Raw genomic sequence first — 56,958 nt, forward strand, 5'->3', positions numbered from 1 at the left:
TCGGCCCAGTCGGTCTCGCGCTGGCGATGCTCGTCGAGCACCTTGGCGGGGACTTTGCCGGCGAAGTTCGGGTCGGCAAGCTTGGCGCGCACTTTGGCGAGTTCCTGCTCCACCTTGGCGAGTTCCTTGGCCAGGCGTTCGCGCTCGGCGGTCACGTCGATGAGGCCTTCCAGCGGGAGCAGCAGTTCACCCAGGGGGGTGAGCGCCACCGGCGTGCCTTTCGGCGCGGCATAATCCGCGAGCACGTCGAGCGGCTCGGCGTTGAGCAGAATGCGCAGCACTTCGATGTCGTGCGGGGCCAGTTCGCCGTTCGGGCGCAGCACGAAACGCACGCGCTTGCTCGAGGCAATATTGAAATCGCGACGCAGCCCGCGGCCGAGGTTCACCACTTCGTATTTGGCGTTGGCAAATCTATCCGCCACCTCGTCGAGGCCGAAGTAGGCGAGCTCCTCGGCGCCGAAGGCCTTGGGCCACGGCGCGGTCATGATCGTGTCGCCGCCCTGGTTGGCCGGCAGGTCGCTATTGAAGCCGAGGCTGTTCCAGATTTCCTCCGTGATGAACGGCAGGAACGGATGGAAGATGCGCAGGGTGTGGGCGAGCACGAAGTCGATCACCGCCAGGGTGTTGGCCTTGCGCGCTTCGTCGCCACTATGGAAAAAGACCGCCTTGCACGCCTCGAGATACCAGTCGCAGAACTCGTTCCAGAAGAAGCGGTAGAGCGTGGAGGTGGCGTCGCTGAAACGGTACTCGTCGAGCGAGGTCGAGACATCGCCGATGGCGTCGCTGAGCCGCGCGAGGATCCAGCGATCGTCGCTGGTCAGCAAGTCGGGACGAATCTCGCCTTCGCTGGCGCCGCCTTGCATCTGGCGGAAGCGCGTCGCGTTCCAGAGCTTCGTGCAGAAGTTCCGGCCGAGCTCAACGTTCTTTTCGTCGAAGAGAATATCCGCGCCGAGTGGGGCGCTGCGCATCACGCCGAAGCGCAGGGCATCGGCGCCATACTTGGCGATGAGATCGAGCGGGTCGGGCGAATTGCCGAGCGACTTCGACATCTTGCGGCCCTGTTTGTCGCGGATGATTCCGGTGAAATAGACGTTCTTGAACGGCAGATCGCCCATCCACTCGTAGCCGGCCATGATCATGCGGGCCACCCAGAAGAAGATGATATCCGGGCCGGTCACCAGATCGGTGGTCGGGTAGAATTTCGCCAGCGTGTCGGTCTTCTCCGGCCAGCCCATCGTGGCAAACGGCCAGAGCCAGGAACTGAACCAAGTGTCGAGCACGTCGGAGTCTTGCTTCCAGCCATCGCCCTCGGGAGCGGTAATATCGCAATGAATTTCGTCTCCCCGATACCACACCGGAATGCGATGCCCCCACCAAAGCTGGCGCGAAATGCACCAGTCCTGAATGCCCTCCAGCCAGTGGTCATACACTTTGGCCCAGCGCTCGGGGAAAAACTTCATCTTCCCGTCGGCCACGCAGGCTTTCGCCTCGGCCACGCTCGGGTATTTCAGGAACCACTGTTCGCTGAGGCGCGGTTCGATCGGCACGCCGGCGCGCTCGGAGAAGCCCACGTTGTTTTGATACGGCTCTTCCTTCTCGAGCACCTCGAGTTCGCGCAGTTTTTCGGCAGCCACCTTGCGCGCTTCGAAACGATCGAGACCCACCAGCGATTCCCCGGCCAGCGCGTTCATCGTGCCGTCGGGATTCATCACATCCACCACCGGCAGCTTGTGCCGTAGACCAATTTCGAAGTCCGCCTTGTCGTGCGCGGGCGTCACCTTCAGCACGCCGGTGCCGAATTCGAAATCCACGTGATCATCGCCCACGATGGGGATGAGCTTCTGCTCGTCGGGAATCTGCACCGGCAGCGGCCGCTTCACGTGCTTGCCAATGAGATGCGTATAGCGCGGATCCTTCGGATTCACCGCCACCGCGGTGTCGCCGGGGATGGTCTCGGGGCGCGTCGTGGCAATGGTCAGCCAGGTGCCGGGCGCTTCCGCCACCTCCACCTTGAAATGATACATGAAACCATTCTGTGGCTTCATCTCCACCTCTTCATCGGAGAGCGCGGTGAGCGATGCCGGGCACCAGTTCACCATGCGCTTGCCGCGATAGATGAGCCCCTTCTTGTAAAGGTCCACGAACACCCGCGACACGCACTTCGAATACTCCGGGTCCATGGTGAAACGCTCGCGCGACCAGTCGCACGAAGCGCCCAATTTCTTGAGCTGCTGGATAATGATCCCGCCGTATTTCTCCTTCCACTCCCAGATCTTCGCCACCAGCGCCTCGCGGCCAAGGTCGTCGCGATGCTTCATCGCGCCTTCCTTGCGCAGGGTCTTCTCCACCACATTTTGCGTGGCGATGCCGGCGTGATCGGTCCCCGGCAGCCAGAGCACTTCCTTGCCCTGCATGCGCGCGCGGCGGGAGAGGATGTCCTGGATGGTATTGTTCAGCACGTGGCCGAGCGTCAGGACGCCGGTCACATTGGGCGGCGGGATGACGATGGAATACGCGGGCCGCTGCGCCGAGACACGCGAAGGATCGGCCGTAAAGCAGCCGTGCTGCAGCCAATAATCATACCACTTCGCCTCCACGGCGCCGGGTTCGTAGGTCTTCGCGAGTTCGGACATAAAATAAAGGGTGCGGAATGTGCCGTAGGGCGAGCGCTTTGGCAAACCGGATCGAAGAACGGAGATGGGAGTTCGGAGATCGAAGATCGGGAAGAGATTTCTACCGAACGCCGATCTCCTGCCTCCGATCTTCGGGCTTTGCCCTTTCGCCGCATTTCCGCCGTAAAATCACTTGCGATTGAGGCGTCCTCCGCTAGGTTGCGCGCCCATGCCAAGGGCTTTGCTCCTGGGGATTGCACTGCTGTTGTGCATCGCCGCTTCCAGTCACGCTCAATGGACGCTGTATAAAATCAGCGGACGCGACTACGTGCCCTTGGAAAATGTGGCCAATTTCTATGGTCTCGGCCACGTCCAGCACGTAGGCAACGCAACCGTCATGGAACTCGGCGGGCGCAGCCTGAAGGGCAGCGTCGGTTCCGTGGAATTCTTCATCAACCGGCTGAAGTTCAACCTCAGCTACCCGATCACCGAATACGGCGGTGTGCCGGTGATCTCGCGCATGGACCTGACGAAAGTCATCGAGCCGGTGTTGCGGCCGCAGAAGATCAAGAACGCGGAATTGGTGGACACCATCGTGCTCGATGCCGGCCACGGCGGCCACGACAACGGGGCGACCTCACTTTACGGCAACGAGAAATCCTTCACTCTGGATGTGGTGAATCGCGCCCGGATGCTGCTCATGCAGGCGGGTTACCGGGTGGTGCTGACCCGGAGCAACGACACCTTCATTCCGCTGGAGGACCGCTGCCGCATCGCCAACCAGTATGCGAATGCGCTCTTCATCAGCGTTCACTTCAATTCCGGCGGCGCCGGCACCGGCCTGGAGACCTACACCCTCGCCCCGCGCGGCGTGCCTTCGATGATGGCCGACGGCCCGCGCATTTCCGATTTTGAGCCTTGCGCGGGCAATATCAACGACTCGGAAAACATCGCCCTCGCCACGGCCACGCATGCCTCGCTGGTTGTCCGCTCGCGAATGTATGACCGCGGGATCAAGCGCGCGCGGTTTGTGGTCATTCGCGATATCACGATTCCCGGGGTGCTGATCGAAGGGGGCTTCCTGAGCAACGACTACGACGCGCGGCTCATCGCGACCCCGGCGTATCGACAGCAGATGGCCATGAGCATTCTCCAGGCGGTGCAGAATTATCGCCGGGCCCGTGGGCCCGCAGACGCCGAGCGAGACGGTGGCGCACAACTACGTGCCCGAGTCGCCCCGGGTGGAAACGAATACGCCGATGCTGCGCGGCGGCAACCCGACGGTCAACGAGGCGCAGCCGACGGTGATCACGAACGCGGCGGGGGCGAATTGAGGCGAGCTCTGCGGGGCGGCTCTTAATCTTAATCTTAATCCCCCTTTTCGTGGTCGGGAGAGGATTAAGAGTAAGAGTAAGATTAAGATTAAGAATCCTGCCCCTTCCCTGTAACCTTCCACTTCCCACCGGCGTTACTCCCCAGTGATGCAATGTGCTCATGCCGCCCGACGCCCTTGATGTGCCCGCGTGTCTCGAACGCGTGCGCCGTCAGGACGGGGAGGCGGCGCGAGCGCTTGTCGAGCACCTCTATCCGCTCGTCATCAAGATCGTGCGCGCCCATCGCCCGCGACGGATGGCGGAAGAGGATCTCGCGCAGGAAGTCTTTTTGAAAATGTTTACCCGCCTCGAGCAATATCAGGGACGCGAAGGTGTGCCGTTTGAGCACTGGCTCTCGCGGCTCGCGGTCACCACTTGCCTCGATGCCCTACGTGCCGAGAAGCGCCGCCCGGAATGGCGCTATGCCGATCTCGCCGATCCCGAGCGCGAATGGCTGGAGTTCTTCACCGGCGAGGCTCCCGCTGCCGCGCCGACCGATGCCATGGGCGCGCGCGAGATGGTGGAAAAGCTCATTTCCCTGCTGCCGCCTGACGATCGCCTCGTCATCACTCTGCTCGATTTGCAGGAGCGTTCCATCGCCGATATCAGCGCGCTCACCGGCTGGAGCGTGTCGCTGGTCAAGGTGCGCGCCTTTCGCGCCCGGCGGAAAATGCGTGACCACGCGCTGAAATTGCAAAAGGAATTCAAGCTATGAACGAATTCGAACGCCGCTGGAACATGGGAGTGAACTCCGCGCGCGGAGCCGCGTCCACGCCGCCCGGCGACGCGGCGCCCTTCGGCTTCGCCACGCGCGTGGTCGCCCAATGGCAGGCGCAGCCGGATGCGTCGCTGGCCCAGCTCTGGCAGCGCCTCGCCCTGCGCGTGCTCGGCGCCATGGCCATCATTTTGCTCAGCCTCGCGGCCTACGATGCGCTTTCCATGGGCGGCGATTCCTCATTGCAGCCGCCGGTCGAGAATGCCGTGGCGGATTCGGCGTGGCTGCTATGAAACCGAAGTGGAAAATCACCCTCGTCCTGCTGGGCATCGTGCTCGTGAGTTTTGTCGCGGGCGGCTTTCTCGGGGCGAAGCTCACGGAGCGCGCGCTGAAGCGCCGTCACGCGCCGGAGATGTGGAATCAGACCGTAATGCGCGTGCTGCAGCAGCACCTGAAGCTCACGCCGGAACAGGCGCAGAAGGTGCAGACCATTATCGATAACGGCGTGGACGAGATGAAGGGCATCCGCCTCGACACCATCGGCCGCACCGATGCGGTGTTCGAGAAGATGATCGCCCAGATCGAAAAAGAGCTCACGCCCGAGCAGGACGCCGAGTTGCAAAAGCTCAAGCAAGCCCGCATGGCAACGACGATCGACATGCTCAAAGTCGAACCGCGGAAGAAGTAGTTGTCTTTCACTTTCACCTTCCACTTAAAAAGAAGCGCCCCGCTCCCTCGTAGTATTCGAGGAAACGGGGCGCACTGAATTCGGATGCGGATGCGGTTACAGGACCTCGGTCTGGCCGGGGATGGCGCGCGGGTAGTTGCCATCGGGGCCGGGATTGACCTTCGTCGGGGCGTCGAAGGCGAACTTCTCGGGCAGTAGCTCGATCTTCGAGGCGAGGGCCTTGTCCCACTCGATTTCCTTGCCGGAATACGCGGCCATACGACCGAGGATGGCGGTCATGGTGCTCGTCGCACCGTAAGGCGCTTCGTTGTATTCCTTGTTGTTGCGGATCGCGGTGAAGAGATCGTCGTGCTCCTGCTGGTAAGGATCCTTCGCGCCCTCGGCTTTGTAACGCCACGGGTCGTTGGCGAAGATCTGGAATTTGCTGATGTCCGCGTGGCCCTTGGTGCCGACGCAGTGCTCGCTGACGCTGTTCCAGCAGCCGGGCTGATGGCGGGCCTCGCTGAACGAGATCGAGCCGTCTTCATATTCGTACTGCACGGCGAAGTGATCGAAGATTTCGCCGTCGTCCGAGCCGCCGTGATTGATCTCGCGGCCGCCCATGGCGCGGGCTTTCACCGGATGGCCCTTCTTGAGCCAGTTGATGACGTCGATGTTGTGGATGTGCTGCTCGCAGATGTGATCGCCGCAGATCCAGGTGAAGTAGTACCAGTTGCGGAGCTGGTATTCCATTTCGGTGAGCTTGCGGCCGTACATCTTCTCGAGATCGGCGCGCTTTTTCTGCCACGGGCGCTGGCCATTCCAGTAGGCGCGCATGGAGACGATGTCGCCGATGGCGCCATCCTGCAGGCGCTTGATGGTCTCGATGTAGCCGGCCTGGTGATGACGCTGCAAGCCGACGGCGACCTTGAGGTTCTTCTTCTTCGCTTCCTCCGCGGCGGCGAGCACCTTGCGGATGCCGGCGGCGTCGGTGGCCACGGGCTTTTCCATGAAGATGTTTTTGCCTTGCTTGACCGCTTCCTCAAACATCATCGGGCGGAACCCGGGAGGCGTGGAGAGAATGACGACGTCGGCGAGTTCGATCGCCTTCTTGTAGGCGTCGAAGCCGAGGAATTGGCGCTCCTTGGGCACGTCCACGCGTTCGGCGTGGGGTCTTCTGCAAATTGTGGAGCGAGCTCTCGAGGCGGTCGGGATGAATGTCCGCCATGGCGATGAGCTTCACCGGGCCGATGGGATAGGTGCTGAGCGCCTGACCGCAGGCGCCGGAGCCGCGACCGCCGCAACCGACCATGGCGATCTTGATTTCGTCACCGCCGCCCGCGGCATGCGCGGCACGTTCCGGCGAGAGCGCGCCGAGCAGGGCGCCACCGGCCATGGCGGAAGTGGTCTTGAGGAAACTCCGCCGGCTGAACGCTTCGGGGAGAATAATCTGGGATGGTTTATTCATGAGGAGGTGAGGAGATGGGAGTGCGAGCCTAGGTATGCTGGGCACGCTTGGCTACAGCTTCTTAATCACGGGGGTGAGAAAAGCTTTGGTTTGAACTACAACGGGAACGGTGACTTGCAAATGGAGGATGCTGGCGGAATTGCGGCGCGCAAAAGCGGTTTGGATAAGGCGGTGAATCTTTTGGCGGTTTCGCTCATGGCCTAGCAACCAAACCCCCGCAACCAAAAGGGTAAAACGCAGAGGTCGCAGAGACGCAGAGGAGAAACCAAAGAGGACCGCGAATGGACGCCAATGAACGCGAATAGAGGAGGAAGATGAATGCGTTTCCGATTCGCGTCCGGTGGCGTCCATTCGCGGTTTTTTACCCACACGAGCCCTCTACGCTTCTTCTCTGCGCCTCTGCGCCTCTGCGTTTAAAAATTTCTTTGATTGGGGCTCCGTCGCGCTCGGTCCTCTGGGTTTAAATAGGCGAACGAATAGCACCGGGTATGGACAGGCTTCTTCAGCGCCCGATTATCGAGCGGCGACGGAGCCTAAGCATTACCCACATCTTTTCCTCGGATTTAGGACCAGAGGTAACACGGCCGTAGCTCACTGGGAGGGGCGACGCCCTCAAAGAGAGGCGCTACGCGCATCGGTTTTTCGGTCGGCGACTAGGAAGTCGCCGCTCCCAGTGGCGCTATCCGTATCGACGTCCAAACTACGGGCAAAGATGTGGGTAATGCTTAGGACGGAGCGCCGTCCTCCAGGAGATGCGCTAAGTCGTGGCCACCAATAATTCCTCTCCGTTGTTAGGTGGGCGAAAGCCGTCTTTCCGGCCGGCGAAGTAACGTTCGGCGAGGGTGGCGGCGGGGACATGCTGGACTTCCTTGAAACCGGCCTCTTTGGCCAAGGTCAGCATCTCGTCTGGAGTGAAAAAGCTGAGGAACGGTGTCCCACTCGCTCGCGCTCCTTTCTCAGCCATCTCCAGACCCGGGCGTACTTCGGGATCGGCCAGTTCCAAAGGCAGCAAGAACGTCATGGCGAAAGTGGATCCCGGGGCGAGCGCCGCTACCTGGCGGAGGGTGGAGAAGTTCGCTTCTTTCGTGAGATACATACTTACGCCGGTGGAGGCCACGACCGCCGGCTTGTTGGAATCGAAGCCGGAAGCGTTGAGCCGTTGCCACCAGTTTTCGCCAGCTTCGAAGTCGACCGGCACGAGGCGAAGCCATTCTGGAATGCCATAGCCGAGCTCGATTAGACGCTGCTTCTTCCAGGCCTGATGACGGGGTTGATCGATCTCAAAGACCGTTAAGCGGGAAGCGATTTCCGGCCGGCGCTGAGCGAAGGTGTCCAGGCCGGCGCCGAGGATAACGTATTGGCCGACATGATGGTTCATACGATCCATCACCAAATCCTCGATAAAGCGAGCCCGCGCGAGGATGGATGCGCGGAAGATGCTCGTCCATTGGGGGTTCATGTCCGGACGCTGGCGCCAGCCTTCCTCCGGGGCCGCCAGTTGTAGGCCGACCTTGTCTTCCAACACGTGCGGCGGTGCATCGACTTCGAGATGCAAGGCACGCCACAGCGCCACGCGCACGGCTGTCTTGTCTGCTTCCGGCGAGATGTCTTTTCCCATAACGCTGTGCAGCTTTCGATTTTCCCATTTGGATCCGCAAGGCGGAAGATGTCGGTACAGCAAAGAGCCGGGTCCAAGTGAACCCGGCTCTCGCACGTTAATCGTTCTTCTTTTTGAACAGCCCTCGAAGGCGGTCGAGCAGGCCTGTATTCGATGGGTTATTGCGCTTGTTCCAAATGCGCACCACCTCATCGATGTTGTTCGCGTAGACGTTGATTTTCTCGTTGTTGCAGGTGTTGCAGCGGACGAGGAAATTCTTCCCGCGCATGATGATCTCCGGCATCGAACCGCATTTTTTGCAGTGCCAGAGATCGGTATAGGCCATGGAGTTACTTTACTCCGCTTTGCTCAGCGCGGGATTATCTTTTTCCACGCCGCTGTTCCAGTAGGCCTGCGCTTCTTCGGGCGTCGGCGTCTTCAGCGGGCGCACGATGCGGAAGCCGAGGAACTGCGCGTCGGTGTGATACCACACGCTCTTCGGCAGCTGCGGGTCCTGGATCTTCCAGGAAGCATCGGACGGACGGCGGGCCGCGCAGCGAAGCTTGGTGACATCGTCGTCATCCCAGGAACCGCCGCGGGTCGAATGCGGATACGGCTTGGTGGCCTTGTTCCAGGGATTGGAAGCCGGCGAGTGCGAATAGTAGCCCGGGTCGTACTGGTCGAGCGTCCACTGCACCACGTTGCCGAGCATGTCGTAGAGACCCCACGGATTCGGCTTCTTCTTGCCGACCTTCTGATACTTGAAGTCGGAGTTCTTGCCATACCAGCAGTAGTCGCCGATTTGTTTGGGATCATCGCCCCAGAAGTAAGCGGTCGTGGTGCCGGCGCGGGCGGCGTATTCCCATTCGGCTTCCGTCGGGAGGCGATAGAACTGGCCGGTCTTGGCGCTCAACCATTCGCAATACTTGTTCGCCGCGTGCTGGGTCATCGAGATCGCCGGATAGCCATCCTTGCCCATGCCGAAGCTCATTTCCACATACGGCTGCGTGGGGTGGGTGACGGCGTCGGTCATCGCGTTCAGCGACGGGTCGAGCTTCTTGGTCTCGCGGGCCTTCTTCTCCTCGTTCGGGTACATGAAGAGCTCGAATTCGTTCCAGGTCACCGTGCACTTTTCCATCCAGAAAGGCGCGACCTCCACTTCGTGCACCGGGGATTCGTCGGGCTTGTGACCGGGTTCGTTGTCCGGACTGCCCATCTTGAATTTGCCACCGGGGATCGGCACCATGTCGAAGGTGATGTCCGAACCGGGGATGGTCGTGGTGTAAGCCTTCATGTCCTTCTCGGACTTGACCGTGTCGTTCTTGACGATGGCCTCGTGAATTTTGGTCACGAGTTCCGCTTCCGCCGAGGAACCTTTGGTCGCCAATTCCGAGCCCTTCTTGCGGGCGGTCAGCGTCATGCCATCCGGCCACTTGGCGCCTTCGTTGATCCAGTTCTTGAGCGTCTCGGTGTCGGCCTTCGCCAGGCGCTCGAGGTCGTTGGTCACCTTGTTGCGTGGCGGCATGAGTTTCTTGGCGTCATCCGCCAGCACGGTGGTCGTGTAGAGTTTGCTCTTCTCCGCGTTGCCGGCGACGATCGTCGATTTCGACTCAAACGCTGTCTCCTTCGTCGAGAGATTCAGGTCGGTATCACCCTTCTCGAATTCCGTGCCCTTCGGGTTGTGGCAGCGCACGCAGTTCTGTTCGAGGATCGGCTTGACGTCCTTTTCAAAGTCGACGGCAGCGTGCAAGGCCAACGGACTGGCAAGGGAAGCGAGGAGGAGGAGACGCGAGGTTTTCATGCGGGAGGCGGGAGTTTTGGCGATTTGGAGTCGTGGTGTCAACGGAGGGAATAGGTCGGATACGTCGTAAATGGCAAATAAATTAACATAATGACATTTTCGACTATTTTTACCTGCCGGTAAATAAACGCACTTCTTTACCGGGGATCCGCACGGAACTTAGGTCCGAGGATTCGCCCGCGGTTGCCGCCTCACCTGTCCGCCGGCGATACCGATCTTAGTTGGCTGCGACGCCCAGCTTGGCTTCCAGCGATTGGATTTCCGCCCGCACGGCCGCGAGTTTGTCGCTGACGAGATTCCAATCGGTAAGATTGGTGGTGCTATTCAGGCCCGCGGGCGCCACCCTTCCGCTACGATAGGGATGGAGCGCTTTGTCAGAGAGAAAGTCCATATTGGCCTGCAGTTTCGCTTCGTCACTTTTGAGCACCGAGAGCCGGAATTTCAGCGCGCGCACATTGGCATTGTCGGCCTGGGGCGCCGGAGTGGCGCTGAAGAGCGCCGCAAGCGGGTCGGGCGTGGGCGGCAATGCCCTTGTCGGCGCGGGAGGCGGGACCGATGTGTTGGGCGCGGCGGATATGGCCGACAGGCCTTGCGGGTAACCGGTAGCCTGCGCGAGCTTGTCGGCACGACGAACCACACGGGCCTTGGCCATGTCGTTGGTCAGAATACCCGGATCGAGAGTCATTTCCCCCTCCGGTGTGATGAATTTGCCATTCTTGCCCAGCCGCACCTCCGTCCCGGGCAGCAACCGGACGACACCATCCTTGGTGTCCTTGCGCACGGAGACGAGCAAATAGAAAACCCCCGGCGGAGCAAGCTCACGAAGCGGCGCCGGAGCTGGGGCGTCGATCAGCCGAGTCGTCTGAGTGAGGGTGGGCGGGACTGTTTCCGTACGGGTCGGGGAAGCGGTCTGTGCGGGAGAGAGTGACGGCGCCTGCGTCGTGGCCACCGGTTGTGGCGCCAAGGTGTCCTCCGTCTGGGCGACGGGTTTCCGACAGGCGGTCAGCAGCAAACCCGCCATGACAAAACTCAGACCGATCAATTTCATTTTACTTTCCTTTCTCCGGATTACGCTGTGATAGGGAAAAATACGCTGACTAGCAAGAAACGTCTTCGTGACATTACCCTTGGGTTGGATTGCAAGTTCGCCCTTGTGATCGGCTGCTTTCCCATTTCATTCGCACCTTCCATGCCCGACGCGATCCATTACCAATGCCAGCGCTGCACGAATTGCTGCCGCTGGCCGGGCTTGGTCCTCATCCAGGAATCGGAAATCGCCGGCATGGCCCAATTCCTCGGCCTGACGGAACACGATTTCATCCAGCGCTACACTACCTTACGCCCGCAGCGCGACGGCCTCGCCCTCATCGACAAAGGAGAAATGTCCGACGGCACTTACAACCACGAATGCATCTTCCTCGACGGCCGCGATTGCCGCATCCAGCCGGTAAAGCCGCGGCAATGCGCCGGTTTTCCGAATACCTGGAACTTCCCCGGCTGGCGGGAATCGTGTGAAGCGGTGCCGGTGAGGAAAGTGGAGAGTTGAGGGTTGATAGTTGAGAGCCGCTTCTTGGCTGGCAGTATCGTCGAGCAAACGAATGCCTTAGGATGTTGGCGCTGCGCGGTTGAGTGGAGAGTTGATGGTTGATTGCGACTTTCGCTCGTGTGAAATCTCCCGGCCCACCAGCCGCGGCTCTCAACTCTCAACCTTCAACTCTCAGCTTCTTCTCGATCCCCGTGCGCGCTCTTTCGTACCTCGCCGCTCTCGCCCTCAGCACCACCGCCCTCACCGCTGTCGCCGACGACTTTCCCCTGCCCTACAACACCGACAAGGGTGACCCGCAACCGATCTCGCCGGCTGAGGCACTTTCCAAACTGACGTTGCCGCCGGGCTTCAAGGCCACGATCTTTGCCGCCGAGCCCGAAGTGCAAAACCCCATCGCAACGTGCTTCGATGCGAAGGGGCGCCTGTGGGTCGCGGAAAATTACACCTATGCGGAGGCACCGCTGAAATTCGACCTCAAGCTGCGCGATCGCATCTTGATCTTTGAAGACGCCAGGGCGACGGCCATGCCACCAAGCGCACGGTCTACGATCAATCGCTGCAGATGCTCACCAGCATTGCGCGCGATGACAAGGGCGTGTGGGCCATGTGCCCGCCTCGTCTCCTTTACATCCCCGACAAGGATGCCAGCGGGCTCTCCGGCGGCGAATCCCAGGTGGTGCTCGATGGCTTCGCGGTGCCGTATGAAGGCAGCTATCACAATTTCGCCAACGGCCTTCGCTGGGGACCGGATGGCTGGCTCTATGGGCGTTGCGGCGGTTCGGCTCCGGGCGAAATCGGCGTGCCGGGCGCCGCCCCGGACCAACGCGTGCCGCTGCGCGGCGGCATCTGGCGCTATCATCCCCAACGCAAAGTTTTCGAATCTCTCTGCGCCGGCACCACCAATCCGTGGGGCCACGATTGGGACAAATTTGGCGAGCTCTTCTTCATCAATACGGTGAACGGCCACCTCTGGCACAGCATCACTGGGGCGCACTTTACCCGCTCATCTACCCTCGACCAAAACCCGCACGCCTACGGGCTCATCGACCAACACGCCGACCACTACCACTTCGATACCGGCAAGGGCTGGCAGGCTTCGCGGGACGGCGCGGCCAATGACCTCGGCGGTGGTCACGCCCACTGCGGCGCGATCATCTACCAGGCCGACAACTGGCCCGAGGAGTATCGCGACAAACTCTTCACCATCAATTTCCACGGGCGGCGTTTCAACGAGGAGATCCTCGAGCGCACCGGCACCGGCTATGTCGGCAAGCGCGGGCCCGATGCGTTTTTCTTCGGCGACTCGTGGTTCCGTGGCATCGATCTCGCGACCGGTCCGGATGGCGGGGTCTTCGTGCTCGACTGGAGCGACACCGGCGAGTGCCACGACCGCAGCGGCATCAATCGCACCAGCGGACGCATCTACAAGATCACCTACGAAGGTGGCACCCAGACGCCGCCGAGCTCTTGGGACATCAGCGGGCTCGGCTTGCAGGAATTGTTCAAGCTCGAGAGCGCGCCGAATGTGTGGTACGCGCGCGAGGCCAGCAAACGCTTGCAGGACCGCTTTGCCCATCTCGGCGGTGTCGCGCTTGGCGAAGAGCGCCTATGGGCGAAGGAGGCATTGAGCAAGCTACTGGCCAAAGATGCCGATCCCGTCTTGCGAGTGCGGGCGCTGTTGACGCTGTGGCGCCTGGGAGCGCTGGACGAAGCTGCGCTACGCGGCTTTTTGCACGATGACAACGAGCACATGCGCGTGTGGGCGATTCGCCTCCTCACGGATGAATGGCCGCTGGACACGACGATGAGCCAGCGTCCCGCTCGGCCCGAAGCCCAGCCGCCTGCAGACTTGCTCGCGGAATTTGCCCGCATGGCTCGCGAAGATCAAAGCGGTCTCGTCCGCCTCACGCTCGCCTCACTGCTCCAGCGCCTTCCGACGGCGAATCGTGCCGCGTTGGCCGCGCCGCTCCTCGCGCATGCCGAAGACGCCAATGATCACAACCAGCCGATGCTTGTGTGGTACGGCCTCATTCCGCTGGCCGACCAGGATCTCGCCGCGCTGCCCGCGCTCGCCGATGGCTGCGCCCTGCCGCTGACCCGCCGATACCTCGCCCGCCGCATTGCTGAGGGGGTGGACAAAAATCCCGCGCCGCTCGCCGACTTGCTCAAGATCACAGCCGCCAAGCCGGTCGCTTTCCAGACCGACGTCCTTACCGGCATGAGCGACGCCTTCACCGGATGGCGCAAGGCGCCGAAGCCGGCCACGTGGGATGCGCTCGTGGCCAAGCTCGATCCTTCGCTGGCCGACAAGGCGCGCGATCTCGGCGCGCTCTTTGGCGATGGCCGCGCACTCGATGAAGTGCGCCGCGTCGCGCTCGACAAAAGCGCGGACATCAGCCTGCGCAAGGTGGCCTTGCAAACGCTGATCGATTCGCGGACGCCGGACGCGCGCAAGGTCTGCGAACAACTGCTCAACGAACGCTATATCAACGCTGTTGCCATTCGCGGCCTGGCACAGGAGAGCGATTCCGCGCTCGGCGCGAAGATGGTCGGTGCTTACAAGAGCTTTTTCCTCAGCGACCGTCCGCAGGCCATCACCGTCCTGGTGACGCGTCCGGCCTGGGCGCACGCCCTGCTCGACGCCATTGCAGCCGGCAAAATCCCGCGCACGGACATTACCGCCTTCCACGCCCGGCAGATCCACAACCTCGGCGATCCGGAGCTAACCAAGCGCCTGACCGAAGTGTGGGGTGACTTGCGCGAAAGCCCCGAGGGCATCAAGCAACTCATCGCCAAGCTGCGCACCTTTCTCACCCCGGAGGCCATCGCCAAGGCCGATCCGCACGCCGGCCGGCAGGTCTTCGCCGGCATCTGCGCCACCTCCCACACCCTCTATGGTGAAGGCGGCAAGATCGGCCCTGATCTCACCGGCGCCAATCGCGATAACCTCGACTATCTCCTCGAAAACATCGCCGATCCTAGCGCCGTCGTCGCGCCCGACTTCCGACTCTCGATCATCACCCTCAAGGACGGCCGCGTGCTCTCCGGTATGATCACGACCAAGAACGAGCGCACCCTCACCCTGCGCACCATGACCGACGTGCAAACCGTCGAGCGCGCCGAGGTCGACAAGATCACCGAAAGCCCCCTCTCCATGATGCCCGAGGGGCCTCCTCGCCGTCTTTACTCCACAACAAGACGCTCGATCTCTTCAGCTATCTCATGGGTCACCAGCAGGTATCCCTGCCGGCGGCGAAATGAGAGCGATCCGCTGGAGTGCTGCTCTGTCAGCGCCCTAACCCCAAGTATACCACCTCGAAAATATCGAGCGCGGCCACGGCACCCCTGGGAGGGGCGACTTCCCAGTCACCCTGCACCGCGAAGCGGTGCCCCAATAGCGAGGGCGCTACGCGCCATAGGTTTTTTCGGGCGGCGACTGGGAAGTCACCGCTCCCAGGGGCTCCTCCTCCTTCGCACTGAGACTCCGCAAAAAGACGCGGATAGCGCCTGAGACTGTCATGCACTTCGTGGAGGTAATGGCTCGGCCTGCGCCTTCGGCGAATTCCGCGTCCATGGTGCGGGCAAAGTGCGCTACCGGCTCTGCAGCCCGGCGGGATCCCTTGACAAATCGCCGGTGATCGCGTTCTCTTCCGCCCGTAACGGCAATGGATTTCTGCCGCCCGAGTGATCGGGGAACCGCTTGGTAACGGCCAGGCTGATGATTCCTGTTTTCACAGACGAATCATGCCCCTGTCGCTCATCTCCCAATCTCATTGTTTGTCCCTGTGCCACCGCGCGCTGGCCATCGCCGCTTCCCTTTTCGGAGTAATTTCATGACCGCGATCCGTCACCTCCTGCAAAACGTCCTCGGGCACATCGCTTTTTCCCTCCGCTGGCTCATCTATATCGTTCCCATGGCGGCGGTTGTCGGTTCGGCGTGTGCTTTCTTTTTGTGGGGCCTTGAGCAAGTCACACACTGGCGTTTCGAGCATCCATGGCTGCTTTATTTCCTGCCGCTGGCGGGCGTAGCGGTCGGCTTGCTCTATCACTACTACGGGCGGAGTGCCGAGGGCGGGAACAACCTCATCATGGATCAAATCCATGAGCCGGGCGGTGGCGTCCCGCGACGCATGGCCCCGCTGGTTTTGTTTGGCACGCTCGTCACGCATTTGTTCGGCGGCTCCGCGGGCCGCGAGGGCACAGCTGTGCAAATGGGCGGAAGCATCGCCAGCGCCTTCTGCCGCTGGTATCGGTTGGACGCGAGTTCCGTCCGCATCCTGCTCATGGCAGGCATCGCCGCGGGCTTCGGCGCCGTCTTTGGCACGCCGCTGGCCGGGGCGGTCTTCGCGCTGGAAGTGCTTATGATCGGCCGCATCGAATACGAAGCGCTGTTGCCCGCGTTCATCGCCGCCGTGGCCGGCGACTGGACCTGCCATGCGTGGGGAATCGGCCACACGCATTACCACATCGATTTTCTCGCCAGTAATGCCGCGCCATCCGCCTTCTTCCATCTCGACCCCAAGTTGCTGCTGAAGGTCGTGGTCGCCTCCGCTGCCTTTGGGATGGCCAGCACCGCATTTTCCGAGCTCTCGCATCGGCTCAGCGCGTTGTTCAAGCGGCTCGTTCCGTATGGTCCTTGGCGTCCGGCGGTCGGCGGGCTTGTCGTCATCGGCCTATTCTTCCTCGTGGGTACGAGCGATTACCTCGGCCTCGGTGTGTCCTCGCCCGACCCCAGAGCTGTGACCATCGTCTCCTTTTTTCAATCACCGGAGATTCATTATTGGAGCTGGTTTTGGAAGATCATCTTCACCGCCGTGACGCTCAGCGCGGGCTTCAAGGGCGGCGAAGTCACCCCGCTGTTTTACATCGGCGCCGCGCTGGGCAACGCGCTCGCCGGCATCATGGGCGCGCCGACCGATCTCTTCGCCGCGCTCGGCTTCGTCGCCATCTTCGCCGGTGCGAGCAACACCCCGCTCGCCTGCACGCTCATGGGTGTCGAACTCTTCGGCGCCACGCACGTCATCTACATCGCCACGGCCTGCTTTCTCGCCTATCTCTTCAGCGGTCACTCCGGCATCTATCTATCCCAGCGCATCGCCGTCCCCAAGACCGGCCCCGGCACGCTGCCACCGGAGATTTCACTGCGCCACGCGCGTGAGTTGTTGACCTCCTCTCGGGCACAAAGTGCGTCGGATCAGCGGGAGCCGCGAAAATGATTGGGTTGAATCGGCAAACTGGGCTGAATCGACATTCACTTCGGCGATACGCTGGTGGTGGTTCTTCCTTTATCGCTCCGCGATGCGCCTCGTTCGCAGGATTGAATGTCAATTCAACCTGAACTACCGCGAATCGTGGACACCCGTCACCCCTTGCGCGAATTGCACCGGTGCGCCGGCGAAGGAACTGGGCGCGATCGTTTCGTGAATTGAACGCTCCTTTTCCGGTTGCGAATGGGGAAGCGGTTGCGCACAGGCCACTGGGAGCGGCGACTTCCAAGTCGCTATCGGGCACCGCTCCGCGGTGCAGGGCGACTGGGAAGTCGGCCCCTCCCAGTGAGGCCACGGCCACCTTCATGCTGACTCGGACTATCAGCTACCCTGCCGTCAGCTTCAAAATCTCCGCGATCACTTCATCCGTGCTCGTGCCTTCGGCTTCGCCTTCGAAGTTGAGGATGATGCGGTGGCGCAGGGCGGGGGCGGCAGCCTGGTCGATATCGGCACGGGAGACCGTGATAGCGCCCATCGAGCAGGGCGTGGATCTTCGCGGCGAGGATGAGTGCCTGGGCGCCGCGCGGGCTGGCGCCGTAGCGGACATATTTTCCTGGTCAGCGGGGGTGGCACGCTCGTTTGTCGGGACTGGGTGGCGACGGACCGACTGTCGATGGCGTGACGTCTGGACCCTCCTTCGCCATCGGCACCTGGCGGACGACTTCGCGCAGGGTGATCACTTCGGCGGGGCTCCGCAGCACTTTCGACACGACCGGGGAGTCCTTCGCTGTCGTGCGGTCGAGGATGGTTTGCAGGTCGTCAGCCGTCGGGAAGAGAACCTTCAGCTTGAAGAAAAAGCGGTCGAGCTGCGCCTCGGGCAAGGGATAGGTGCCTTCCATTTCCAGCGGGTTTTGCGTGGCCAGCACGAGGAAGGGCGGCTCGAGTGGATGTTGCGTGCCGCCGACGGTGACGTGCTGCTCCTGCATGGCTTCGAGGAGCGCGCTCTGCGTCTTCGGCGTGGCGCGATTGATTTCGTCCGCGAGCAGGATATTCGCGAAGACCGGTCCTGGCTGGAAGGTGAACTCCTTCCGCCCATGCTCGCCTTCGGTGATGATATTCGTGCCGACGATATCCGCGGGCATGAGGTCGGGCGTAAATTGCACGCGGGCAAATTTCAGGTCCACCCGCTTCGGCGAGGGTGCGCACGAGCATGGTTTTGCCCCAGGGCCCCGGCACGCCTTTCGAGCAGCACGTGGCCGCCGGCAAAAAAGGCGACGAGCACGCCTTCGACGATTTCCTTTTGTCCGACGATCATCTTCATCATCTCGTCGCGGATGCGTGTGAAGCTGGCTCGGAATTGTTCGACCTGGTTTTCGAGATTCGGCGTTTGGGTCATGTGGAGGGGAGAGAAAGGCAGAACATCCGATATCCGACACCCAACATCCAACATCCAATTAGGGGGAATGGAGGAATGGGAGAAAGGGTGAATGGGAGACTTCCTCCGCTGGCCCATTCACCGGTTTCTCCCATTCTCCCTTTCGCTGCGCAGTTCTTCCATTGGATGTTCGATGTTGGACGTTGAGTGTTGGATGTTGGATTTTCTGGAAGAAAATCTCCCCTCATTCCTTCGGCCGGATCGATTCGAAGTAGCGCTTGATGAAGAAGCGCGAGCCGAGCGGGATGTTTTCCTGGAGCACGGCGTCCTCAGCCGCGGGCGCCATCGCTTCGTAGAGCTTCTTGTAGCCGCGATTGGACTTCGAATGATCGCCCGCGGATTGCAGCGACTGCTGCATGCTTTCGCCATCGCCCATGCGGCCGGCGGAGAGCAGCTTTTTCTCGCCTTCCTTGCCGGCGGCGTTCTGGTCTTTGCCGAAGACGGAATCGGTCGTGCCGAGATCATGCTCACCGCCGGGATGCCCGCTGGGGAGATTGGGATCGCCGGGGTTGGGCACGCCATCCGGATTGCTCTCGGCGAAGGATTGCATCTTTACGCCGGCGCCCGGCTGGCCGGATTGCGGCTCCTTGCTCTCCTGGCTTTGCCCTTCGCCCGCTTTCATATTCTGCAAGGCCGCGAGCAAATTCTGCAGCCTCTGCTCGCTCTGCTGGCCGCCGGATTGCTGGCCGCTCTTGCCCTGCGCCATCTGGCGCAACATCTGCGCGAGGGCCTTGGCCGCTTCGCTCGAATTGCCGCCCTGTTTCGCTCCGGATTCTTTCAACTGCTGCGCGAGCTTTTGCATCGCCTCGGAAAGCTGCTTCTGCTGCGCGAGTTGCTTCACGGCGTCCTCCAATTGTTTGCGAATTTCCTCCGACGTCGCCCCGTCCTTTTGCTCCGCGAGCTTCTGCATTTCCTTTTCCAATTCCTCGGCGGCTTTCGCCTGATCTCCCGCGGCGAGGGACTTCGCGGCCTCCTTCGTCGCTTCGTTTTGCTCGAGCGCCTTGGCCAGCGCTTGTTGCTCCTCGGGCGTGAGCCCGGCCGGCGATTTCTGCATGTCCTGCACCATCTGCTCCAGCGCGGAAAGCTCGCGCAGCTTGGACTTGCCGGCTTCCTCCGGGTTGGTGGCATTGGCGCGCAATTGTTCCGCGCCCTTCTGCAGTTGCTCGGCGAGTTTCTTCAAGGCGTCAGCCTTGTTTTCTTCGCTGGCCTTGGCGGTCTCTTTCGCCAGTTGTTCGAGGCGTTTCGCCGTGTCTTCGACCGCCGCTCGGGCGGCGATCTTATCGGCTTCACGCACGGCGAAAGTGTGCTGCGTTTCCCACTGCAGGAGGGCGATGGCCAGGACCGGCACGAGCAGATAAACGACCTGCCGTGGCATGCGGATGCGGATGAGTCCGCTGAATTTCCCAGCGCGGACGAAACGGGTGCATTCCTGTACCGCCAGCTCGTGCATCGGGTCGGCCTCCGCAGCGGAATAGAAAGTGAGCGCGGTGAGAAAACGATCATGCGTGCCGCCGAGACGATCGAGGACGCCCGCGGTTTCCACAAGATCCCGCCGGCGAGCCAGCGTGACCAGCAGCGCCAGCAGGACCGCCGCCACGATGACATAGCCGGTGACCTGCGCATTCCAAGGCAGCCGCTCGAGGAGCCACCGATTCACCGCTCCGAAGATGAGCAATCCCGCACCGGCGAGCAGCCCGGCCTTGACCAGCGCGACGAGAAAGAATTGCACGCCCAGCCGCCGGCGGGCAACGCGCAACGGGCGCAGAACATCTTCGATGGCAGGCGTTTTCAAGGCGGTGGGACAAAGCTAGCATTTCCCCGTGGGGATGCAGCAAGCGAGTTCGTAAAGACGGAGGAACGCGCCCGAACTTTACGGGATGCGCCGTTTCGACAGACTCGAGACCCTGAGCTTGTCGTAGGGGCTCCGGCGCGCTCCCAAGATGGGACTTTGATCGTCACATTGCAGTACGAACCCGAAAAAGCGGACGCTGCTTCCGCAGGTTTTTGACCGCGAATGGATGCGAATGAACACGAATAGGGAGAAAAGCGAATGCGTTTTCCCATTCGGGTTGATTCGCCTCCATTCGCGGTTTTTTAGTCCCCAAGCCCTCGCACACTTCTTCTCTGCGCCTCGGCGGCCTCTGCGTTTAAAAATTCTTTTGGTTGCGGATCCGCCGCCCTGGGCCATGGCCCGTCGTTCCTCCAGTTTCACTTTCCACTCCCTTCACAGCCTGTTTTACTTCCGTCCATGAGCAGGCCCTTCCTGATTTTCACTCTCCTCGCGGTTTTGTTCATGGGCCAGGTATCTCGGGCCGACGAAGCGGCGGACAAGGAGCAGTTGCGGGAAATCGAGAAACGCTCCGCGGCTTCTCTCGTGAACGGAGATTTTCAAATGCTGGGCAGCATTTTCGCCGAGGAATGGACGTTGGTCAGTGACGACGGCCAGGTGTTGTCGCGCCAACAGATCTTCGGTCAGCTCCGGAACGGCGACTTGAGATTCACGTCTTATGCCTTGGGTGACCTGGACCTCCGGATTTTTGGTGACACGGCGATCGTCATCGGCCGCGGCGCCCCTCATGGGGAGTATCGCGGTGAGAGATTCGAGACGAACGAACTTTTCACCGATACCTTCATCCGCGTCGGCGGCCAATGGCGCTGCATTCTCAGCCACACCTCGACGCTGCCGCAATAAAAGTGGTCCTCCACGCCATTGACGCATAGCGTCGCACGACGGCAAATTGGGAGGGAATGCCAGCATCCGAAAAGCAAATGTCGCCAAAGGAATTGAAGTTCCTGCTGCGGCTGCGTGTGTGGTTGTCAGAAATCATTCGCCCGAATGAATTGCAGGTCACGCTCTTCTGGGCAGGCGTCATCGGCTTTGCCGGCGCGTGTGCGTCCGTCGCTTTTCGCAAGCTGACGGGGCTCGTCCACTACGCCTTCACCCAGCAGTACAGCGGCCTGGTGGAGAGCTTCGAGCATCTTCGCCCCTTGCAGCGGCTGTATGTGCCGGCGATCGGCGGCGTGCTCGCGGGGCTGACCATTTTTCTCGGGGTGCGCTGGGGGCGCCGGCGGAGCAGCACGGACTACATGGAGGCCATCGTGCTCGGCGATGGCATCATCTCCTTCCGCTCCAGTATCGTGAAAAGTCTCTCGGCGATGTTTTCCATTGCCTCAGGCGCGTCGATCGGCCGCGAAGGCCCGCTGGTCCAGCTCTCCTCGATGATCGCTTCGCTCATTGGGCGTTGGCGGAAAACGCCCACGCTGCAACTGCGCCTCCTGGTCGCGTGCGGCGCGGCGGCCGGCATCGCTTCGGCCTACAATGCGCCCATCGGCGGCGCGCTTTTCGTCGCGGAGATCATCCTGCAATCGCTGGCCATGGAATCGTTCGGCCCGCTGGTTTTTTCCTCGGTCGTCTCGACCCTCACCGTGCGCCAATTGCTCGGCGAACAACCGCTTTACGAAATCGCTTCCGTGCATCTCGGGTCGAATTGGGAAATCCTGCCGCTCATGCTACTCGGGCTGGTCGCTGGCCTATTCGCGCCGTGGTTCCTGCGCCTGCTGCGGGCCAGTGAGCGAATGTTCTCCAAGCTCGCCCTGCCCACCTACGTGCGCCTGGGCCTCGGCGGGTTGATCGTCGGCCTGCTCGCCATCTGGCAACCGGAAGTGTGCGGCAATGGCTACAGCGTCGTGAATGAAATCCTCCACGGCAATTTGCTCTGGCAGGCGCTGGTCTTCATCCTCCTCTTCAAGCTCATCGCCACCGCCGCGACCTTTGGCTCCGGTGCAGTCGGCGGTGTCTTTACTCCCACGCTCTTCGTCGGCGCGTGTCTCGGCGACCTGGCCGTGCACGCCGCGCAACCTCTCTGGCTGGGCACGCCGCTCAATCCACAGGTCTTCGTCGTCATCGGGATGGGCGCCTTCCTCGCCGCCACCACGCATGCGCCGATCATGGCCATCATCATGCTCTTCGAGCTCACGCTCGACTATCAACTCATCCTGCCGCTCATGCTCGCCTGCGTCATCGCCCACTACGCGTGCCTGGCGTTTGAAAAGAAATCCATCTACGCCGAATCGTTGAAGCGCAAGGGCGGCGAGATTTACCGCAAGCAACTCGCCGAGCTCAGCGTGGCTGACATCATGAAGCCGAACCCGGTCAACGTCGACGAGGACGCCGACTTCCGCTCCATCGCGCAGAAATTCATCTCCCACCGGTTCCGCTACCTCTACGTTACCTCCGTGGATGGCGGCTTCCGCGGCGTCATCGCCCTGCACGATGTAAAAAGTAATCTCACCCAAAGCGAACTCGCGGAACTGGTCATCGCCCGCGACCTCGTGCAGGAGGATTTTCCCACCATCGCCCCCGACGCCAGTCTCGTCGAAGCGCTCGAACGTTTCGCCCGCCACGACGGCGAGCGCCTCCCCGTTACCACCGGTGCGAACCGCAAACTCATCGGCAGTATCTCCAAGAGCGACCTCCTCCTCGCCCTCGCCGAACGCACCAAGGACCCGCATCAGACCGCAGACGCGCCGAGTAACGGCGCGGTAGCGGTGGTGGAAGGGTGAGGGCGAAGGATGAGGGATGAAGGCGGAAGGATTAAGAAATTGGCGCATCGCGAATTTTCGAAAATCGCCCTGCGCCCAAATGCTTCTCTTCATCCTTCTGCCTTCATCCTTTCAAAAGGGCATGCCCGGCGAGACTTGAACTCGCAACCTGCGGTTTAGAAGACCGCTGCTCTATCCAGTTGAGCTACGGGCACAAAATACTTACAATAAGCTACTTACGATCAATTTAAATTGACAGATTTTCCGGCTTGTAACCCGATTTAGTAACCCGGTAAAATTTTGGCCGTCATGAGCGACGATCAAACTCTCACTAAGGTTGCGGAGTGTCTTTACAGGAACAAGCACGGCACGTATTTCGCGCTTCTTAAGGTCCGGGGCAAGCAAATCAGACGTTCGCTCAAAACTGACGACTCCGCCCTGGCGCGGCGACGACTGGCCGAATTCCGGACAAAAGCGCATGGCCTGACAGGGGACGCGCGCACCATGACGTTCAATCAACTCGCCAAGCGCTGGCTGGCGTTCATTAAGCCCGACCTGCGGCCCAGTTCGCACCGTCGCCTTTCGGGGATCGTCGAGACCGTGAAGCCGTTCTTTGCTGGTCTCCCGGTCCGCTCCATCGGCCAGCCGCAAATCGAGAAATGGAAGATCAAGCGCGGCGGGGCGGTCAGTGCGCGAAGCTTCAACTACGAGCGGGAAGTGTTGCGGCGGCTTTTCGAGTATGCGCGGGGCAATCTCCGCATCATCTTGGACAATCCGGCGCTCGACATCAAAAAGCGCAAGGTCGGTAAAGCGGAGTTGGTGATTCCCACGAAGGAGCAATTTCGGAAGTTGGTGGAGACGCTGCGCGCAGAGCCTCGCGTGAAGATCGCAGCGGATTTCGTGGAGTTCCTCGGTTACTCGGGTTTGCGGTTGACCGAGGCGACGCAAGTGCGCTGGCGCGATGTCAATTTTGATTCGGAATTGCTGCTGGTCACTGGTGGCGAGCAGGGGACGAAAAATCACGAAGTGCGAACGATTCCGCTTTTCCCGCCGCTTCGTCGGTTGCTTGAGCGTCTCGCAGAGAGTCAGCCAAAGCGGACGGATTCACACCGGCTGTTTCCGTTGGACTCCGCGAAGACAGCCATCGGCACGGCGTGCAAGAAAGTGGGCCTGCCACACTTCGGCCATCACGCGATGCGCCATTTCTTTTGCTCGAACGCCATCGAGGCCGGTTGTGATTTCAAGGTGATTGCCGGCTGGCTTGGGCACAAAGACGGCGGTGTGCTAGTTGCGCAAACGTACGGCCATCTCCGCAACGAGCACAGCACGGCGATGGCCAAGCGAATGACCTTCGATGTGCTGTCTTTGGCCTAATTGAAAACGGGTGATGGAAAATGTCCCAGATAATCAAGAGCAAGTGCCGTGGTATCAACGGTGCTTCGAGGAACTTGGTGTGCTCCCCGAGAACCTTCCAGAACCTCAATGGCTCGAAGGCGAGTGGCCAGAATGGGTTGCACGCGCCAGTCGTGAGGTTATGAGCGCCTTTCTCCCCATCGCCGAATTAGGGAGCGAGCTGAAGGCCACCCCGCGTATGCTTGGGGGAATCCTTGGCCATCAAATAGCGGCCTTCAATGCGCTCGTAGAGCCGACTAGCAATTCTGAAAAGATCACTATGGGTATGTCGATCCTGCTGCAACCTGCGGGTGGATTCCCGGCTACTTACGGCGATATTTTGGGCGATTACGCTGAGCAATTGGCTGATGCTATGAAACGCGCTTGTGCTTATGCGATCGACGCTGACTACGCGGAGTGTAGTGAGTTTTTTTCTGCATTTTCGCAAGGAATGAAGCAAAGCCCATCGGCGTCCGAACGGACAAATACACGCATCCTTCTCGCGTTAATGGTCGGATGGCGCGTCTACGGGAGATTCGAAAGCGTTCGCGCTGTCCACGAAGCCTTTTGCAAAGCGATGGGGCCGAACCTCGCAGGGAACTTCAAGCGATTCGAGAAATTGTGCCAGCGCATCGGCTTCAAATTGCGTAACCGCGGGCGTCCCAATGGCTCAGTAAAGAAACGGAAATTCAGACACCGGAAGAGGTAGGGCTGTCGGTTTTAAGCGGTCGCAAACCCGGCAGGGTCTGCGGCCATGAAAGCACCCAATATCTTCGCTGACTCCTCCGGGAGATTAGCGCTCACTCGGTATGAAGCCGCGCAATCGCTCGGCATCAGTCCATCGCAAATTGACAAGCTGACGAAGCGCGGCTTGCTGCGGCCGTCTCGCGCAACTCGTCGCCCGCTCTATCCCGTGCAGGAGCTTCTTCGCTTCCTGCGAGACACAACCGCACAACTGGAACTCGAAGGAGACGGCGTTTGCGGCGCGTAAGCGCCGCTACGCCGTCCCTTTGCTTTAGCGGAGGTCATTCGTATGGCGGAAGAGGTCTATCCAGTGGGAGTGCCGGCGCGGTTGGAGCAAGACGGGGCCTGGGACGAGTCGGGCGCTTTGCGCCCTTCCTTGTCTACGAGTCACAACTCAAACGAGGCGGAAGATTCCGGGAAAATCAGCGAGGCTTTCACCCTCAACGGATCACAAAGGAAAACGGCCTATGCGTTGGAAAATAACGTAGCGCGAATGTTCGAGGAGGCGGGGCTTGAACGGATCGGCTTTCTGACGCTGACCGTGGGCGATTGGAAAAGCTGTGCGGAAGCAGGCTGCGTTTGCCGTCACGAGGGCAATGCCCATTTCGTCCAGGTGTTCGATCCCGCGGAGGCATCGCGGCGAATCAATAGCCTGACCACCGGTTTCCTGCGCGAAACCTTCCCTCGGGCCGTCATTGTCACGGAACGGCATAAATCCGGCGCGATTCATTTTCATCTGATCGTCGAATGCCGGGAAGACATCCGCACTGGATTTGATTTCACTGCGTTCAATGCAAAACATGGTTACAAAAAGAGCGCGTCACAGGCATTGCAGCGGCTGTGGGCGCTGTTCCGTGAGCGGCTTCCGGGCTACGGGTTTGGCCGTGCGGAACTGTCGCCGATTTGCAAAACCGGTGAAGCTATTTCTCGCTATGTCGCAAAGTATGTCGAGAAGAACGTTCTTGCGCGGCGACCAGAGGACAAAGGGAAAAAGCTCGTGCGTTACATGGGCTGGCACGGTTCGCAGATGCGCCCGAATGATTTCTGTTGGGCGACGCCGGGAGCCTGTGAGTGGCGCACCAGAGCGCGGTCCATAGCGGCGCTGCATGGCATAACCGAGATGCATCAAGCGCGGGAGGCGTGGGGCGCACGATGGGCGTTTCGCCTGACTGGTGTCATGTCTGACCTCATCAATTCGGCTCACCTCCTGACCGATACGGAGTTCACGAAAACGGCCCGCGATTGGTCAGGGGACGTGATGATTTTTCCCGATTGGTGGCGGGACATCGAAGACCGCCATCGTGACGAAGCGTTCGGCTTCGAGCTCGAACCGATTGATTTCTGCATTATCGAAGAGATGCAGGCATTCTGGGACGCTCGGCGATAGAGCTCCCTACGGCGACAGCCGCCAAGCGTAGCGCGGAGCATGTTCCCCCCAAACACGCAGAGGTTTGAGGAGGGCGCGTAGCCCTCCTCTCGTGCGCAACTGCAACGCGACATCCATCAGGGATGGATTGAGGAACCGCACCTTGCAACGAAGACGCTCCGGCACGACTGTGGCATGCCTATGAACGACGATTCCGAAGCCGCGGCCAAGCTCTCCAAGGCGGTCCACGACATTGAAGCGTTGTTGCACCCTCCAATCGCGCAACCTGCCACTACCCAGCCTGCGCCGCTTGCGATACCCGCACCGTCCGGCTCAAAGGTGAACAGATTTTGTTCGATCGTTTTCATCGTTGCGATCGTCAACTTCGTTGCGTTCCTGATTGGGGCTTCGGTGCTTCGGGGCGACGCAGTAAATGGAAAGACGGAAGCGGGACGATATTATGTGGCCGATCACGGAAAGCTGACGGAAGTGTCGAAGGCCGCTTTCACCTACAGCCGCTTTCACTATTACACGTTATGGGTCACTCACCCTATGGCAATGATCTGCGCCCTGGTATGCTACGTGCCGAAACAATCCAAGCGAACAAAGTGAACCTGTTCTGCGTGATGGCCGCTGCGCATCAGCACACGTGCGGAGCGGAAACCGCAGCTCGATTCGTAACCCGAAAAAGTAACCCGATTGAAAATTTTGGGAGTTTTCGGGAGGACTCGGAAAGACAATCAATCGCCCGCGAATCAAGCGCCCATCGGCTCTGGCGGACTGTGGAGGATTCGGAGCGATTCGGGCGGAAAATGGCCTGAAAAAATTAGAAGACCGCTGCTCTATCCAGTTGAGCTACGGGCACAAAAGCGGGCCGCCGAGTCGGCGGCAGCGCACGCACTATGTCGCGCGAGTCGCTCTCCAGAGCAAGCCTGTTGTGCATAAGCATGTGAACAGTCCTCCGTCGAGGAGGCTGCGCGGACTGTGCCGACCGATGCCTTTTTCTCAAAATGTTGGCTGGCTCGTATCGAAACTGCGCGTTTTCCTGCGAGCCACGTGTGCTTCATTCGCTGCGCGATGGGTGTCCATGTTGCTCCGGCGGCGTGGCCATTGACCGGGGCTGGAAGCGATGCCTTGCGCTTCGAGGAATTCAGCAGCACGGATCTCGCCGGCCGGGTGCTGGACGTGAGCAAACGCCACCCGATCTCAAAACAGCTCTCCCCAGCAGATGCGGGCGCGATGTCGGTGTCACGAATCCTTGGCAGCTCCGATCAATGGCAGCCGGGAAGGTAATGGCGAAGCTCATTTCGCCGGTGCATTAAATTCAATCCTAATTGCAGGTTACTGCATAGGTGCTCGCTTTCTGTTCGCGCCACCAGGCGGCAAAGTGGGGCGCATTCCTCCCTCTATGAGAATACGATTGCTTCTGCCTCTCATTCTGCTGCTCGGCATCCTTATGCCGGCGCGCGCGCAGCTCGTCTGGTCGTCCTACAACACCAGCGGAACACGGGTCAGCGCCAGTGCGGCGACTTACGATAACTCCGCTGGGACCTATACTTTCACCATTCCGGCAAATACGACTTATACACTGGTCACCACGAATTTTGCGCCCGTCACGCTGGCGGCGAGCCAAACGCAGACCCTTACTTTCACGCTGATGGCGAGCGGCGGCTTCGGCGCTACGGGATCGCCGGTCATCAACAGGCGATTCGTAGCTTATGGCCTGTTCAATTATGGCGCGACCGCCCCGGGAAACGCCGGCGCATTCACGGACGACGTCGGGTTGTGGACCGATTCTTATCAACAATCGACCGGCATTGCGGCGGAAGTTTTCGGAGGAACCAGCACCACGGCGAATCTACTCGGCTACGCCAGCGGGACGCAGCTGGGCGCGGCGGTCGGACCGGGTTCCGGGGCGGTGGGCCAGTTTACCGATGGCAGCAGCACCAATGTGACCTTTCGCCTGGTTGAAAATGTCGGCGGTTCGGCCAGCATTGGGGCTGGGACCAGCACCTCGGCCGCGGGCGTGTGGTATGCGGACGCGGCCAGTGGAGGAACGACGTTCAACAGAACCATCTACAGCGCAAATGCATCGATGCCCCAAGGCGCCACCACATTCAACGAATTCGCTTTCATGTTCTTCAACAGCACCGCGAGCAGCGTGACGCTGACTTTGAAGAACATCGCCGGACTCACGCCGCCACCGATCATCACCACCCAGCCGCCCGTCGCATCCTCCGTGAGTAGTGGTAGCAACTTGACCGTCTCCGTGGTGGCGTCGAGCGCGACCGGCTACCAGTGGCAGAAAAGCACCGACGGTGGGACGACGTTCACGCCGATTACGGGTAACGCGACCGCCACCACGGCATCGCTGACCTTGAGCAATGTAACCAATGCGGATGCCGGCTTATATAACGTCGTGATCACCAATGGTGCTGGCTCGACCACGAGCACCAGCGATACCGTCACCATCACCTCGAGTGTGGTTGCGCCGTCGATTTCGACCCAGCCGTCGGGCGCCACGGTGCTCGTGGGGGCCGCGGCCAGCTTCACTGTGGCGGCAAATGGCACTACACCACTCAGTTACCAATGGGGCAAGAGCACGGACAGCGGAAACACCTTCAATGACATCGGCGGCGCGACGAATGCAACGTATTCAATCGCCAGCGCAGCATTGAGCGATGCCGGCAGCTATCGGGCGACCGTGACCAACAGCGCCGGGAGCGCGACAAGCAATGCAGCGGTGCTCACCGTACAGCAAGCGCCGGATATTTCCACGCAGCCGGTGGCCGCGACGGTGGCCTCCAATGGAACTTACACCCTGTCCGTTAACGCCAGCGGGACACCCGCGCCGACTTATCAATGGCAGCTCAATGGAGTGAACATCGCCGGAGCCATTTCCTCGAGCTACTCGATCAGCAACGCCGCCGGTGCCAATGCCGGCTATTACTCCTGTGTCATTACGAATGCCGCGGGTGCCGTAACGTCCAGCGCCGTTTATGTCGGGGTTCTTTCATCCACAATGAGCCTCTCGTCTCTCGCCCCAGCGAATGGCGGGATTGGCAAAAACCGCGATGTGCTCCTGAAGCTGACCTTCAATCAACCGGTGAGCGCGGGCAATGCGGGGCGCATCGTCATTTACGATGCCTCGAATCCAGCTACGCCCGTGGACACCATCGATATGTCAACGGCAACTACGGTCAATCAATTCGGCACGGCATATCGTTACATGCCCAAAACCATTGGCGGAGTGAATTTCAATTACATGCCGGTCACGACGAGTGGGAATACCGCCACGATCGCGTTGCACAGCAGCACGGTGCTCGCCTATGGCAAAACATATTACGTCAATATCGAGCCGGGTGTGCTGCTCGATTCCAACGGGGCGACCTTTGGTGGCATCAGCGACAACGCCACCTGGACGTTCACCACAAAATCCGCGGGGCCTGCGGCCAATGCAGCCAGCATTGCCGTGGCGGCGGATGGCAGCGGCGATTTCGATACGGTACAGGGTGCCGTGGACTTCGTCCCCTTTTCGCCGGCCAACACCATTCCACGGACGATCAACATCGCGAATGGCACCTACAATGAAATCGTCCGGCTGCGCACCGGGCAGAATCTGGTGACAATGCAAGGCCAGAGCCAGGCGGGGACGGTCATCCAGTACCTGACAAACAACAACACGCTGATCAGCAACCCGACGAGCATCGGCCAGCGCAGCGTCTTCGGCGCTGACCCGAATGATTTCACGATTCAGAACCTGACGATTCGCAATAGTACGCCCAACGGTGGCTCGCAGGCCGAAGCCTTCTGGGTCGGAAACAACGCCCGGGGCATGACAGTCTGCGCGGTAAATATTTTAAGCTACCAGGACACGGTGATGAGTAATGGGGGACAGGCCTTCTTCACCAATTGCTACATCGAAGGCAACGTGGACTTCATCTGGGGCAGCGGGTTGACGTTTTTCGCCAACTGCGAGCTGAAGATGGTCGGGCTGGCCAGCGGCGGGATTTATGTGCAGGCGCGAAATTCGCCCTCCACATTCCCCGGCTACTTTTTCGCCAACTGCAAACTAACCTCGGATGCAACCGTGGCGGCGAATGGAACCTATCTGGCTCGCGTAGACCCGACGGCCTCTCCCGCGAGCCAGGTCGTGTGGATGAATTGCCAAATGGGCCCGCACATCATTTCGTCGGCTTGGCAACTCAACAACGCCACGACTGCGCCCAGCATCAAGTGGTGGGAATATCAAAGCACCGATCTCACCGGTGCGACGCTCCTTAATGTGAGCGGGCGACCCACTTTCAACAACATTGCCACCGGGGTGGGAACGAGCACGGTGTTGGCGAACCAGCAGATCGATTCGCCGAGCGCCGCCTATTACAGCGATGCGAGAAACGCGATCGGCTGGGCCCCGTTGCCCGTGATCGGCACGCCGCCGGGCTCGCAAACTGTTCTGGCGGGGCAAGGCGTGACTTTCAGCGTGGCGGCGACGTCCCCGCTGGCGATGACCTATCAATGGTACAAAAACAACGTCGCCATCGGCGGCGCCACCGGAGTGTCCTACGCGATCCCAAGCGCGGGTTCCTCGGATGCGGCCAACTATACTGTAGCGGTGACCAATCCCGCAGGCACGGTGACATCCGCCGCCGCGACGCTCACGGTGAACGTTCCTCCGCAGATCACCAGCGCCAACGGCGCGGTCTTCACGGCGACGCGACCGGGCAGCTTCACGGTGCAGGCGAGCGGCACACCCGCTGCGACGTTTTCGGCCACGGGACTGCCGTCTTGGGCCAGTCTCGACCGCAATACGGGCGTCCTCACCGGCGTACCGTCCAGCACCGTAGGAAGTCCCATCGCCATCACCATCACTGCGAGCAACGGCATTTCGCCGGCAGCGACCCAGACCTTTACGTTGGCGGTGCAATGGACATTAGCCACTTGGCAGAGCGCGAAATTCGGAGCCAATGCCGGGGACTCGAGCATCGCCGGCCCTAACGCGGACCCGAATGGCAATGGTATTTCGAACCTGCTCGAATACGCGCTTGGGGGAGATCCGCTGGCGGCCGGCGCGGCGGTATCGTTGCCGGTCGTGGCGCCGACGGTCAATCTTTCAGACGGTCAAACTTACTTGGTGATGACCGCCACGCTCGACCCCACGGCCAACGGTATCAGTATTTCCGGCGAGGTCTCATCCGATTTGCAGACGTGGAATAGCGGAACGAATTACGTTCAGATCGTCAGCGATATCACTGTCGGCGGTGTGCGGACGCTGACCCTGCGAGACACAACACCCGTGGCCGGCTCTGCACAGCGGTGGATTCGACTGGTGGTCACACAACCTTAGCCGAGTCCCGGCGCGTCGCGTTTATCACCGGGAGGTGCAACTCGAACGCCTGTCCGTTTCCTCGACAGTAGGGATTCGTGATCTCTCCGCTTCTTTCCGTTTCAACATCAATTGCCACCCCGCGCGGAGCAGACGGCTCTTCCTTTCGCGGAGGAAAGAAGCCGAGGAACGGTTTGAGGGAAACCGTGGGTTCCCTCTCGTTTCCCTCGGTAGAAACTCCAGACGACGGGAAAGAGGAAAATCGCCTTCCGAAATCTGTGTTCTTCGTGCTATCCAAACGACGTGAGAAGTCGTCTGTCGTACATTGCAAATGCGTTGCTAGCGGCGATATCGCTATCTTTGAGTGGCTGTGCAGCGCGGCAGTCAACCGCGGAGCAATATAATCCGATGCCGCAGCTTTGGGCAGAAACCGTAGCTGAGATGAAGCTCCTCAAGAAGATTGAAGCGACTCAGACACAATGGACTAAAGCGGCGAACGATGCTTCTGCGATTAAAACTTTCGCTCAGCTTCACGGTGCCATCGGAACCGCGGGCGGAACAACCGCGGAAGAGGATGAACGCCTGAGGGAACATCTTGAGGGTCTTTTTCGCACCTCTCATCAGACGATTCTTTTTGGGTGGGAATGTGATCACAGTGAAATCGTTTTTTTCGATGTGAAGGGCCGACAAAGGTATGCATATCCATAACGCGCCGGGGTCGTGGTGCGGTGCGATTGTTCGCGGAACAGCATTTGCAATTGGCACGGGTTCTGGCTTGGCCTCGGGAAATCCACTCCCGTCGCTGGATGGAGTCCTTTCGGCGACAGCCGCCAAGCGGCGCGCGGAGTGGCCCACGTAGGTGCGGAGCCATGTCCCCCGAGAGAAGGGGTTTGAGGGGAACCGTGGTTCCCCTCTCCATCGCACACCCGGCGGTACGCCGCACCAATTGCAACAGGTGGAAAAATAGTGAACTATTACCGCTTTCTCGAGGGACCGGCTTCCACCAAAGAGAGGTCAGAGAACCACGCTGTCCCCATTGCCGGACCCGAATAATAGCCTAGACGAGGCCCTACTTTGACAGTATCGGCGGCTCCGCTGTCGAATTCCAAGGTAACTTTTGTCCAACTTCTCGTTCCGGTAATGAACGGTGAATGCTCAAATCCGCCCTCAAGGCAGAGAGACGCGCCATCCTTGCCTACGATATCTTTGGTTTTGATATAGCCTGTGAGTCGATAGTGCGTCTTTGGTTTCACTTGGATGGCCTGTCTTAAGATGCTGTCATCGCCGGATGCGTTATTAATGCGGATGGCGGCTTTTTCGCCATGTTTTTCGATGGCATCGATCGTTGCCTGACCGCGATCATGGGCGCTGTGGAACTCCCAGCCGTTTTGTCCGTCGGCAAAGGACGGATTTGTTAGGAGGTTGGGCTTCGCGGTTGTAGAATCTTGTCCGTAGGCAGCCGCTAAAGTGCAGCAGGTGAGCAGAGCGAATGCTAGTTTGCGATTGTTCATGTCCTTTTGGAGGGTTTCGAGTTGCTTCACAAGTAGTGGTGTCTCTTCGACTGTCCACTCGTGAAAGGTGTCATCCAGCCTTCTCAAATCATGAGAACACCATATCGACCGCAGGGTTGAGAATTTTATTGAGAGAGTCAACTTTTGAGTTTGCGGCCAAGGTCCACTGGGTGTGATTGAAAGTGGTGCCGGTGATCAGGCAGCTTTGCGGTCCTGCCAGAAGGATTCCCATAGTTGGTTGGCGCGGATGATGCGCAGTTGGGCGAGAGCATGCGCGTTGTGGGACAACCAAGCGCTGCCCGGCTTTTTGAGGCGAGCTTGCAGGACGTGTTTGTGTCCGGACTCGATCAAGCCTGAGCCGATCGGTAGTTCGCGAGCCAGCGCTTTCGGGTAATCGAGGTATGGCCGGCGCCTGGAGAGATAGCCATGAGCGCTCCGCACCGGAGCTTCCTCGTCTGGGACGGTGGCCGGCTCGAGGTCGGCGGCCAAAGACGCGAGCACCTTGTCCGCCGCACCCCGGCGCAACCGCTGCTGCTGGGTATGCAGCCACCTCCGCGGGGCCTGGGGGCGGCAGGATTCGGCGGCCGCGGCCAGATATTCACTGACGTGAAAGAAGTCGATGAGCAGCTCGGCTTGATCACCAAACGCCTCCTGGCATTGCCGACGGATCCAGTCCGCACCATCGGCCACCACATGCAGCCGGGCATTCAGCGACCAGCCGGCGTCACGCGCACAATGTCCCCAGCGCCGTCCGGTTTCCTCCACCGTCAGGAATCCCGCCGCATACGTCGTGTCGACACGACCATGGGCCCGCGCTGCGCTCAGGCGCATTTCCTTCCATTCACGCGGACGTGCTTGGGTGCGTTTGCGTCCCTCAGGCACCGTGCAGATCATGGTCCCATCAGCCTGCGCTACGATATACTCCGGCCCCGTCTTGGGCAGCACACGGAAGTTCTCGCGATAGTGAGCTTCCAACTGGGTCACCGCACGCGCCGCCTGTTGCAAGGTCGCGTCGCGCACGGCCGTCGCATTCAATTCGAACCCGTAATGTTCCTTGAGGCGCTGGCCGCATTGCCGAAAGGAATGCTCCGCGCCAAAATCGCTCAAGACCCGCTGTAAACGTCGGGACTTGCCACGGGCCGTGATGGCCGTCCGGCCCAAAAAGGGTCGCAGATAGCTCTGCCCTGGAGCCTGCCAAATCCGCTCCTGCAGGCAGACCGCTCCAAAGCTGCACCACCAACTCAGGGTCTTTTTTTTCGCACTCTCGCCCTTGGCGTCTTTTGCCGAAGATCCTCCGCCGCTTGCTCTTCGGCGCTCTGCGCCCAAGCCTGCATCGCCTTGTTCCCCAAGCGCCGCACTTCGGCGACCAACCACTCCTCAATCTGGTCCGCCGTGCCGCTCGGGGATTCCGTCAGGTCCAGAATCGCTTCAAATCGCTCCAGCAATTCAGGGTGACTGCGCAGTTTCTCCAACAATTGTTTCTCCCGCTGGGGATCGGACGACTGGCCATGAGTTGTTTGCATGGACGATCACATTTAAGCACCTGCACGCAAAAGTACACATCATTGTCAGGATGCCCAACCAGCTGGCACCACTTTCAATCACACCCCTTATATCGGGGTTGTCAATCGGGTTCAGAGGCAGGCTGTCCCGGAGGGACAGAGGGATTTAGCCGGGGGTACAGCGAGCTTGCGAGCGACACCCCCGGAACACCTAACCATTACCCACATCTTTTTTGGAGGTCCCGCGGAGAGAAGAAGTGCCTGCGAATCACGCAAATCACGCGAATAAAATCCTCCTCATTCGCGTTATCTGCGTGATTCGCGGGCCCCATCCGCAGTCTTTTTGAGATGTGGGTAATGCTTAGCCGGAACACGCCCCCCACATGGATGCGCCCCGGAGGCGGCGCAGGAGTCCTTCGCTCGCAGGAGATTCCTCCGCCCCTTCAGGGCGGGTCCGTGGAGGGACGGATATCCGGTGGCTGCGCCTGTTCGCTGGAAGCTCACAGGCTTGCACACCGGCTAAATTCCGTTGTCCCTCCGGGACAGTCTGCTGCTCCGCCAACTCAACCCGATCGACGCCGACTGAGATGTGGGTCAAGATCAGGTCATAGTCCGCCGTTACAGCGCCTACTGCTGCGGCGGCCCAGGCTGGCGCTTGCGCAACGTGATGCGCTTCAGCCGCGCGTCATCCGGCGGGCTCCAGGTGGCGATCTCCGGGTCGTCCTTGAAGGCGTTGTGCACGATGCGGCGCTCGTAGGCGTTCATCGGCTCGAGATGATACGGCCGGCCCGTCTGCCGCACGATCTCGGCGAGCTGCCGCACGCGATGCGCGAGGTTGTCATCCTTCATCTCGCGCCAGTGCTCGATATCCACCTGCACCTTGAGCGCGCCCTTGTCCTTGGCCTGCAGGAGACGATTCAGCAGTGTCTGGATGTCCTCGAGCAACGCGCCGTTGCGGCCGATGAGCCGGTCCTTCTCTGCGGTATAGACCTGCAGGGTCAGCCCGTGCTCGTGCTCGAATTCCTTGATCTCACATACGAAGCCGAGGAGTCCCAGCATCGTATCGAGTGTCTCGCGTGGGTTCAGGCTCATATGGAAAGCGGGGGGCTATTTTTTCTTTGGCAGCTTCTGCAACGTAGGCAGTGCCTGGTTGCGTGTCGCGTAAAGTTGCACAACAGAAACCAAATTATTCACTGTCAAGTAAAGCGCCAACGCGGACGCATAGTTATAACAGAACAAAACAAAGATCAGCGGCATGATCATCATGATCTTCTGCTGCTGCGGGTCGCCGGTCTTCGGCGAGGCCTTCATTTGCCAGACCATGGTGGCCGCCATGAAGATCGGCAGGATGTTCACCGGGAAGTCCAGCCCCGGGAGGTGGAAGACCGTGTCCGGCTGGGAAAGATCCTGCACCCAGAGGAATTTCGCGTTCCGCAATTCCACCGCCTTGCCGAGCATGTTGTAGAAGCCGAAGAAGATCGGCATCTGGATGAAGGCGGGCCAGCAACCGGCCAGCGGATTCACCCCATACTCCTTGTAGAGCTTCATCACCTCCGCATTCATCTTCTGCGGATCGTCCTGAAACTTTTCGCGGACCTCGGTCATTTTCGGCGAGAGCGCCTGCATGCGCTTGGCGGCCTTGGTCGCCTTGTTTTGCATGGGCCAGAGGATGGCCTTGATGAGGAGCGTGATGATGATGATGGCGATCGCGTAGCTGCCGACCCAGGCATGCAGCGAGTTCAGCGAGTAGAGCAGCACCTTGCTGAAGAAACCGACGAACGGCCCGAGGAAGCTGAAGATGCCGCCGAAATCGGAGAACGCGAGCACCTCCACCTGGCCGTCCGGCATCGTTTTCAGCCGGCCGTATTCCCGGGGGCCGGTGTAGATGTGGAAAATCTGCACCTGCATCTGTCCCGGCGCGAGAGTGAACCCGGGCATCCCAAGCGCGCCCTCAATCCCATATCGGGCACTCGAACTTCCATCGGCGTCGTGGCTGGTGGCCTTCCAGACGTCATCGCTGATTTGGAAGCGTGTCGCCCAAACGGAATTTCCGCGCTCCTTGGAGGGAGTATCCTTGTTTTCCGAATCCACCTGGGGCGTGACGATGGTGGTGAAATATTGGTCCGCGACCGCCGCCCATGGGATGCCTTCGTGGGTGGCGGTGTAAGTGCCGTGTTCCTTCTTGAACATGCCGCCCGAAAACCACGTGACATCGACAAACTTCGCGCCCGGCCATTTGAAGCCGGTATAGTCGATCCGATCCTTCTGGTGCACCGGTGCCGCCGAGCCGGTATTGACATAATACGCCGGCACGGTGATCGGCTGTTTGCTGCGATTGTCGAAGACCAGGCGCATCGTCACGATGTAGTCCTTGTTCAGGTTCGTGGACTTCGGGACGTTGAACTTCTTGGTGAGATGCAGCCCACGCTCGTCGCTGCCCTCGAACGTGATCACCCCCGCGGGAAGATCGGTCGCGTAGTGAAAGGCAACGTTGGAAATCTGACCTGGCAGATCCGTCACCGAACCGATCGGCATGTCGCCGAATTCGTTCAGCGTCATGCGCGTGCCATGCTCGGCCTCGTGCTTCTTGAGCAGCGCCTTGGCAATCCCCGCGCCGCGCGTGGTGAAAGTGTAAGCGACCGAATCGGTATCGAGCGTCTCGGTCTTTTCCGGCACAGCGGGCGCGGCGGGTGCCGCCGGTGCCGCCGGTTTCGTCTCGCCCGGTGTGCCCGCAGGCGTTCCGGCCGGCGTTCCAGCGGGGGGCATTGGTGGCCGCCGTCTTTTTCGCCTCGGCCTCCGCGGCCTTGGCCTGCTCAGCCTGTTGGGCGGCACGTGTGGCCGCCAGCTTGTTCATCTCCCTGGTGTTATACTGCCACCAGACCAGGAGGACGATGGCGGGGATGACGATTCCGATGATTCTTTTGCGATCCATAGAAAACTAGATGTGCGAACTGCGTGCTCCGGATGACCCGCGCGGGCGGCACCGGGTCCAAACCTTCTCCACCCCACGGATGACAGCGCCCGAGCCGCTTCACGCCGAGCCAGCTCCCGCGCAAGACACCGTGCACTTCGCACGCCTCGAGAAAATACGCCGAGCAACTCGGCAAATACCGGCACCCCGCACCCGGCCCGCCCATCCAGTGAATCACCGGCGAGAGGCAAAGCTTGTAAGCGCGAAAGAGGATCCGGATCAGGAACATGCGCCGAGGATGGTACTCCGCTGGGCCAGCATGCGCCACTCCGCAGCCAGATTTTGAAATGTGGCGCCGGCAGCGGCCTGCCGGGCCACGAGAGTGAGCCACGTCCCGGCCATGATCTCCGGACGTGTCGCCCGCACGATCTCCCGCAACCGGCGGCGCACACGATTGCGCGCCACCGCTCCACCGACCCGGCGGGAGGTAATGAAACCGACGCGCACCTCCGGCGACGGCAGGTTCTTGAGAACGCTCAGGACGAAAAACTTCCCATGAAACGACTGTCCCTCGCGCCGCATCCTCTGGAACTCCGAGGCGCGCGAAAGCCGGGCGGACTTGGGAAAGCGAAGGCCGGTCATTTTGATTTCGTCTTTTCAGATCCCGGATTTCAGAAGGTGGTTGGCGCCGACCTCCTCAGTGAAGCCGCCGCCCTCCGCCGTCACCAATCAAAAATCGAAAATCGAAAATCGAAAATGCTCAGGCCTGCGTGTGGCGGGCGTAGTGTATTTCGACGCCCTTCGGGAGCAAGCGCTTGCGGCCATGCTGCCGGCGGCGCGAAAGGATGGCACGACCATTCTTGGTCTTCATGCGCGCGCGGAAGCCAAATTGACGCTTACGGGTGCGTTTCGAGGGTTGATAAGTGCGTTTCATAGGTCGTGTAGAAAATCGGGTTTACGGGAAAAGAGGGGCGAAGATTAGCGGCTGTCCGCCTTGTGTCAACCTGACAGAGAAAAATCTTTACCGGAATTCCTGCGGCCAGTGGGCATTGTAACCGGGCTCACTGAACCCGATTCGGCTACCGCGCGTCCCTTGAACTCCGTCTTGCACGACCGAATAGCAAGCGCATACTGCAAACTATGAGTCTCCAGGAACTCCAGGAAGAAATCGCCAGGCTTTCTCCCGAAGATCGCGCCAAACTGCGCGCCCATATGGATTCGCTGGATATTTTCTCCGATCCACAAGCGATGAGGGAGTGGACATTAGCCAATCGTGCCGCCGCGGCGGGCGCGGTCGTCTCACGAGACGAGGCCATTGCCAAGCTGAAGGCAGGGGGCAGGCATCTCGACTAAACGAGCGAATTCAAGATCCGGAATGCCAAATGGACGCTATTTTCTGGCCGATGGTGTCCTGACCGCACTCTTCACGCTCAGTGATCGCGATTGCCGCAACTTATTGGCTGCGTTCGATCAAATCGCGGAGAACCCTTGCGGCTTGGCCGCTGCAGCTGGCCAAGACTGGGATGGACGCTCGGTATATCTCGCTGCATATGGAAATTTCGAAATCGGCTATTTTCTCACGCCCGATTCGGGCACAGTGACGGTTACACTGTTGCGAATACTAAAGACGTAATAACTGAGCTCGCCCGAAGGCATTACTTCGGTACGCTATCCGAGTCGTTGGCAAAAACGTCCCGGCGACCGCGGCCCAGGATCAGCGTGCCACCCAGCTTCAACCAGGCCTCCCGCGCCGCCACCTCGGCCGCACTCAAGGTGCCGGGCTGCGCCCTCGCGCGCGTCAGGCTGCCATCGTAGATCACCAGCTTCTGCCGCGCGAGCCGGTCCACCCTGAGCGGCACCGCCTCGCGATCGTGTTGCTCCACCGTCAATCCCCGACGCCGCAGCAGATACTCCAGGATCGGCGCATCCCAGGCCGGATAAACGCGAATGCTCAGGATCTGCGGCGCATCCGGGTGCGGCCCCTGCGCGGCGTGGCCATTCGGAAAACTCCATGCGAATTCGCTACAGCGCGACGCTCATCCGTCATCAGCCTCGCCTCACCCGCTTCACGGCAACACCGTCCGCAGCCATTTTCGCGCCGTCGGCTCGTTATCGAAGATCTGATACGTCCCCCCGCCCTCCGCCTGGGTGGCAAACATCCGGCTCATCCCATACGACAGCGGCTCGGGTGCCACAAAGGCCCAGTGCAACGGCTTCAACCGGCTCACCTCATGGCCTAACTCGCTCATTTCGTGCCCCGAAAGTTCCCATTTCATGTCCTTGGAGAAGATCACCAAGCCCGCCACCGCCTTGGCATACGCCGGATGCGCCGCGATCGCCCGCCAACTCGCCAGGACATCCTGCTTGGTGACCCCGTCGTCGACCGTGATCTCCAGCAAGCGGCCCTTCCCCGACACATGATAGTGCATACGCTCTGGTTCGTCGGCGGAAGTGAAACGGACGCACACCCGACCCGACTTTCCGGCGTCGCCTTGCAATCTACTCTGGAGAATTCCGTCAAAATTCCCCTGCGCATCGGATCTGGAAGGAAGCACTTCGCCGCTTCCCTGTTTCACACCGGCTTTCGGCACCGACCGAGCGGTGCCCTTCAATACTCCCATACAGCCCCTTCCCGCCCAGCCGCGTAATCAGTTACAACACCGCTCCATGGGCATCCCGCGCGTCTCCTTCCCGATGGGGAAGATGTTCGAACACTCCGTGCTCACCACGGATGTCACGCGGGCCTTGCGCAGTTCCGTGGCCATGGCCATCGCCTGGATCGCCTGGCCTGTACACCGGCCACCCGGCGGCGATCCTCGTCGCCGCGCCCACGGCGCAAAATGTCGCCATGCTCGATGCCCGCGGCGATTATCGCGCCCGCTTGGGCATCCTGCTCACCCTGACCCTCGTGCTCTCCCTTTCCGCCCTGACGGGCACGATCGGCGGCAATCACGTCCTCACCGCCACCCTGCTCATGGGCGTGTTCGGTTTGCTGGCTGGCGTCTGGCGCCACTTGAGCGGCGACTACGGCCCCAATTTCGCCCTCACCTCCGGCCTCCTCTACTTTCTCGCACTGACTTCTCCCGGCGATTGGGCGCACGCCGGCACCCTCTTCCTCGCCACCGGTCTCGCCGGACTCGTCGGCATCGTCATCCAATTATCCGGCTGGTTCGTGCGGCCCCAACATCCCCTGCGTTACGCCGTCGCCGAAACCTGGGTCGCCGCCTCCGATCTCATCACCGCCATGCGCCGCGAGAACGACGATGGCCAGCCGATCGTCTCGGATATCGGCGAAAAGGAAGGCGCCCTCCGCTCCACGGTCGATCGCACGTTGCAAGCCATCACCGCCACCGCGCACCAACCCGGGCTCGCCCAACATTTCGACGACACCGCGCAACTCGCCGCCCGCGTCGCCACGCGCACCACCGCTCTCTACTCCGCACTGGAAGCCATCGAATCCCGTCCCGGCTTCGCCGCCATCTCACCCACGGTCGATTCCACCCTGCGTTCACTGGTTAATGCCCTGCGCTCTGCCGCGGTCACGATCATCACCCATCGCCCCGGACAATTCATCGCCCTGCAAGTCCGCCTGCGGCGCGCCGCCGATCTGCTGCAGGTCCTCGACGCCCGTCTCGCCGCCCTCTCTCCCGCCGATGCCGAACTCGCGCAAGTGCGGCACATGCTCGCCCAACTCACCGCGCTTTTGCCTCAAGTGCGGACCAACCTGCAGGAGACCGTCGATCACGGCGAACCGCAGGCCGGCTTTGCCCTGCGCCTGCCGGAACTCGGCGGCATGTCCATGCGCGCCCTCGGCGCGTGGCTCAATCCCTCGGCGCAACTCGATTGGACCCTCGTCCGCTACACCCTGCGCGTGACCGTCGTGCTCATGTTCGCCGTCGCCATCTACAAAGGCTTCGACATCCCGCGCGGCCACTGGATCGGCTTCACCTCGCTGGTCGTCCTGCAACCCGACTACGGCGCCACCCGCCAAAAGCTCGGCCAGCGTCTCCTCGGTACCTTCACCGGCAGCATCCTGGCCAGCCTTCTGCTCTGGCTGAAACTCCCCGTCGCCGGCGCCATCTTCGGCGCCTCGGTCATGGCCTTCTGCTTCGCTTACTTCGTCCGCCGGCGCTACTGGCTCGCCATCTTCTTCGTCACCATCATGATCGTCCTGATGGGCGAAGCCTCGAGCTCCGTGCATCTCGACCTCCCCATCGCCCGCTCGCTCTCCAACCTCGCCGGCGGCGTCCTCGCCCTCGTCGCCGCCCTGCTTTTCTGGCCGCAATGGGAGCAGGAACAATCCCCGCAAATCCTCGCCACCGCCCTGCGCACCAATCGCGCTTACCTCGAAGCCGTCGCCGCCCACTTCCGCCGCGGCGAACGCTTCATCGGCTCCGCCGTCCTCACCAAACGCGCCGCCGAACGCGCCAACAGCCAGGCCTCGGCTTCGCTACAACGCCTCGTGAGCGAACCCGCCCGCGTGCAACGCGGAGAGCAACGAAACCTCGAACGCATCGCCACCCTCACCACCTACAACCAACGCCTCACGAGAGCCATCGGCGTCCTCGCCCAGCACCTCAACCCCAACGCCGGCTCCCCGATCCCCAGCCTCGAAGCCCCCACCGAAAAGATCGCCCAACGCCTCGAGTCCCTCGCCCAGTCCTTGGAAACCGGCCAGCGCCCCGCCCCGATCCCTCCCCTCGACATTCCCACCCCCACCGGCCCCACCACCGACCACGTCCTCATCTACCGTCAGCTAAGAAAGATCATCACGGAAATCGATGCCCTTGCCCTGGCGGAGGAAACGAAACCGGACTCGCCGGAATAGGCGGTGAAGTTATTGTGCGAAATCAGTCCCACCATAGAAAGAGATAGCACCCGCGAATCACGGGTAGTGGATCGCAACCTCGGTTCCAGCCCTCCACGGTCGCTTCGCTGCGGTAGAGCCGATCAAGGGCGGGTGGGACGGTGGGGCTGGGCAGCTCGATGACAACGGAGTCGGAATAAGGACCGCCAAGCTCCATCTCCTCTTCGTCGTCGATGATTGAGTCCTGCGGGACAAAGACACGTTTGGCGCCGGCGGCGTAAAGTTGCTCCACGAAAGCCAACGCGTTCGCCGTGGAACCAAACCGGTGATGCGCGAGCGCTGAAGCGTGGCGGTTATGCTGGAGCCAGGCGCGGGCCTCAGGACCATCTTGGAACGTGATTTCCATCGTGTTGCTTCAAGAAGGATGCGAGCTCACGCCTCCAGGCTCAGCGACGTTGATTGAAATGACTGAACGCAAAGAATCATCTGGTGTGGGTCGCCAGTTTCAGCGCTTGGACGAGGAAAACGGCGGAGATAGCGGGAAGCAGGCAGGCGGCAACGAACCACTGACGAAGAGTGACACCGTAAAGGAGTCGTGGAGTCTGAGCGATAAGTAGAGCAAACACAAAAAAAAGACCGAGATACCGGTCAGGCCAACGCAGCGCCGACGATAGAGCGAGGTAGGCAAAGACCAGCCAAGCTGGAACGAAGTACGGTAAACTATGCGAAACAGGAAGCGAAGTGCGCCACCAATTTGTTGGGGGGCGAATCACAGGCTGTGACTGCGGAGCGTGTTCGCCTGCAACGCTTGGATTAGGCGCCGTTCGATCAGAATGAAATGCGTGCATGAATCTCTGCGAGTGTGGTGTCGATTGCAGCGTCGAGAACGCGCGCGTCCACTCCATGATCTGGATACTCGTCGATGTGCGCAACGCACTTGTTGGCGGCTACAAGCGCTAGCGTGATCTGCTGCGCTGAAGGAAGCGCACCAAACTCTGCTGCTGAAAACGAACGAACAGTGACGCCTGAAGGTAGACGCCGGAACGGGACGAAGGCTGGCGTAACAGTGGGTGAATGGGGCTGCGTCTCGCTGCGGCTGTCGATGCTCACGCCCAAGATAGCCCAAAGAACACGGCAGGAGATAAGGGCACCGTCCTTGAGTCCGCAGTGAACCTCGTGCGACTCTGTGCCAGTGCGGTTGCGAAACGCGCGAATTACGCCAAGCCTGTGTGGCAGGTGTGCGTCCCGAAATGTGTCCCGAGTCCACTTAGCCATTAGTATGTGGTGAGACGCCTACGACCCCAAGCTCAGCGACTGCGGAGGGACAACTACTTGGAGCATCCCGTCGTCATCATGCGCGGAATCGTTCCACCGCAGTCTTCTTGGCGCAAGCCGAATTGCTTGATGAAGTGCGGGGGCATGTCGCCCAGATAGACTTAGCTTCTCGATATCGCTCACCTCGGTCTCGTGAGTGTTTCCGCTATATTGCTGCATCCATCGGGCCGTGGTTACGCGGGGTTGTCTCGCGGAGCAGTGCGGGGTTGGATGACCCAGCCGATCTCCGGGCGAAGGGTCAAGGTGGCTTGATCCTGGGCTACGCCGACGAAGCCGCCAAGCAACTCCATCTCGAGCTCTTCCCAGAGATAGGTCCAGACAAATGGGGCCCGGGCCAGCCCGCTGGGAAAAGCTCCGGGCGATGGGTTATGATGGTAACAGAGCGGGGCATCCCATTCTCCGGCGAGGAGCCGTTGAAGTTTCTCGCCTCCCTCGATCAGCCAGGCATTTTCTTCCGTGGCGTCGCCCTGAGCGTCCTTGAAATAGGGGAAGAATGCGGCGATCCAGCCGGTGACTGCGGCGCCGCCGCTGATGCTTTGGAACTTATAAATCGACTCCCAAAAAGTGGGGCGGACCTCTCCGCGCGACGCGGCGACAAACTCCTGGAGGACGGGCTGGAGCGGGATTAACCACCACTCGAGGTCGAACGTGCTGAAAGCCTGGGCCCGCTCGGCCAGCGCCTGCCAGTCCTCCGGAGTCCCCTCGAGGGTGATGGCCGGAATGCCGCAGAGGGTCTCGAGCTCATAGTCGAAGTAACTATGCACCGCGTCGAGGAGCACGATCTCCGCGGCGAGGCGTTCGTTCGCACCGGTCGTCGAGAACCGCGGCAGGAAAAGATCGTGTGTCGTACCGATGTACTCTCGCACCTCGGCTGAGAATTCATCAATCACTCCGTCCCACAAGTTATCCGGCGAACCTTTGATGAATTCGTCCCTGCGTACCTTGATCTTGAGTTTTCCTTTGTGCTGCACGAGCTGGGGACGCAGAATTTCGGCTTGGGCGTTGACGTGGTGCGCCACGCCCTGGCAGAGAAGCAGCCAGATCATGTCGGGCGAGAGGCACAAGGGACGATGATCGGTGAAGCTATGATGGAGTGCGGCCACGACGGGATGCCCCTGGACCCCGGCGATGAGCCGATGATGATAGCGCGAACAAGCCTCGATGGCACCGGTCGAGTCCGCTTCGCGCGCTTTGACGACGGCGAGCTTCTGCCGGAGCGACTGCAGCCAATCCGCAGTCTGCTGCGGCACGTGGCCCGTGAGTCCCTCGAAGGTTCCGATTTGCTCCTCCAGGCGGTCGCGCTTACTTCGGAGCGGCGCGTGGAGCAGAAAGTCGATGGCTCGCCGATAGGGTAACTCCGGCAAGAGCTCGGTCGCCGGAGTTACTGGCGAGACCGCGAACGTGGTGGTTGGTTCATTCATGTGGCTTTGGACGGTTCTCGCCGCGAATACTGCCGAAGAGAGCTTATGTGGCCGGCACCGGGACGCTCCGCCCGGGTAGGCGAAAAATCGAGCCAAAATGCGGCTACCGCGCTCTGCCGTTTACGAGCCGGGTGAGACAGGACCGGCGGGAAGAATAGCCTCACGCACCTCCGGCGCCACGAGGATTTGGCTCCCGGCGGGGACCTCATCATCGGTGCGGTCGGTCAGCCACAGGGCGATTCTCCAGCGCTCTTCGGCGGGAACCTCCGGGTCGCGGATATTCAGGTGAGTCATGTTGATCTGCGCCGTGGCCTCCAGCTCTTGACCATCGGCTCCCGGTCCGTTCGCCTGCAGCGCATGATCAGGCGACTTTGGCCTCGGATTTCGACGGGAGTGTGAAGGCAATGACACTGAGAAGAAAGCCAAGCAATGCGACAATGCAGATCGCCTTGGGGCCTTGCAGCCCGTAGATCAGCACAAAATCCGAATCGATACCCCCCCGCACATAGGCCTGCACCGCCACCAGGGCTTTTATCACGGAGTAGAGTGTCGCGGTGACGGGGCCGGTCATGAGCAAGGCAAGATCGCGGGGAATCCGTGTTGGCTGCAAGCGGAAGCATCCTCGAATTCGCGAGATGAGAAGCCACAAGGTGCAGGTGACAGAGGCAACGATGACCAACAACCCCACCGGCCCCTCCTCTCGAAATAACTGGAACAAATTGGGTTCGAATTGCTCTTCCATATGGGTGCGCTCAGTCAACGCCCCCAAGCTCGGCGACTGCGGCGGAACGGCCGAGGCGGCGGTGTACGGGACAAGTGGAGCTCGGTCCATGGGCGAGCCAGGACTGCTGCGTTGGGGGTGCTTTGGGGAGCACAGGCATGACGGCCGGAGCAGTTTCGCAGCGCATTGCTAGGCGTTGCGGGTGTCATCGGAGCGACGTTCAACTGCATCGAAGACTCGCATCATCCTCTCGTGGTGCTCGCGCTCCATATCGGACATCGCCTGAGGGTCGCGCTCCACGGGGACAAACGATCCCCGCTCCTGGATGACCTCGATCGACACGCGGAGCAATTGTTGAAAGGTGCCGATCATCGATGCCTTCCGTTTCCCGGGTGGTTCGTGACCCGCAGCGCGGTGGTATGCCTCCCACCGAGCCAGGTATGGATCGACAAGCTTTCGCAGCTCTTCTGGTTCGGGGGCTATCGAGAGCATCCGGCGATCGTGGAGGGCAAAGAGCATCTCGATACGCACAAACAACTCTGCAATCTCTTCGTCGTCATACTCATGGGCGCGTGGATGAACCAGCAACTTGAGAATCCGTTGCGTCAATGCGGTGGAGATCTCGGCGAGAAGGTCTCCCGCGCCATCGTTGTCTAGGTTGTCGTCACCTTCTGCGCCCATTTTCGTCGGATGTCAGTTTTGCGTAGCGACGCCTAACGTAAAGTAGGCGACAGGGTGTCGCGGAAAAAAGCGGTGGGGTGTCGTATCATCCGTCCGATCACCGAGAGAGGGCCAAAGCGAAACGACACCATGGCGGATATTGCAGTCTCTGGCGACCGGCGAGACAAGTGGAAACTGCTTCGCCCTCATTCTCCCCCCCAATCCCGTCCACGATAGCGGGGCAGGCTCACCTCCTTTTCGTAACGAGGGGATGGCTGGAAATGCCCGCATCGGGGACGGGTAATTCGGCAAATTCTGCAATTTCAACAGGGCTTCCCCCCGCGGAGTGGGTAAAAGGTGCGGTCCCTCATGGCAGCAGGTCTTTCAAGTGCGGCGCGGCGCCGGGTTGAATGGCTGTGCAATCGCTCAGATCCTTCACGGGTTCATTTCGGGTTGAGGCGGTGAAGGTGACTGGGATTGCCGTATGGGTAGCGTCACCGTCCAGTGGGACTCCATGGAATACACTGGGACGATCATGGATTGGCATTGGATCATCTTCCCGGCTCGAGAGAATTTTCGGTGCGGCCGGTCATAGCAGCACGCAATTCGGCAAATTCTGCAATTTCTGCAAATTCTGCAGGGCTCCCCCCGCGAAGGCGGATCAACCTGCCGTCGCTCCTGGCAGCAGGTCTTCTGCAAATTCTGCAATTTCTGCAGGGCTCCCCCCGCGGAGCGGATCAAAGGTGCGGTCGGTCATGGCAGTAGGTCTTTCAAGTGCGGCCCGGCGCCGGGTTGAATGGGTGTGCGATCGTTCATATCCTTCACGGGTTCATTCGGGTTGAGGCGGTAAAGGGGATTGGGAACTGCCGCCTGGGAAGCGTCACCGTCCAGTGGGACTCCATGGAATACATTGGGACGATTGTGAATAGGCATTGGATCATCTTCCCGGCTCGAAAGACTGAAGGAAACCACTTCGCCCTTCCCGGGCTCATCTCACCATTTCCCGGGTTGGGGGGTATGCAGAAATTGCCACCCGCCCGCCAAGCGGCGGCATCGGGGACGGGTAATTCGGCAAATTCTGCAATTTCAACAGGGCTCCCCCCGCGGAGCGGATCAAAGGTGCGGTCGGTCATGGCAGCAGGTCTTTCAAGCGCGGCGCGTCGCGGGGTTGAATGGGGGTGCCATCGTTCTGATTCCTTTACAGGTTCATTCCGGGTTGAGGCGGTAAAGGGGATTGGGAACTGCCGCATGGGAAGCGTCACTGTCCAGTGGGACTCCATGGAATACATTGGGACGATTGTGAATAGGCATTGGATCATCTTCCCGACCCGGTAGGTCGAAGGGGACCGCTTCACTCTCCCGGACTCACTTCCCCACTCCCGGGTGGGGGGGTATGCCGAATTTGCAGAAATTGCAGAATTTCGATCTGGAAGCTGCGTCCGGCAGGCAAAAGCACGGCTATCCACTATCCACCCTCAACTATCAACTTCTTCCCCCCGCCGTGTCCAATTGTGGTCACCGAAGCCCCTCATTCATCCCACTTTAGGTCCATTCGACCATCTCCTCTGTCATACACCGGACAAATGCCTTGCCATTACGCGCGGCTTCCTTACATTTTCGCCCCTTCTTTTTAAAGCCGATGATCGATATTCAACCCAATTTCGCCGCCGTTAAGCAAGGCCTCATCCCCCTCACCCCGCAGGAGAAGATGAAGCTCGAGAAAGACGGTCTCGATGTCATTCACGACATCTATCGCTATGCGAAGACCGGGTTCGCTTCCATCAGCCCGGACGATTTCGATCGCATGAAATGGTATGGCGTTTACCGCCAGAAGCCGAAGGATTCGGGCTATTTCATGATGCGCGTGCGCGTTCCCGGCGGCCGGCTCACGGTGGCCCAGGCGGCGGCGCTCAATGAAATCACGGAGCGGTTTGCCCATGGGTTCTGCGATATCACGACGCGCACGACGATCCAGTTTCACTGGCTGCAGATCGAGGATATCCCGGCGATTTTCTCCATCCTCCACGAGGTGGGGATGAATACCAGCGGCGCTTGCGGCGACATCGGCCGCAACGTGGTGGGTTGCCCGGTGGCAGGCATCGATCCGAATGAAATCCTCGACGGCACGCCGCAGTTGCTCGAGGTGAATCACGCGATCGAGAACAACCGCGAATTTTCCAATCTGCCGCGCAAATACAAGATCAGCGTGAGCGGGTGCTGCATTCACTGCGCGCAGCCGGATATCAATTGCACGGGCGTCTTCGGCCTGAAGCGCGTGGTCAATGGCCAGGAAGAGCGCGGCTATGGCATCAAGATCGGCGGCGGCCTGAGCTCGGCGCCGAAGCTGGCCAAGATGGTGCCGGTGTTCATCAAGCCGGAACAGGTCTGGCCGGTGGTGGAAGCAGTGAGCAAGATTTTCCGCGACGACGGCTATCGCCTGAAGCGCAACAATGCGCGCTTCAAGTTCCTCGTCGAAGACTGGTGGAAGCTGGGCGGCGGCGAAAATGGCGGCGGCGAATATCTCGCTGAGAAGATCGAGGAACGCCTCGGCTTCAAGCTGGAGCGGCACACGGATTTCGAGGTGGTGAAGGATCAGGAGACCGATCACCTCGGCGTGCACAAGCAGAAGCAGGAAGGCCTCTACTGGGTGGGCGTGTGCTTCCCCGGCGGTCGCGTGCGCAACCGTGCGCTGGGCCACGTGAGCAAGCTGGCCGCGAAGTATTGCGCGCCCGGGCAGGAGCCGGTCCGCCTCACGAACAAGCAGAATTTGCTGATCGTCAACGTGCCCGAGGCGAATCTGCCGGGGCTGAAGGCGGAGCTCGACGCGCTGGGCTACGACTACCAGCCGAGCAATTTCCGCAAGGGTTGCGTGAGCTGCACGGGCATCGAGTTCTGCAATCTCGCGGTGTCGGAGACGAAGAACCGCATGCTCGAGCTCATCGGCCAGTTGGAGACGCAATCGGGCTGGTACAAGGGCAAGATCCGGATTCATTTCAGCGGCTGCCCGTCGAGCTGCGGCCAGCATCAGATCGCCGATATCGGCTTCCGCGGCGCGCGGACGAAGGTGAACGGCGAGATGGTGGATGCCTTCGACGCGTTCATCGGCGGCCGGCTCGGCCACAACCGCCGTTTCAACGATCTACTGAAGGGCAAGATCATCGCCAAGGACGTGCATCTGTTCATCGACAAGCTGCTGAAGGTCTACGAAGCGAAGAAGCAGGGCGAAGAGACGTTCGCCGACTTCACCGATCGCGTGCCGAAGGACGAGATCCTCACGGCGCTGGATTGGAAGTAAGGGCGCGGGCCTTGGCAGCGACATCGCCTCTCGAGGGCGTGTGCTTGTAGCGACGCTTTATGAGCGTCGGTGGCATGCTGTAGCAGCGCTCTATAAGCTGACCTTTGGCCCGCATCTTAGTTGGTGCCACCGAGTCAGATCTGGCGATGCAGCAGCCTGTCCCGGAGGGACAAAGGAATTTAGCCGGTGCGCAAGTCTGTGAGCTTCAAGCGAACAGGCGCAGCCACCGGATATCCATTCCTCCACGGGTCCGCCCTGAAGGGGCGGAGGAAACTCTCCCCATCGAAGGATTCCCGCGCCACCTCCGGGGCGCATCCATATGAGGGACGTGTTCCGGGGGTGTCGCTCGCAAGCTCGCTCGGTCCCCGAGGCGGAGGAAGGGAACAGAGGCGTTGGTGGGTGGGCGAGCAGGCTAAAATCCTTTGTCCCTCCGGGACAACCTGCCTCTGCACCGCAACGACTCGGACGCGTCCGCCAAGATTTGAGTCAAGATCAGGTCACAGACCACTGCCACAGGCCACCATCCCGAAGCTCGAAGCTTTTAGGGTTTCGCGGATTGCGATAGTCTCGACGCCTTATGACGCGTTCCCCTATTGCCTTCCCCCTGGCCGTCCTGACTTTGAGTCTCACCCTCGGCTTCGCACCAAACGGGTTCGCCGGCGACCCCGCGGTCGTCGCGGCGCTTCAAGCCAAAGGCGCGCAGGTGACCGAGACTGCGGGTGAAATCACCGGGCTCGCTTTCAAGGATAACAAGGGGTTGACGGACGCGGACTATCGGCAGATTCGCGGGCTCGATCACTTGAAGATGCTGGGGTGCGGCGCGGGATTGGATGACGCCGGGTTGAAGGCGCTGGCGGGATTGCCCGCGCTGGAGCAGTTGTCCACGAATGGGATGACCGCGTCGGACGAAGGCGTACGCACGCTGGCCGCCTGCAAGGCATTGCGCAGCATCGCGTTCTTTCATCCGGGCAAGAGCTTCACCGGGACCGGCCTCGCGGCGCTGGCGGCGATTCCGAATCTGGAGCGGCTCACGGTCGCTGGCTCGACGGAATTCGGCGATGACGGCCTCGCCGCGGTTGCGCAGATCGCCCATCTCAAGGAATTCCGGACCTGGCACGCGGGAGCGACGGTCGAAGGCATCCGCAAACTGCAGGCGTTGAAGGAACTCAAGTCGTTGACCATCGGCCAGCGCCTGGCCAACAAGCCGCCGGTGATGGTTTCCGACGACACGGTCGCCGCCGTCGCGGGAATGCCTTCCCTGGAAATGCTGAGTCTGCAGGAAGCGCGGTTGACCCTGCCGGCGCTCGGCAAATTGAAACAGCTCCCGAATCTCAAACGCCTGACGCTCGATGGCATCGACATCCCTGAGGCACAGATCGCCGAACTGCGGCAAGAGTTGCCGAAAGCGGACATCAAGTGGACCGCGCCCAACGAAGCCGCCCGCAAGCGCATCGACGGTCTTTTTGGCGCCCGATAGGGCGGCCAACGGGGGTGCGGGACACGATTTTTGGCGAATGTTCCACACCACCCTTTCCAGTACGGTAAAATTGTGCGATAAGCCCGGCGTTTTGCCCATGGATGAAGAGCCTCACATCGAGCAAGCGACGCTGGAAGACCTGCCGCAGCTCACCGATCTCCTGTTTGACCTGTTCACGCAGGAGGCCGATTTCGTGCCCAATCGCGCCAAGCAGATGCGCGGCCTGCGACTCATCCTGGAGCAACCGAATCGCGGGCGCATTTTCGTCCTGCGGCAGAACGGGATGATCCTCGGGATGATCAACCTGCTCTTCACGATCAGCACGGCGGAGGGCGGCTTTGTCGTCCTGCTCGAGGATGTGATCGTGCATCGCGACCATCGTGGCGTGCGCTTCGGCGACAAGTTGCTTCAGCACGCGATCGAGTATGCGAAGAAGAAGGATTTTCAGCGGATCACCTTGCTCACGGACCGGCTCAACGCGGACGGCCAGCGCTTCTTCAAGGCACACGGTTTCACCGAGTCGCACATGGTGCCGATGCGCTTGATCCTGAACACGTCAGCCAGCGCCTAGGAAATGTCGGAACCGTTCGTCGATCTCGGGTTTGCCCGTGTGGATACCGACCGCACCCGCCGCTGCGGATTTCCGGAAGTGATTTTCGGCGCCGGCAAGACGCCGGAGGAAGTGGTGGCCATCGGCAAGGTCCTCTTGGAAAAAAATGGCGTGTTGCTGGTGACCCGGGCCAATGAAGAGCAGCACCGGGCACTCTCGGCGAGTTTTCCCACGGCAAAATGGCACGCCCGCGCGCGTAGCCTCACCGTGGAGCTCGAACCCTGGCCGAAGTCGGAGGGCGTCGTCGGTGTGATCTGCGCCGGCACTTCAGATTTGCCCGTGGCTGATGAAGCGGCGGTGACTCTCGAGATTTTCGGGAACAAAGTGGACCGCATCACCGATGTCGGTGTGGCCGGGGTGCATCGTCTCATCGCGGCGCGCGATCGACTGGAAGCCTGCTCCGTTTTGATCGTGGCCGCGGGCATGGAAGGCGCGCTGCCCAGCGCCGTCGCGGGACTCGTCAGCAAACCCGTCATCGCCGTGCCCACCAGCGTCGGCTACGGGGCGAGCTTCGGCGGTCTGGCGGCACTGCTCGGCATGCTCAACTCCTGCGGCAGTGGAGTGACCGTGGTGAATATCGACAACGGCTTCGGTGCGGCATATGCCGCGGCGCAGATTACGCGATTGCTTCCGGCGAAAGGCGGCTCCTGATTGGAGGGCGCTGCTTCGTCCCAAGCATTACCCGGATTTAATCCGAGGGCGGCCCTCCCCTCGCGGTCATTCTGAGCGGAGCGCTCGCGGGCCAGTGGGGAGCGCGCAGTCGAAGAACCCCGTCGAACAACCAGCGATGTTCGCCGGTTGTTCGTCCGGTGTTAGCCCCCAATCCCATGGCTATGTCGCTGGTTGTTCAGCCGGGTTCTTCGACTGCGTGCCCACCCCCTTCGCCCTCGGGCACTGCGCTCAGAATGACCGCGTGGAGGGAGCCGCGTTCGGATTAAATGCGGGTAAAGATCAGGGTGGAGCACCGCCCTCCAGATCTCACCGCTTCTTCCCATCGCCCGACCCCCGCTGCTTCTCCGCCTCCGCAAAGAGCTTGCCGACGGACAGCTCGCGATAGAAATCCAGATCCGGTTCGCTGCCCTGCGGAAGCTGCACGGGGCTGATGAATCCCAGCGTCTGCGACTGGCCCGGTGGCAAGGTAAGATCGAAGAGCATCTCGCCACGACACTCACCCTTCGCCGATTCCACATGCGCCCGATCCTCCGGCGTGAGCGGTCGCGGTGCAAAGGGTGAATCGGCCAGGATGGCGCCACGGGAGGGCGTGTCCGAGATCAGCACCGGACGACCCGCAATGAGAAAGGCATGCCGCTCGAAAGCCAGTGCGTGAATCTCTTCTCGCGGCACGATCCTGACGGACAACGTCGTGTGCACCACACGGTCGGTCGAATTCGTCAGCCGCAAGTGCGCCCCAGCCAGTGTCCCCTCGCCCAAGCCAATCGGCCACCCGACACAACAGATTTCCAATCGAGCGGCGACTCCCTTCGGACCGGACCACTCCATCGCCGGCGTGGCGACAGCGGGAGCGGCTAGTGCCGCCGGCGGTTTCACCGTCGGCGGAGTCGGCTTCAGATCGGAGAACTCGAAGGCGACTTCGAAGTTCGCTCCGCTGGGGGCGAACCCGCCATCGAGCAGCCGCAAGGTTCCCGGCCCATCCTCTGCACGCGCCAACAGCGCGCACAGGAACAGAAGGCAGCCGAGAACGAGGCCGCGCATGGCGCTACTTCTCCGGGATCTCCAGCTTCACGTCCTTCACCCGCAATTCGGCGTTCTTCCCTCGCAGATAGAAGGCGAAGGCGTTGCGGCCGGCGGGTGTATCGATGAGATGAAAGGCCGGCTGATTGCCCAGCGTGACGGCCACGTCGCGACCGTTCGAGACAATGCGGCAGGTCGTCCACTGGTTCGGCGGAAGAGCGACCGTTCCCGGCACATCGACCGGCTTCTCGCCAAGGTCATAGCGCCAGATGTTCGGCGGCGTCGCACCACCGAAGCTCAACGAAACGCCTTTGAACGGCGGCGTCTCCCGCAATCCATGAAAGGCAAGCTCCGCCGCTGGCTCTTCGCCCGACACTTTGATCTGTGCAGTGAGCGTGAAGTGATCAGCCAGCATGTCGCTGGCCAGGATCGCCGTCTTCCCCTCGTTCGCCCGCCCGACCAATTCCCCATTCTCCACCTTCCAGTCACCGCTCTTCACGTGCCACCACGAGAGGTCGCTACCATTGAAGAAATCCGCCGCGTTCACGGTCGTGGCCAGCATCGGCACCTGTCCGCGTTGGCGCAGGTAGAGGAAGAGATCGCGCACGCTTTCTTCGTCCATCGAGGTGATGAGCCCCTCCGGCATCAACGAGTGCGGGCTGACCTCCATGGAGGTGATATCCGCGCGTTGCACCGTGAGCACGCCGGCCAGCGACTTGAGTGTCACTGCGGAGCTATCGTCGGAAGCGATGATGCCCGACAGCGTCTGCCCATCCTTCGTGTGCACGAGCACCTGCTGGTAATCCTTCCCAATGATTGCGTCGGGGTCGACGATGTTGAGCAGCAGGTAGTTGATGTCTTCGAACGAGCCCGGCAACTCGGGACCGATCTTCGCGCCGAAGCCGAAGAGCGTATGGCAGATTGCGCAGGTCTGGGTGAAGATCGCGCGTCCGCGGTTGACGTCGGCGCGCGAGACCGAACCCGTGGTCACGAATTCCTTGAGATGGGCGATCTGCGCCTGCTTGTCGGCTGGGGAAGTGCGGACAGCACCCCAATTTTTCGTCAGCCACTGGTCGACCTGCGAGTCATGCAGATCCTGCAACTGGCGCGCGGCCGGCGCGGTGATCTCCGTTCGCGCCAGCGTTTTGGCGTCGATGGCTGCGAGAAAGGCGCGCGCACTCGCCGGGCGGGCGAGCAGCGTGTTCAGCGCGTCGCGTTTTTCGGCAGTATCCAGCTTCTGGTAGACGCCGAGGAGGACGTCGGTGATCTGCGCATCTTCGTAGATTGCCAGGCCACGCAAAGCGGGTGCCCGCAGCGGGCCCGCCGATTTGGCCAGCGTGAGCAACAGCGGAAGCGTCTCCGGATCCTTGGCCGCGAGCAACGATTCCAGCGCGGCCTCGCGGGTCTTCGGGTCGGCCTTGTCGTCGGCCAGAATCTTGCGCATCTCCGCCATCGCCGCACTGCCACCGAAGGTGACGGCCAGCGCCCGCGCCTCGTGGCGCACTTCTTCGTTCGGGCTCGTCTTCAGCTTCTCGTAGAGCGCATCCCAACTCGCCGGCGCGGCCAGCCCATGCTTGCCCTTGAGCGAGGCATTCATGCCCCGCAGGATGTTGGCCTGCGTGTCGGGGTTATCGATATGGCTGAGCGTCTGCAGCAACACGTCGAGCGCCTTCGGAGCAGCTTCCTGCGCCTGCAGTGGCGACACCCACATTCCGAGCGCGATCAGGGCCGCACTCACGATCTTCCGTGAAATCCTCATTGGGCGTTGGCAGTGGCTGCGGCCGCGATCCGGCGCGAGATGAATTCCTGAATTTTCGGAATGCGGCAGTTCGCCAGCAATTCCGCTCCCTTGGCGATGTCGGCCCCGACTGCCGGCTCGGCAGCGTACCAAATCATCAGCGGCAAATTGTGATCATTGGCGTCATCGGCATGTGAGACCAGCGCGGTAAGAATCGGCCAGCGCTTGGCCACGTCGATGCGCTGCGTGGCCGACGCGAGATAGAGCCGCACCACCGGCGACGGGTCCTCCTTCGCCAGGCGCGCCATCTCCGCGAGCAACGGCGCCGAGGGGGTGCCGTCCTCGCAAACGAGCTGAATGGTCCACGCCCGGAGATATTCGTGCGCGCTCTTGAGCGACTCGAGGGCGAGCGATTCGGTGAGCCCATTGATGCCGTGCAAGGCCCAGAGCGCACGCAACTGGCGCGTCTCATCGGGATTCTCGCGCACGATCTTCGCGAGCGCTTCCTGCACTTCGGGCTTCGGCCCGCGCTCCTGCAGGATGCGACGGGCATGACGCACGTACCAATCGTTGGCGTTCAATTGATCCTGCACGAGTTCGGCATCGGTCGCCTTTTGCAGATCGACCTGGACCGGCTTTACGTCGCCGTAGACGAGCTTGTAGATGCGCCCATTGCTTCGGTCGGTGTAATCGCGCTGCTGATGGCACGGCACCTTGTCGTACCAGTCGTTCACGAAGACCGAGCCATCCGGCCCATACTGCGGGCTCAAGCCGCGATACCACGGGTCGTTCGGCACGAGAAAGTCGGGCCGGCGTTCGCTCTTCAGCCCAGAGCCCTCGCGGACGATCTTCTCGTTCCGCATCTTGCTCATGTGGATGTCGTTGAAGAAAAAGGTATTCCGGTATTCCGCAGGCCACTGGCCGCCGAGATAAAACATCGCACCGCAATACGCGCGCTTCTCGTATTCGAAATCGGCGATCGTCTTGATGTCCTCGTAGGTGAACTTGTTCGGATGCTGTCCGGCCTGACGCTGATAGCGCGCGCCCTGGATGCACTGCCACATGTGCGGGATGACGCAGGCTTCAAAGCACGCCTGCCCCCAATCGTTCCAATCCACGCCCCACTGGTTGCTCGCGCCCTCGGAATAGACTTCGAACTTCTTCTTCAGCGGGTGATACCGCCAGACGCAGGCGTCGAGCTTCTGGCGCTCGCTGGCCGGCGCGCCGGGCTTGCCGACGTTGGAGAAAGTGAAGATGCCTTGCGTGCCGTAGAGCCAGCCATCGGGTCCCCAGGTGAAATCATTCAGCGTCTCGTGCGTGTCCTCGTTGCCCCAGCCGTCGAGCACGACCTGCGGTTCCCCCGCCGGCTTGTCCTCGCCGTCTTTCACCGGAAAAAAGAGCAGATTCGGCGGCGCGCCGACCCACACGCCTCCATGCCCCACGGCGATGCCGGTGGCGAAGGTGAGCTTGTCGTAAAAGACGGTGCT

The 56,958-nt window shown here is 60.9% G+C and carries 51 protein-coding genes, 1 tRNA gene, 2 pseudogenes and 1 riboswitch (2 of these 55 running past the window's edge); of the genes and pseudogenes, 24 read left to right on the forward strand and 30 right to left on the reverse strand.

Going from position 1 to position 56,958, the window contains the following annotated elements:
* On the reverse strand, positions 1-2,633 hold the 5' portion of the coding sequence (locus CFE428DRAFT_RS06660) for a valine--tRNA ligase (protein ID WP_006978712.1). Its footprint begins 49 nt before the window's first position; 2,633 of the gene's 2,682 nt are visible here — the first part of the coding sequence; its start codon is at positions 2,631-2,633; its stop codon lies off the left edge, out of view.
* A 208-nt stretch (positions 2,634-2,841) separates the two neighbouring features.
* On the opposite strand from CFE428DRAFT_RS06660, the gene CFE428DRAFT_RS33130 reads away from it, so the two are divergent.
* From CFE428DRAFT_RS33130 to CFE428DRAFT_RS06680, 4 genes are all read left to right on the forward strand, one after another.
* The gene (locus CFE428DRAFT_RS33130; RefSeq protein ID WP_006978713.1) at positions 2,842-3,972 is read left to right on the forward strand and encodes an N-acetylmuramoyl-L-alanine amidase family protein; all 1,131 of its coding nucleotides are present in this window, start codon (positions 2,842-2,844) and stop codon (positions 3,970-3,972) included.
* 134 nt (positions 3,973-4,106) lie between these two features.
* On the forward strand, positions 4,107-4,700 hold the full coding sequence (locus CFE428DRAFT_RS06670; RefSeq protein ID WP_006978714.1) for an RNA polymerase sigma factor: 594 nt from the start codon (positions 4,107-4,109) through the stop codon (positions 4,698-4,700).
* A complete protein-coding gene (locus tag CFE428DRAFT_RS06675) occupies positions 4,697-4,993 on the forward strand; it encodes a hypothetical protein (RefSeq protein WP_006978715.1) in 297 nt (98 codons plus the stop codon). Before CFE428DRAFT_RS06670 ends, CFE428DRAFT_RS06675 begins: the two co-directional genes overlap by 4 nt.
* Positions 4,981-5,388, forward strand: coding sequence for a hypothetical protein (locus CFE428DRAFT_RS06680; RefSeq protein ID WP_162145243.1), 408 nt, complete (start codon positions 4,981-4,983; stop codon positions 5,386-5,388). Before CFE428DRAFT_RS06675 ends, CFE428DRAFT_RS06680 begins: the two co-directional genes overlap by 13 nt.
* A gap of 96 nt (positions 5,389-5,484) precedes the next feature.
* Here the strand turns inward: CFE428DRAFT_RS06680 and CFE428DRAFT_RS06685 are convergent, their stop codons facing one another.
* Positions 5,485-6,519, reverse strand: a complete 1,035-nt coding sequence (locus CFE428DRAFT_RS06685) for a Gfo/Idh/MocA family protein (RefSeq protein ID WP_202797373.1) — start codon at positions 6,517-6,519, stop codon at positions 5,485-5,487.
* Between the two features lie 61 nt (positions 6,520-6,580).
* Between CFE428DRAFT_RS06685 and CFE428DRAFT_RS39590 the strand changes: the two genes are divergently transcribed.
* The gene (locus CFE428DRAFT_RS39590; protein ID WP_006978718.1) at positions 6,581-7,039 is read left to right on the forward strand and encodes a hypothetical protein; all 459 of its coding nucleotides are present in this window, start codon (positions 6,581-6,583) and stop codon (positions 7,037-7,039) included.
* 553 nt (positions 7,040-7,592) lie between these two features.
* Here CFE428DRAFT_RS39590 and CFE428DRAFT_RS06695 read toward each other — a convergent pair.
* The 4 genes from CFE428DRAFT_RS06695 to CFE428DRAFT_RS06710 all read right to left on the reverse strand — a co-directional run bounded on the left by CFE428DRAFT_RS06695 (position 7,593) and on the right by CFE428DRAFT_RS06710 (position 11,281).
* Complete coding sequence (locus CFE428DRAFT_RS06695; RefSeq protein WP_006978719.1) at positions 7,593-8,453, reverse strand: class I SAM-dependent methyltransferase; 861 nt, start codon at positions 8,451-8,453, stop codon at positions 7,593-7,595.
* 97 nt (positions 8,454-8,550) lie between these two features.
* Complete coding sequence (locus tag CFE428DRAFT_RS06700) at positions 8,551-8,778, reverse strand: hypothetical protein (protein ID WP_006978720.1); 228 nt, start codon at positions 8,776-8,778, stop codon at positions 8,551-8,553.
* A gap of 9 nt (positions 8,779-8,787) precedes the next feature.
* Positions 8,788-10,233 carry a formylglycine-generating enzyme family protein gene (locus tag CFE428DRAFT_RS06705; protein WP_006978721.1) on the reverse strand — a complete coding sequence of 482 codons (1,446 nt, stop codon included), beginning with the start codon at positions 10,231-10,233 and terminating at the stop codon, positions 8,788-8,790.
* A gap of 217 nt (positions 10,234-10,450) precedes the next feature.
* The gene (locus CFE428DRAFT_RS06710; RefSeq protein WP_006978722.1) at positions 10,451-11,281 is read right to left on the reverse strand and encodes a hypothetical protein; all 831 of its coding nucleotides are present in this window, start codon (positions 11,279-11,281) and stop codon (positions 10,451-10,453) included.
* 141 nt (positions 11,282-11,422) lie between these two features.
* On the opposite strand from CFE428DRAFT_RS06710, the gene CFE428DRAFT_RS06715 reads away from it, so the two are divergent.
* The 4 genes and pseudogenes from CFE428DRAFT_RS06715 (at position 11,423) to CFE428DRAFT_RS06725 (ending at position 16,995) form a co-directional block, all read left to right on the forward strand.
* A complete protein-coding gene (locus CFE428DRAFT_RS06715) occupies positions 11,423-11,779 on the forward strand; it encodes a YkgJ family cysteine cluster protein (protein WP_006978723.1) in 357 nt (118 codons plus the stop codon).
* A 191-nt stretch (positions 11,780-11,970) separates the two neighbouring features.
* Positions 11,971-13,211 (forward strand): annotated as a pseudogene (locus tag CFE428DRAFT_RS40320) (PVC-type heme-binding CxxCH protein); the annotation flags it as partial.
* Positions 13,212-14,324: 1,113 nt separating this feature from the next.
* Complete coding sequence (locus CFE428DRAFT_RS40325; RefSeq protein WP_272941101.1) at positions 14,325-15,290, forward strand: hypothetical protein; 966 nt, start codon at positions 14,325-14,327, stop codon at positions 15,288-15,290.
* 141 nt (positions 15,291-15,431) lie between these two features.
* Positions 15,432-15,514: riboswitch (Fluoride riboswitch) on the forward strand.
* 98 nt (positions 15,515-15,612) lie between these two features.
* On the forward strand, positions 15,613-16,995 hold the full coding sequence (locus CFE428DRAFT_RS06725) for a voltage-gated chloride channel family protein (RefSeq protein ID WP_006978725.1): 1,383 nt from the start codon (positions 15,613-15,615) through the stop codon (positions 16,993-16,995).
* Between the two features lie 376 nt (positions 16,996-17,371).
* Here the strand turns inward: CFE428DRAFT_RS06725 and CFE428DRAFT_RS38775 are convergent, their stop codons facing one another.
* From CFE428DRAFT_RS38775 to CFE428DRAFT_RS06735, 4 genes are all read right to left on the reverse strand, one after another.
* Positions 17,372-17,521, reverse strand: a complete 150-nt coding sequence (locus tag CFE428DRAFT_RS38775; RefSeq protein ID WP_006978727.1) for a hypothetical protein — start codon at positions 17,519-17,521, stop codon at positions 17,372-17,374.
* A gap of 82 nt (positions 17,522-17,603) precedes the next feature.
* Positions 17,604-18,170 carry an AAA family ATPase gene (locus tag CFE428DRAFT_RS38780; RefSeq protein WP_006978728.1) on the reverse strand — a complete coding sequence of 189 codons (567 nt, stop codon included), beginning with the start codon at positions 18,168-18,170 and terminating at the stop codon, positions 17,604-17,606.
* Positions 18,161-18,382, reverse strand: coding sequence for a hypothetical protein (locus tag CFE428DRAFT_RS38785; RefSeq protein ID WP_006978729.1), 222 nt, complete (start codon positions 18,380-18,382; stop codon positions 18,161-18,163). The genes CFE428DRAFT_RS38780 and CFE428DRAFT_RS38785 overlap by 10 nt, the downstream gene beginning before the upstream one ends.
* 223 nt (positions 18,383-18,605) lie before the next feature.
* Positions 18,606-20,213 (reverse strand): bacteriocin immunity family protein, encoded by a 1,608-nt coding sequence (locus tag CFE428DRAFT_RS06735; RefSeq protein WP_042724527.1) that lies wholly within the window; start codon positions 20,211-20,213, stop codon positions 18,606-18,608.
* A gap of 456 nt (positions 20,214-20,669) precedes the next feature.
* Between CFE428DRAFT_RS06735 and CFE428DRAFT_RS33135 the strand changes: the two genes are divergently transcribed.
* Together CFE428DRAFT_RS33135 and CFE428DRAFT_RS06745 are read left to right on the forward strand one after the other, a co-directional pair.
* Positions 20,670-21,113, forward strand: a complete 444-nt coding sequence (locus tag CFE428DRAFT_RS33135) for a nuclear transport factor 2 family protein (protein ID WP_006978731.1) — start codon at positions 20,670-20,672, stop codon at positions 21,111-21,113.
* Positions 21,114-21,169: 56 nt separating this feature from the next.
* On the forward strand, positions 21,170-22,984 hold the full coding sequence (locus CFE428DRAFT_RS06745) for a ClcB-like voltage-gated chloride channel protein (RefSeq protein ID WP_083805014.1): 1,815 nt from the start codon (positions 21,170-21,172) through the stop codon (positions 22,982-22,984).
* A 120-nt stretch (positions 22,985-23,104) separates the two neighbouring features.
* Here CFE428DRAFT_RS06745 and CFE428DRAFT_RS06750 read toward each other — a convergent pair.
* A tRNA-Arg gene (locus CFE428DRAFT_RS06750) sits at positions 23,105-23,178 on the reverse strand.
* Positions 23,179-23,467: 289 nt separating this feature from the next.
* On the opposite strand from CFE428DRAFT_RS06750, the gene CFE428DRAFT_RS06755 reads away from it, so the two are divergent.
* The 7 genes from CFE428DRAFT_RS06755 (at position 23,468) to CFE428DRAFT_RS06790 (ending at position 32,499) form a co-directional block, all read left to right on the forward strand.
* Positions 23,468-24,337, forward strand: coding sequence for a site-specific integrase (locus tag CFE428DRAFT_RS06755; RefSeq protein ID WP_162145244.1), 870 nt, complete (start codon positions 23,468-23,470; stop codon positions 24,335-24,337).
* 13 nt (positions 24,338-24,350) lie between these two features.
* Positions 24,351-25,064 carry a hypothetical protein gene (locus CFE428DRAFT_RS06760; protein ID WP_006978734.1) on the forward strand — a complete coding sequence of 238 codons (714 nt, stop codon included), beginning with the start codon at positions 24,351-24,353 and terminating at the stop codon, positions 25,062-25,064.
* Between the two features lie 324 nt (positions 25,065-25,388).
* Positions 25,389-26,486 (forward strand): hypothetical protein, encoded by a 1,098-nt coding sequence (locus tag CFE428DRAFT_RS06770; RefSeq protein ID WP_006978736.1) that lies wholly within the window; start codon positions 25,389-25,391, stop codon positions 26,484-26,486.
* 180 nt (positions 26,487-26,666) lie between these two features.
* Positions 26,667-27,077, forward strand: a complete 411-nt coding sequence (locus CFE428DRAFT_RS06775; protein WP_131990164.1) for a hypothetical protein — start codon at positions 26,667-26,669, stop codon at positions 27,075-27,077.
* Positions 27,078-27,449: 372 nt separating this feature from the next.
* Positions 27,450-27,758, forward strand: coding sequence for a hypothetical protein (locus tag CFE428DRAFT_RS38225; RefSeq protein ID WP_162145245.1), 309 nt, complete (start codon positions 27,450-27,452; stop codon positions 27,756-27,758).
* A 115-nt stretch (positions 27,759-27,873) separates the two neighbouring features.
* Complete coding sequence (locus CFE428DRAFT_RS33140; RefSeq protein WP_006978738.1) at positions 27,874-31,812, forward strand: pectinesterase family protein; 3,939 nt, start codon at positions 27,874-27,876, stop codon at positions 31,810-31,812.
* Between the two features lie 282 nt (positions 31,813-32,094).
* Positions 32,095-32,499 carry a hypothetical protein gene (locus tag CFE428DRAFT_RS06790; RefSeq protein ID WP_131990165.1) on the forward strand — a complete coding sequence of 135 codons (405 nt, stop codon included), beginning with the start codon at positions 32,095-32,097 and terminating at the stop codon, positions 32,497-32,499.
* A gap of 266 nt (positions 32,500-32,765) precedes the next feature.
* On the opposite strand, the gene CFE428DRAFT_RS06795 is transcribed toward CFE428DRAFT_RS06790, so the two are convergent.
* From CFE428DRAFT_RS06795 to rpmH, 8 genes and pseudogenes are all read right to left on the reverse strand, one after another.
* Entirely contained in the window at positions 32,766-33,332 is a 567-nt protein-coding gene (locus CFE428DRAFT_RS06795; protein ID WP_006978740.1) for a hypothetical protein, read from the reverse strand.
* Between the two features lie 165 nt (positions 33,333-33,497).
* Positions 33,498-34,409, reverse strand: a complete 912-nt coding sequence (locus CFE428DRAFT_RS06800; protein WP_006978742.1) for a UPF0236 family transposase-like protein — start codon at positions 34,407-34,409, stop codon at positions 33,498-33,500.
* Between the two features lie 134 nt (positions 34,410-34,543).
* On the reverse strand, positions 34,544-34,825 hold the full coding sequence (locus tag CFE428DRAFT_RS06805) for a hypothetical protein (RefSeq protein ID WP_006978743.1): 282 nt from the start codon (positions 34,823-34,825) through the stop codon (positions 34,544-34,546).
* A gap of 606 nt (positions 34,826-35,431) precedes the next feature.
* On the reverse strand, positions 35,432-35,896 hold the full coding sequence (locus tag CFE428DRAFT_RS06810; protein WP_006978744.1) for a Jag family protein: 465 nt from the start codon (positions 35,894-35,896) through the stop codon (positions 35,432-35,434).
* Between the two features lie 15 nt (positions 35,897-35,911).
* Complete coding sequence (locus CFE428DRAFT_RS33145) at positions 35,912-37,570, reverse strand: YidC/Oxa1 family insertase periplasmic-domain containing protein (protein WP_006978745.1); 1,659 nt, start codon at positions 37,568-37,570, stop codon at positions 35,912-35,914.
* 98 nt (positions 37,571-37,668) lie between these two features.
* On the reverse strand, positions 37,669-38,004 hold the full coding sequence (yidD, locus tag CFE428DRAFT_RS35460) for a membrane protein insertion efficiency factor YidD (RefSeq protein WP_006978746.1): 336 nt from the start codon (positions 38,002-38,004) through the stop codon (positions 37,669-37,671).
* On the reverse strand, positions 37,995-38,357 hold the full coding sequence (gene rnpA / locus CFE428DRAFT_RS06825) for a ribonuclease P protein component (protein ID WP_006978747.1): 363 nt from the start codon (positions 38,355-38,357) through the stop codon (positions 37,995-37,997). Before rnpA ends, yidD begins: the two co-directional genes overlap by 10 nt.
* Positions 38,358-38,523: 166 nt before the next feature.
* Positions 38,524-38,649 (reverse strand): annotated as a pseudogene (rpmH, locus tag CFE428DRAFT_RS06830) (50S ribosomal protein L34); the annotation flags it as partial.
* Between the two features lie 206 nt (positions 38,650-38,855).
* On the opposite strand from rpmH, the gene CFE428DRAFT_RS37070 reads away from it, so the two are divergent.
* On the forward strand, positions 38,856-39,068 hold the full coding sequence (locus CFE428DRAFT_RS37070; protein WP_006978749.1) for a hypothetical protein: 213 nt from the start codon (positions 38,856-38,858) through the stop codon (positions 39,066-39,068).
* Positions 39,069-39,370: 302 nt separating this feature from the next.
* On the opposite strand, the gene CFE428DRAFT_RS06845 is transcribed toward CFE428DRAFT_RS37070, so the two are convergent.
* A complete protein-coding gene (locus tag CFE428DRAFT_RS06845) occupies positions 39,371-39,598 on the reverse strand; it encodes a hypothetical protein (protein WP_006978751.1) in 228 nt (75 codons plus the stop codon).
* A 183-nt stretch (positions 39,599-39,781) separates the two neighbouring features.
* Positions 39,782-40,144 carry a hypothetical protein gene (locus tag CFE428DRAFT_RS06850; protein WP_131989885.1) on the reverse strand — a complete coding sequence of 121 codons (363 nt, stop codon included), beginning with the start codon at positions 40,142-40,144 and terminating at the stop codon, positions 39,782-39,784.
* A gap of 302 nt (positions 40,145-40,446) precedes the next feature.
* Here CFE428DRAFT_RS06850 and CFE428DRAFT_RS06855 point away from each other — a divergent pair, with 302 nt between their 5' ends.
* Positions 40,447-42,543 (forward strand): FUSC family protein, encoded by a 2,097-nt coding sequence (locus tag CFE428DRAFT_RS06855; RefSeq protein WP_083805016.1) that lies wholly within the window; start codon positions 40,447-40,449, stop codon positions 42,541-42,543.
* A 22-nt stretch (positions 42,544-42,565) separates the two neighbouring features.
* Here CFE428DRAFT_RS06855 and CFE428DRAFT_RS06860 read toward each other — a convergent pair whose 3' ends face one another.
* The 6 genes from CFE428DRAFT_RS06860 to CFE428DRAFT_RS06880 form a co-directional block, all read right to left on the reverse strand.
* On the reverse strand, positions 42,566-42,928 hold the full coding sequence (locus CFE428DRAFT_RS06860) for a hypothetical protein (RefSeq protein WP_006978755.1): 363 nt from the start codon (positions 42,926-42,928) through the stop codon (positions 42,566-42,568).
* A gap of 422 nt (positions 42,929-43,350) precedes the next feature.
* Positions 43,351-43,632 (reverse strand): hypothetical protein, encoded by a 282-nt coding sequence (locus CFE428DRAFT_RS37075; protein WP_131989887.1) that lies wholly within the window; start codon positions 43,630-43,632, stop codon positions 43,351-43,353.
* A 398-nt stretch (positions 43,633-44,030) separates the two neighbouring features.
* Positions 44,031-45,278 (reverse strand): DUF4419 domain-containing protein, encoded by a 1,248-nt coding sequence (locus tag CFE428DRAFT_RS33150; RefSeq protein ID WP_006978759.1) that lies wholly within the window; start codon positions 45,276-45,278, stop codon positions 44,031-44,033.
* A gap of 120 nt (positions 45,279-45,398) precedes the next feature.
* The gene (locus CFE428DRAFT_RS37080) at positions 45,399-45,572 is read right to left on the reverse strand and encodes a hypothetical protein (RefSeq protein ID WP_006978760.1); all 174 of its coding nucleotides are present in this window, start codon (positions 45,570-45,572) and stop codon (positions 45,399-45,401) included.
* A 67-nt stretch (positions 45,573-45,639) separates the two neighbouring features.
* Positions 45,640-46,020, reverse strand: a complete 381-nt coding sequence (locus CFE428DRAFT_RS06875; protein ID WP_157447446.1) for a hypothetical protein — start codon at positions 46,018-46,020, stop codon at positions 45,640-45,642.
* Between the two features lie 168 nt (positions 46,021-46,188).
* On the reverse strand, positions 46,189-46,680 hold the full coding sequence (locus tag CFE428DRAFT_RS06880) for a hypothetical protein (RefSeq protein WP_042724536.1): 492 nt from the start codon (positions 46,678-46,680) through the stop codon (positions 46,189-46,191).
* A gap of 1,618 nt (positions 46,681-48,298) precedes the next feature.
* Here CFE428DRAFT_RS06880 and CFE428DRAFT_RS06885 point away from each other — a divergent pair.
* The 4 genes from CFE428DRAFT_RS06885 to larB all read left to right on the forward strand — a co-directional run bounded on the left by CFE428DRAFT_RS06885 (position 48,299) and on the right by larB (position 52,692).
* Positions 48,299-49,954, forward strand: a complete 1,656-nt coding sequence (locus CFE428DRAFT_RS06885) for a nitrite/sulfite reductase (protein ID WP_006978765.1) — start codon at positions 48,299-48,301, stop codon at positions 49,952-49,954.
* Between the two features lie 577 nt (positions 49,955-50,531).
* Complete coding sequence (locus tag CFE428DRAFT_RS06890; protein ID WP_006978766.1) at positions 50,532-51,431, forward strand: leucine-rich repeat domain-containing protein; 900 nt, start codon at positions 50,532-50,534, stop codon at positions 51,429-51,431.
* A 97-nt stretch (positions 51,432-51,528) separates the two neighbouring features.
* Positions 51,529-52,002 (forward strand): GNAT family N-acetyltransferase, encoded by a 474-nt coding sequence (locus tag CFE428DRAFT_RS06895; RefSeq protein WP_042724612.1) that lies wholly within the window; start codon positions 51,529-51,531, stop codon positions 52,000-52,002.
* 3 nt (positions 52,003-52,005) lie between these two features.
* Positions 52,006-52,692, forward strand: coding sequence for a nickel pincer cofactor biosynthesis protein LarB (larB, locus tag CFE428DRAFT_RS06900; RefSeq protein WP_006978768.1), 687 nt, complete (start codon positions 52,006-52,008; stop codon positions 52,690-52,692).
* A 327-nt stretch (positions 52,693-53,019) separates the two neighbouring features.
* Here the strand turns inward: larB and CFE428DRAFT_RS06905 are convergent, their stop codons facing one another.
* The 3 genes in view from CFE428DRAFT_RS06905 to CFE428DRAFT_RS33160 are tightly spaced (at most 17 nt apart) and all read right to left on the reverse strand, a layout consistent with a single transcriptional unit that may run on beyond the window.
* Positions 53,020-53,754: a hypothetical protein gene (locus CFE428DRAFT_RS06905; RefSeq protein ID WP_006978769.1), complete on the reverse strand. Its 735-nt coding sequence runs from the start codon at positions 53,752-53,754 to the stop codon at positions 53,020-53,022.
* Positions 53,755-53,758: 4 nt separating this feature from the next.
* Positions 53,759-55,471 carry a 3-keto-alpha-glucoside-1,2-lyase-like domain-containing protein gene (locus tag CFE428DRAFT_RS33155; protein ID WP_165920155.1) on the reverse strand — a complete coding sequence of 571 codons (1,713 nt, stop codon included), beginning with the start codon at positions 55,469-55,471 and terminating at the stop codon, positions 53,759-53,761.
* Positions 55,472-55,488: 17 nt separating this feature from the next.
* A protein-coding gene (locus CFE428DRAFT_RS33160; RefSeq protein ID WP_006978771.1) for a PVC-type heme-binding CxxCH protein crosses the window boundary here: on the reverse strand, positions 55,489-56,958 show its 3' portion. It continues 342 nt past the right edge of the window; only the last 1,470 of its 1,812 coding nucleotides appear in the window; its start codon lies beyond the right edge, outside the window; it ends in the stop codon at positions 55,489-55,491.

Source organism: Chthoniobacter flavus Ellin428 (assembly GCF_000173075.1).
GTDB lineage: Bacteria > Verrucomicrobiota > Verrucomicrobiia > Chthoniobacterales > Chthoniobacteraceae > Chthoniobacter > Chthoniobacter flavus.

Coding starts and splice junctions, on each gene's coding strand:
- CFE428DRAFT_RS06880 (WP_042724536.1), bottom strand. CDS start 46,680: ATGGGCGCAGAAGGTGACGACAACCTAGACAACGATGGCGCGGGAGAC.
- CFE428DRAFT_RS38785 (WP_006978729.1), bottom strand. CDS start 18,382: ATGACCCAAACGCCGAATCTCGAAAACCAGGTCGAACAATTCCGAGCC.
- CFE428DRAFT_RS33140 (WP_006978738.1), top strand. CDS start 27,874: ATGAGAATACGATTGCTTCTGCCTCTCATTCTGCTGCTCGGCATCCTT.
- CFE428DRAFT_RS06705 (WP_006978721.1), bottom strand. CDS start 10,233: ATGAAAACCTCGCGTCTCCTCCTCCTCGCTTCCCTTGCCAGTCCGTTG.
- CFE428DRAFT_RS06725 (WP_006978725.1), top strand. CDS start 15,613: ATGACCGCGATCCGTCACCTCCTGCAAAACGTCCTCGGGCACATCGCT.
- CFE428DRAFT_RS33150 (WP_006978759.1), bottom strand. CDS start 45,278: ATGAATGAACCAACCACCACGTTCGCGGTCTCGCCAGTAACTCCGGCG.
- CFE428DRAFT_RS33130 (WP_006978713.1), top strand. CDS start 2,842: ATGCCAAGGGCTTTGCTCCTGGGGATTGCACTGCTGTTGTGCATCGCC.
- CFE428DRAFT_RS06770 (WP_006978736.1), top strand. CDS start 25,389: ATGGCGGAAGAGGTCTATCCAGTGGGAGTGCCGGCGCGGTTGGAGCAA.
- CFE428DRAFT_RS06775 (WP_131990164.1), top strand. CDS start 26,667: ATGAACGACGATTCCGAAGCCGCGGCCAAGCTCTCCAAGGCGGTCCAC.
- CFE428DRAFT_RS06885 (WP_006978765.1), top strand. CDS start 48,299: ATGATCGATATTCAACCCAATTTCGCCGCCGTTAAGCAAGGCCTCATC.
- CFE428DRAFT_RS06805 (WP_006978743.1), bottom strand. CDS start 34,825: ATGCAAACAACTCATGGCCAGTCGTCCGATCCCCAGCGGGAGAAACAA.
- CFE428DRAFT_RS06695 (WP_006978719.1), bottom strand. CDS start 8,453: ATGGGAAAAGACATCTCGCCGGAAGCAGACAAGACAGCCGTGCGCGTG.
- CFE428DRAFT_RS06875 (WP_157447446.1), bottom strand. CDS start 46,020: ATGGAAGAGCAATTCGAACCCAATTTGTTCCAGTTATTTCGAGAGGAG.
- CFE428DRAFT_RS06895 (WP_042724612.1), top strand. CDS start 51,529: ATGGATGAAGAGCCTCACATCGAGCAAGCGACGCTGGAAGACCTGCCG.
- CFE428DRAFT_RS06860 (WP_006978755.1), bottom strand. CDS start 42,928: ATGGAAATCACGTTCCAAGATGGTCCTGAGGCCCGCGCCTGGCTCCAG.
- CFE428DRAFT_RS33145 (WP_006978745.1), bottom strand. CDS start 37,570: ATGCCCCCCGCTGGAACGCCGGCCGGAACGCCTGCGGGCACACCGGGC.
- CFE428DRAFT_RS33135 (WP_006978731.1), top strand. CDS start 20,670: ATGAGCAGGCCCTTCCTGATTTTCACTCTCCTCGCGGTTTTGTTCATG.
- CFE428DRAFT_RS06905 (WP_006978769.1), bottom strand. CDS start 53,754: ATGCGCGGCCTCGTTCTCGGCTGCCTTCTGTTCCTGTGCGCGCTGTTG.
- CFE428DRAFT_RS06700 (WP_006978720.1), bottom strand. CDS start 8,778: ATGGCCTATACCGATCTCTGGCACTGCAAAAAATGCGGTTCGATGCCG.
- CFE428DRAFT_RS06760 (WP_006978734.1), top strand. CDS start 24,351: ATGGAAAATGTCCCAGATAATCAAGAGCAAGTGCCGTGGTATCAACGG.
- rnpA (WP_006978747.1), bottom strand. CDS start 38,357: ATGACCGGCCTTCGCTTTCCCAAGTCCGCCCGGCTTTCGCGCGCCTCG.
- CFE428DRAFT_RS37070 (WP_006978749.1), top strand. CDS start 38,856: ATGAGTCTCCAGGAACTCCAGGAAGAAATCGCCAGGCTTTCTCCCGAA.
- CFE428DRAFT_RS06850 (WP_131989885.1), bottom strand. CDS start 40,144: ATGCACTATCATGTGTCGGGGAAGGGCCGCTTGCTGGAGATCACGGTC.
- CFE428DRAFT_RS06710 (WP_006978722.1), bottom strand. CDS start 11,281: ATGAAATTGATCGGTCTGAGTTTTGTCATGGCGGGTTTGCTGCTGACC.
- yidD (WP_006978746.1), bottom strand. CDS start 38,004: ATGTTCCTGATCCGGATCCTCTTTCGCGCTTACAAGCTTTGCCTCTCG.
- CFE428DRAFT_RS06745 (WP_083805014.1), top strand. CDS start 21,170: ATGCCAGCATCCGAAAAGCAAATGTCGCCAAAGGAATTGAAGTTCCTG.
- CFE428DRAFT_RS38775 (WP_006978727.1), bottom strand. CDS start 17,521: ATGGGCGCTATCACGGTCTCCCGTGCCGATATCGACCAGGCTGCCGCC.
- CFE428DRAFT_RS37080 (WP_006978760.1), bottom strand. CDS start 45,572: ATGACTCACCTGAATATCCGCGACCCGGAGGTTCCCGCCGAAGAGCGC.
- CFE428DRAFT_RS06855 (WP_083805016.1), top strand. CDS start 40,447: ATGTCACGCGGGCCTTGCGCAGTTCCGTGGCCATGGCCATCGCCTGGA.
- CFE428DRAFT_RS06755 (WP_162145244.1), top strand. CDS start 23,468: ATGACGTTCAATCAACTCGCCAAGCGCTGGCTGGCGTTCATTAAGCCC.
- CFE428DRAFT_RS06675 (WP_006978715.1), top strand. CDS start 4,697: ATGAACGAATTCGAACGCCGCTGGAACATGGGAGTGAACTCCGCGCGC.
- CFE428DRAFT_RS06670 (WP_006978714.1), top strand. CDS start 4,107: ATGCCGCCCGACGCCCTTGATGTGCCCGCGTGTCTCGAACGCGTGCGC.
- CFE428DRAFT_RS06715 (WP_006978723.1), top strand. CDS start 11,423: ATGCCCGACGCGATCCATTACCAATGCCAGCGCTGCACGAATTGCTGC.
- CFE428DRAFT_RS39590 (WP_006978718.1), top strand. CDS start 6,581: ATGAATGTCCGCCATGGCGATGAGCTTCACCGGGCCGATGGGATAGGT.
- larB (WP_006978768.1), top strand. CDS start 52,006: ATGTCGGAACCGTTCGTCGATCTCGGGTTTGCCCGTGTGGATACCGAC.
- CFE428DRAFT_RS06810 (WP_006978744.1), bottom strand. CDS start 35,896: ATGAGCCTGAACCCACGCGAGACACTCGATACGATGCTGGGACTCCTC.
- CFE428DRAFT_RS40325 (WP_272941101.1), top strand. CDS start 14,325: ATGGTCGGTGCTTACAAGAGCTTTTTCCTCAGCGACCGTCCGCAGGCC.
- CFE428DRAFT_RS06890 (WP_006978766.1), top strand. CDS start 50,532: ATGACGCGTTCCCCTATTGCCTTCCCCCTGGCCGTCCTGACTTTGAGT.